Source organism: Bacillus sp. 03113 (assembly GCF_006546985.1).
Taxonomy (GTDB): domain Bacteria; phylum Bacillota; class Bacilli; order Bacillales; family Cytobacillaceae; genus VATK01.
Genome location: NZ_ML637008.1, coordinates 237937 through 295607 on the forward strand (window position 1 = coordinate 237937; position 57671 = coordinate 295607).

Sequence of the window (57671 nt, forward strand, 5' to 3'; positions counted from 1 at the left end):
TTGAAGATAAAGACAACTTCGCTTCTGAATATTACGGTTTAATGTTTCCAAAAGGCAGCAAGATAAAAGCGGATATTGATAAAGCTATCAACGCGCTTTATGAAAATGGAACTTATTCAAAGATTTACACAGAATGGTTTAAAACAGAAGCGGATGTAGAAAATTTAAAAGCACAGCAATAATAATGAACTTTTAAAAAGACTTAGTAAAGAGTATTGTTGAAAAAGCGATTTTTGAATCATTCGTGTGAAACATTCTTTCACACGCCTTGAAGCGTAGTTTCAAGGTAGCAGAATCTTCATGAACAGCTAGGAGCAAGCTCGCTTACTCTAGCTGTTCATGAAGATTCTGCTAAATGATTCAATAATCAACAGAGTTATTTAACATAGCCTATAAAAAAGAGTAGGAATAGTGAAATTGCGTAACTCTAAACAAAAGTGTTACGCAATTTTTCGGTTTAAGGAGTGAATTTAAATGGATTTTCGAATGGATATTATCGTCGAGTATGCCCCTTTTCTAATTAAAGGAACTTTACTAACAATTGGGTTATCCATTGCTGGAATTGTGATTGGAACCGTTTTAGGTCTTTTAATAGGATTAGGAAAATTAATGAAAAATAGAGTTCTTGCTTTTCCTTTTGTATGCTATATTACATTTTTTCGAGGAACTCCGCTATTAGTTCAAATTTTTATTATCCATTTTGGTGTAGTGCCTCTATTTATTGATGGTACAAATGGGATAGCTACAGGAATTATTGCTCTTTCTTTAAATGCTGCAGCTTATATCGCTGAGATCTTTAGAGCAGGAATACAATCAATTGATAAGGGGCAAATGGAGGCGGCACGTTCTCTTGGAATGAACCATGTACAAGCTATGCGATATGTTATATTGCCTCAGTCTATAAAAAGAATGATCCCCCCTCTTGGCAATGAGTTTGTTGTCTTGATTAAAGATTCATCATTAGTTTCTGCTGTAGCAACCCCAGAGCTCATGTATTGGGGAAGAGCGATGGGAGCACAATATTTCCGTGTATGGGAGCCATACTTAACAGCGGCTTTAATCTATCTAATATTAACTCTTTCTTTAAGCTTCGTGCTAAATCGTCTTGAAAGAAGGTTGGCAACAGAATGATAAAGGTTGAAAATTTAAAGAAATCGTTTGGGGATAATGAGGTATTGAAAGATATAAATGCTGAGATTCAGCCGCAAGAGGTTGTTGTGGTTATCGGTCCATCCGGATCAGGAAAATCAACGTTTCTAAGATGTATTAATCAATTAGAAACAATTACAGCTGGTCGTATTTTAATTGAGGGTGTAGATTTAACGGACAAAAAAACAGATATTAATCTAATTAGAGCAGATGTAGGAATGGTCTTTCAACAATTTAATCTTTTCCCACATATGACGGTGATTGATAATATTATGCTGTCGCCAACAAAGGTTAAAAAAATAGCAAAGGATGTTGCGAAGGAAAAGGGGATGGAGCTTCTCCGCAAGGTAGGTTTAGAGGATAAGGCAAATGTATATCCTGATTCACTATCAGGTGGACAAAAACAGCGTGTTGCAATTGCAAGAGCTCTTGCCATGGAACCGAAAATTATGCTGTTTGATGAGCCGACCTCAGCACTAGATCCAGAAATGGTCGGAGAAGTGCTAGAGGTTATGAAGCAGCTAGCAAAAGAAGGAATGACAATGGTTGTTGTGACTCATGAAATGGGTTTTGCACGAGAGGTAGGCGATCGAGTCATTTTCATGGATGGCGGATTTATTGTGGAGGAAAATATTCCAGGCGAACTATTTGGTAATCCACGTGAAAACAGGACTAAATCCTTCCTAAGTAAAGTGCTTTAGTAAAAAAAATAAATAACAGTATGACATAATACGACTCCTTAAAGAAGACTTGTTTCATTTTATAGTCTTTTATAAGGAGTTATTTTCATTCCAAAATATACTTGTATAATAATTACTTTGTGAATTGAAATAGTAATTAATAGACTGTGAAATAATGGATGTATCTCCTGGGAAAATTCTAAAACTGCTGTTTATACTATGATAAAACAATCACCTAAGTTTGGCTAAAAGTGGGTTTGTTTCATTATTGGATTATGACAATTAGTGATTGTGTTAAATATTCTGACAATCATTTATTTTACATAAAAAAGTTACAGGTGTCACGACACCAAAAACTGATATAAAAAGACATTTTAAAAAAACAATGTTAGAAAATCTTACATTATTAAATAAAAAATTCTTTTAAAAGAAATCGTTTCCAATCCTTTTGTAATAAGGAATTGTGTTAATTAAATAGTTTTTACCTAGAGAAATATTGGAAAAATGTTATTGAGATAATTAAAAAAATTCAGTATACTCAATAATTAGTAAGCGGTAGTTAAATACTATCAATATCTATATAACATATAATTTTCCTATACTTGAAAAAAATGTCGTATAACCAAATTTAATATTTGCTTCCAAGGATAATCTTATTCCTAAAAACGACAATTATTTCTATTTTATCCTTTTAAACAGTTAATAATAATAAATGGAAAATATTATTAACTTTAAAGTAATTATCCATAATAAGTGTAACTTAATACTTTTTCAATAAAATGAATCATTATGTTGTTGAATAAGATTTATTTATATGCTTTTTTCATGAAAAATTAGAATACTAAAAAAGTAGACAATTTTAAATTGGAATAGTAATAAAGTGTTATATTTTCTTACATAGTAACTAGATTATTGAGGAGGGGAATATTTATGTTGACAAATTGGTATGAACAATTAGAAGGTATGTTTGATCAAATGGTAGAGTGGCGAAGATATTTACATCAGCACCCTGAGTTATCCTTTCAAGAAATTGAAACGCCCAAAATGATTGCTTCTATATTAGAAAGCTATGGAATTGACGTTCGTAGTAATGTAGGAGGCAGAGGAGTAGTAGGTAAAATAGTAGGGGAGAAGCCTGGAAAAACCATTGCTTTACGGGCAGACTTCGATGCATTGCCTATTCAAGATGAAAAGGATGTACCTTATAAGTCTACTGTTGATGGTGTTATGCATGCATGTGGCCATGATGGCCACACAGCAACATTGCTTGCGGTCGCGAAGGTGTTAAGTGAACAGCGAGATCAGCTTGCTGGTAATGTCGTTCTTCTCCATCAGCATGCTGAAGAGCTAGCTCCTGGAGGAGCAATAGCTATGATAGAAGACGGTTGCTTAGATGGAGTTGACTTTGTATTTGGATCTCATTTAGCCTCAAGAGCTCCCCTCGGTACATATGCGTATAGAAGTGGCTTTTCTCAGGCTGCAGCTGATGCGTTTGAAATAAAAGTTTTAGGTAAAGGAGGCCATGGTGCTTCGCCCCATGAAACAGTTGATGCTGTCGTGATTGGGTCACAGATCGTTAATCAACTTCAAAACATAGTTAGCAGACAAGTGAATCCATTGAAATCAGCTGTCGTAACAATTGGTTCTTTCCATGCTGGAAACGCATCAAATGTAATCGCTGATTCAGCTATTCTAAAAGGGACCGTTAGAACCTTCGACAAAGAAGTACAGGATCATATTGAAAAAGAATTAAAACATATCGTAAACAGCATTTGTTCAAGCTTTCACGCAAGCTGTGAAATTAAATATAACAGAGGCTATCCAGCTGTCTTTAACCACGAAGAAGAAACGAAAGTTTTTGTTGATGTTATCAAAAATACATTAAATGAAGAGATGTTGGTAGAAGCAGATCCAATCATGGGAAGTGAAGATTTTGCTTATTATTTACAGCATAAACCAGGAATGTTCTTTCATACAGGTGCAAGGAATGATGAAATAGGAGCGAATTTCCCTCACCATCATCCTAAATTTGATTTTGATGAAAGAGCAATGATTTATGCAGGGAAAGCGTTGCTTAGTTTAGTTCATCATTATGTTTCAGCGAATGTTAAAGCTGAGGTAGCTGAGTCAACTAATTAATTAAAAGAACTGCGGGGGTGTTGAAGTGGTACAAAACTTTTTAGAGGTAAACAAGCTGCAAACCGCTTTTAATACTGAAAAAGGGGAAGTTATATCTGTAGAAGAAGTTACGTTTTATTTAAAGCCAGGAGAGACGATTGGGATTGTAGGAGAATCTGGATGTGGCAAGAGTGTTACCTCTCTTTCTATTATGCGCCTCCTTGGGAAGCACGGATATATTAAACAAGGATCAATTCTTTTAGATGGGAAGGATTTAACAAAATTATCAGAGGCAGAAATGAGACATATACGGGGTAATGAAATTTCGATGATTTTTCAGGAACCGATGACTTCTTTAAACCCTGTTTTTACAATTGGAAATCAAATGATGGAATCCATCAAGCTCCATTTAAAACTTGGAAAAAAAGAAGCAAAACAATATGCGATTGAAATGTTAAAAAAGGTAGGAATCCCAAGAGCTGAACAGATCATCAATGAGTATCCGCATGCGTTATCAGGGGGGATGAGGCAAAGGGTTATGATTGCAATGGCTTTATCCTGTAAACCAAAGCTATTAATTGCGGATGAACCGACTACAGCATTAGATGTCACTATCCAAGCTCAAATATTAGAACTAATGAAAGGTCTAAGGGAGGATTCTAATACAGCGATTATGATGATCACGCATGACCTTGGGGTTATTGCGGAAATGGCTGATAAAGTCATGGTTATGTATGCTGGACAAGTAGTAGAGGAAGCAGATGTATTTACTTTATTTGATGAACCAAAGCATCCTTATACAAAAGGATTAATCGCATCAATTCCTCATTTGGACTACGACAGTGATACAAGGCTGTATTCTATTCCTGGGACAGTCCCGACACTTCAACTAATGCCTAAAGGCTGTCGTTTTCATACAAGATGTCCTTATGCTATGGAGAAATGTGCCACTGAAAAGCCGCCTCATTTACCTGTAGATGAAAAAAGAGAACATAAAGTACGCTGCTGGTTATATGAGGATGAACAACAGAAGCTTAATATAATGGATGGAAGCGAGGTTCATGTATGAGTGTAATTTTGGAAGAAACAGGTGCTAAATTATCAAATGGAGTTGAACCTCTAGTTGAAATTCAAAATTTAAAAAAATACTATCCTATTAAAAAAGGGATTTTGTCTAAAACCGTTGGGCATGTAAAGGCTGTTGATGGTTTGAATTTTAATATTTATCCTGGTGAAACCATTTCGTTAGTGGGAGAGTCAGGCTGTGGAAAATCAACTACAGGTCGAGCAATTGTACAGCTAGATCCTCAAACAGAAGGGAAAATTCTGTTTGAAGGGAAGGATTTATCTACTCTTAAAACGAGTGAATTAAGAAAAATGAGAACACAGATGCAAATCATTTTTCAAGATCCGTATTCTTCATTAAATCCAAGAAATAGGATTGGAGACCTATTAGCTGAGCCTTTGTTAGCCCATCAGCTTGCAACAAAAAGTGATGTTTATCGAAAAGTAGATGATATTCTCGAAACGGTTGGATTGACAAAGCATCATCGTAACCGATATCCTCATGAATTTTCAGGTGGACAACGTCAACGGATCGGAATTGCAAGAGCACTAATCTTAAATCCAAAGCTTATCGTCTGTGATGAACCCGTTTCGGCACTCGATGTTTCGATTCAAGCTCAAGTTTTAAATCTATTAAAAGATTTGCAGCAAAAGTTTCAATTAACCTATCTATTTATTGCACATGGTCTTGGAGCGGTTAAATATATAAGCGACCGTATTGCTGTTATGTACCTTGGGAAAATTGTGGAAATAGGAAAAACAGAAGAAATCTTCCGTCATCCAAAGCACCCTTATACACAAATCTTATTAAGTGCATATCCAATTCCAAATCCTCATCTACGGAACAGGGAGAAAATGGTGATTGAAGGGGATGTACCGAGTCCAGCGAATCCACCAAAGGGCTGCAGTTTTCATACGCGCTGCCCATTTGCTCAAGCGATCTGTAAAGAGCAAACACCAAGTCTTGTTGGGGACAAGCATTCAGTAGCCTGTCACTTTCCATTATCTTAAAGCAAAGGAGGTTTTCGTTTTGTTTCAATATATACTTCGCCGTATCTTAATTGCCATTCCAGTGTTATTAGGAGTGACGATCTTTAACTTTTTTATTATTAATCTTGCACCAGGAAACCCGGTTGATATGTATGTAAATCCAGACACCACTCAAGCAGATATTGATGCTAAAAAAGAAGCGCTTGGATTAAACGATCCAATTATTGTTCAATATTGGCATTGGCTGCAAAATCTTTTGAAGGGGGATTTTGGATTCTCTTATACCACGTATGAACCGGTTGCAAATTTGATCGCCGATCGCGTGGGCCCAACACTGCTTTTAATGGGAGTATCACTAATCATCGCCTACTTAATTGCCATTCCGATTGGAATTATTAGTGCAACGAAGCAATATTCTTGGGTAGATTATCTTTCAACTACTGTATCCTTTTTAGGTATTTCCATTCCTCACTTTTTTATGGGACTAGGTGGTATTTATATTTTTGCTATTATTTTTAAATTTCTTCCAACTGGAGGAATGACTACGTTAGGCAGCGATGGTGGATTTGGGGACACATTTATGCATTTAATTCTTCCTGCATTTGTTTTAGCAACGGGGATCGCAGGAAGCATGGTTCGCTATGTTCGTACAAGTATGCTTGAGGTGCTTGGTCAGGATTATTTAAGAACGGCAAGAGCAAAAGGATTAAAGGAATTTATTGTTACAAATAAGCATGCATTAAAAAATGCGTTGATTCCGATTATTACAGTTGTCGGAATGGATATCCCATTGTTAATTGGCGGTGCCGTTGTAACGGAACAAATTTTCCAATGGCCGGGGCTCGGGCAGCTTACGATTCAATCAATCAGCTCCCGCGATTATCCTACGTTAATGGCAGTGAATATGATGGCGGCATTTGCTGTTTTATTTTCAAACTTGATCACTGATATTTTATATTCTGTCGTTGATCCACGGATTAAATACAATTAGAAAGGAGAGAGACGGATGTCCATTTCGAATCTGAAGGTAGAGAAAGACATGCCTTTAAATCATTCTGTATTAACAGTTCAGGAGCAGCTTGGAGAAGAAGAGAGTTATTTAAAGTTAGTTAGAAAAAGATTTTTTAAGCATAAGCTGGCAGTTGTAGGTCTGGTTATTTTTAGCATCATCGTTTTACTGGCAGTTTTTGCGCCACTTATTGCTCCCCACAATCCATATAGCGTCGATGGAGAATTTGCAGCAAAGCCTTCTGCTCAGCATATTCTAGGGACCGATGAAGTAGGTCGAGATTTGTTTAGCCGTTTAATCTATGCATCAAGGGTGTCTTTAGTAGTTGGTGTTGGTGCAACAGCTATTTATGTTGCGATCGGAACAATCTTAGGGGCCATTGCTGGTTATTTTGGAAAATGGATTGATAACGTCATTATGCGTATAACAGATGTATTTATGTCATTTCCATATTTAATGGTGATTCTTGTACTTGTAAGTGTGATTGGACCCAAGCTATATAACATTGTTCTTGTATTAGGGGTTCTCGGCTGGCCATCGATTGCTCGTATTGTCCGAGGAAGTGTTCTCTCCATTAAGGAAATGGAATATATCAAAGCTGGGGTAGCATTAGGGTACTCTACTCCGAAAATTGTTTTTCAGCATATCTTGCCTAACTGTTTAGGTCCTATTATTGTTAATGCAACCTTTGGAATTGCATCTGCAATTATTATGGAAGCCTCACTTAGCTTTTTAGGAATGGGTGTACAGCCTCCGATTGCAAGCTGGGGAAATATGTTAACGCAAGCGCAGTCCTTAACGGTATTATCATCTCAACCTTGGCTTTGGATTCCACCTGGTTTAATGATTTTACTTGCAGTTGTTTCCATTAATTTTATGGGAGACGGCTTACGTGATGCCATGGATCCAAAAAGAATAAGGTAAGGATGTCAATATAAAGATATCAAAAGATAATAGGGGGAAAAAGGATGAGTTCATTCAAGAAAGTCTTTAGCTTAGTAGCCATTCTATCATTATTGCTACTAGCAGCATGTTCAGGTGAATCAAAATCGACTAGTTCTGAAGGAAATAAAAAAGCTAGCGGTGGATCAATGTTTATTGGATTAGTAAATCCTCCGGTAAGTTTTAACACGATTAACTCTAATGATATCGCAGCACAGTTCCTTGAAATGTTTATGTTTGATACGTTTTTAGATATGGACAAACCTTTAAGCTTTACACCAAAGCTTGCGGAATCCTTTGATACGAAAGATAATCAGACCTATACAATCAAGATTCAAAAAGACGCGAAATGGTCAGATGGCACTCCTGTAACTTCCAAAGACGTTGCCTTTACGATGAATTTAGTAGCAAATCCTAAAACAGAGACGAGTATTGGAACTTATTTTACTGTTATTGATGGTTTAACTGAAAATGGTAAACTACCTGATGGTGTAACAGAAATTCCATCTGTAAAAATCATTGATGACAAAACAATTGAATTTAAAACAAAAAAACCAGTTGATCCCAATATGATTAAAGAACAAATAGGTTCTAAGTTTATGATTCTGCCAGAGCATGTACTAAAGGATGTAGCTCCACAGGATTTGCAAAAGAATCCATTTATGCAAAACCCAACTGTAACAAATGGTCCATTCAAATTTGTACAATATAAAAAGGATCAATATGTAGAGTATGCAAGAAATGATGATTATTATTTAGGAAAGCCAGAGCTTGATAAATTATTTGTAAAGATTATGCCAGCTCCAAATTTAGTAGCTCAGTTGCAAACAGGTGAGATTCAAATGAATGCAGCGGGTGGAATTGGTAAAATTGTTGTACAAGACTATAAGACAGTAGAAGGATTCAAAAACGTAAAGACAAAAACAGAACCGAATATTGGCTATCAAACGATGATGTTTAATACCCAAACCATAAAGGATGCAAAGGTTCGACAAGCAATTGCCTATGCAATTAACCGTAAATCAATTCTTGATAAGCTATTATTAGGAAAAGGCGAGGTTGTTGATGGGCCTTATACTTCCGTTAGCCCATATTTAGATAAAGACCTTGAAACGTACAAATATGATCCTGAAAAAGCAAAACAATTATTGAAAGAGGCTGGATGGGACTTTAATAAACCGATTCGATTTGTCGTTCCACTAGGAAATAAAGTACGTGAACAATCTGCGGATATTATTGCTGAAAATCTAAAAGCGGTTGGATTGAAAATTGAAACAGCTACCTATGATTTCCCAACGATTATGTCAAAAGGGAAAGCAGGAGACTTTGATTTATTATTAATTGGATGGAAAAATACAGTTGATCCTGATGTGACAAGTATATATGGCAAGGGTGCACCTACTAACTTTATGAAATATGATAGTCCTAAATCTGAAGAGTTATTATTAGCGGGTAAAACAGAAGCTGATGCTGATAAGAGGAAAGAAATTTATTCTGATCTTCAAAAACTATGGAATGAAGATATGCCTGTTCTGACTCTATACTCAGATTATGATTTTGAAGTAGTATCTAAAGATGTAAAATTCGGTGAGCCTAAAGTATTCGGTTTCCATAAAGATTTACAAAAATGGTCTATAGGTGGAGCAGAATAATTCAAGACTTACTAAGTAATGAGAAAAGCTGCAAAATTACTTGCAGCTTTTCTTCAACTAATTTTTATTCAGCATTAATGTATAAAAGTTTCACTTAATAAATAAGGGGGACCAGGATGAATTCATTAAAAAGAGCAGTCAGTCTTATAGCTATTCTATCTTTATTTCTATTAGCCGCTTGTTCAGGTGGATCAAAATCAACTACCTCAGAAGACAGTGGCAGTAAAAAGGGCGGGACTGTATTTATCGGGTTGGTGAACGCCCCAGTAAGTTTTAATACGATTAACTCCTCTGACATAGCAGCACAGTTCCTCGAAAAGTTTATGTTTGAAACGTTTTTAGACATGGACAAACCACTTAGTTTTACTCCAAGACTTGCAGAGTCTTTTGACACAACAGATAATCAAACCTTTACTATTAAGCTGCAAAAGGATGCGAAATGGTCCGATGGTACTCCTGTAACTGCAAAGGATATTGCTTTTACCATGAACTTGGTAGCAAATCCTAAAACAGAAACAAGTGTTGGAGCTTACATAACCGTCCTTGATGGTTTGACTCCAAATGGAAAGCTTCCTGAAGGGGTTGCTGAAATTCCTTCTATAAAAGTAATTGATGATAAAACATTCGAATTTAAAACGAAAAAACCAGTTGATCCAAATATGATTAAAGAACAGCTTGGTACTAAATTTATGATTTTGCCAGAGCATGTGTTAAAGAATGTAGCCCCTGAAAATTTACAAAAAGATCCATTCATGCAAAATCCAACAGTAACAAACGGTCCTTTCAAATTTGTGCAATACAAAAAGGATCAATATGTGGAATATGCTAGAAATGATCAATATTATTTAGGGAAACCAATCCTTGACAAAGTTTATGTTAAAATTATGCCAGCTCCAAACCTAGTAGCTCAGCTGCAAACGGGTGAAATTCATATGAATGCTGCGGGTGGTATCGGTAAAATCGTAGTCCAAGATTATAAAACTGTTGAAGGATATAAAGATGTAACAACAAAAACTGAACCAAATATTGGGTATCAAACGATAATGTTTAATAATCAAACAGTCAAAGATCCAAAGGTTCGTCAAGCGATCGCATATGCAATTAATCGAAAAGCCATTCTTGATAAGCTTTTACTTGGGAAAGGTGAAATCGTCGATGGACCTTATACGTCTGTAAGTCCATATTTAGATAAAGAAATGGATTCCTTCACATACGATCCAGAAAAAGCGAAGCAAATGTTGCAGGATGCAGGGTTTGACTTTAATAAGCCAATAAGATTTGTCGTTCCGCTTGGAAATAAAGTGCGTGAACAATCTGCAGATATTATTGCTGAAAATTTAAAGGCAATTGGTTTGAAATTAGAAACAGCTACTTTCGATTTCCCAACTATCATGTCAAAAGCGAGAGCTGGAGATTATGATTTATTATTAATTGGATTATCAAACACGATTGATCCTGATGTTTCCTATCTTTATTCTAAAGATGGATCATCGAACTATATGAAATATAACAATCCAAAGGTAGATGAATTACTAGCAGCAGGTAAGTCGGAGGCTGATTCTAAAAAGAGAAAAGAAATTTACGCTGACTTGCAAAGAATTTGGAATGAGGATATGCCAGTCTTTACGTTATATTCTGACTACGACTTTGCTGCCGTTTCAAAAGAAGTAAAATTTGGTGGTCCTAAAGTATTCGGATTCCATAAAGATTTACAAAAATGGTCTCTGGTTGGAGCTGAATAATAAAGAAGGCTTAAAGGGTACAGGAAAAAATTCTGTATCCTTTTTATATTTAAGAAGTTTCTCCGTTATATCAAAATAATTAAATAGAAACTAAGATTTATTTAATACAATTTTCATAAAAAAGACTATAAAAAGGAATAATCTACAAAATATTTGTAATTAAATCCTTTTTTTTATCCTGAATTAGGCTCTGTTTTTGTCAGTTAATAGGTTGAAAGTAGGATCATTGCAAAATTATTTCCCGGTAAATAAGCAGATTTTGGTATTTTCTGACTATTAAAACTATTTTACTATTTTGTTAACATAATAGTGATAGAAAGTATAAGTCTATTATTTGGATGGGGGCATGAGTTTTGAAACAGAAGAAGAAACTATTTTTACGAGCTTTTATTAGCTCAGCAGTAAGTTTTTCATTTATCTTCACATTAACTCCTGAAGCGGCAAATGGGATTGTTTCAAAACCTAAACCTGTGTTGGCTGCTAAAGAATCAGCACCTATTGATTTAAACATTATTGATGAAGAAAGATTAGGGAAGGCGCTTCAAAAACGGGGGATGATTTCGCCGAATGCTTCTGAAAAGGTCGTTGAGCAAAAGGTACAAGCGTACATAAAGAAGAAGCAAGGAAGCAAAGATGTTAAACCAATAGTGTCGACAGAGCCAACAGAACCAACAGAACCAACTAACTTTGATAAAAAGACAAAAGATTTTCTAACGAAGGAAAAGAAGAAACTAACAAAACAATTAGAAAAAGGTCACGAACGATTAAAAAAAGGTAAGTCAAATGGATTTATTAAAGTTCCTTCTGCAAGGCAAGCTAATTATTCTGGTTCCGTTCGAACAGATAAAGTACTTGTTTTACTAACTGAATTCGAGGATTTAAAACATAATAACGTTACGCAAGAAGAAGGCTATATGTATGCTGATGATTTTAGCCGCGAGCATTATCAAAAATTAATGTTTGGGGATGAAAAATTTAAACTGTTTAATGGTGATGAGGTAGAAACATTTAAACAATATTATGAAGAGCAATCTGGAGGGAGCTATACGGTCGACGGCTACGTTTCGGATTGGCTTACCGTACCTGGCAGTGCGAAGGAGTATGGAGATGATAGCCCCGCTGGAGGAAATGATAATTTAGCTCCTTTAGGACCTCGTGATTTAGTGAAAAGAGCATTGGATGCTGCTGCACAATCAGGGATTAATCTATCAGATTATGATCAGTACGATTTATATGATTTAGATGGAGATGGAGATTCGAATGAACCGGATGGATTGGTTGATCATTTAATGATTATTCATGCTGGCACTGGACAAGAGGCAGGTGGCGGTGTACTTGGAGATAACGCCATTTGGTCACATCGTTGGGTATTGAATGGTCCTTATCCCGTTCCCAATACGACAGCAGCAGTTGATTATTGGGGAGGGAGTATGGCGGCCTATGATTATACAATTCAACCAGAGGATGGAGCTGTTGGAGTTTTTGCTCATGAATATGGTCATGATTTAGGTTTGCCGGATGAATATGATACCATCTATTCTGGTCAAGGTGAGCCAGTCGCTTCTTGGTCTATTATGAGTGGAGGCAGTTGGAATGGAAAAATCGCTGGGACTGAGCCAACAAGCTTTTCACCGCAAAATAAAGAATTCTTCCAATCTAATATGGGAGGAAACTGGGCGAACATTAAGGAAGTACAATATGAAGATATTGATCAATTAGGTGTAGCATCGATCATTGATCAAAGTGTAACGAAATCAAAAAATCCAGGGATTGTGAAGGTGAATTTGCCTGATAAGCCTGTAAAAGGAATTGAGCCAGGATTCGGTAGTCAATATTATTACAGTACAAAGGGCGATGATTTGTATACGACATTAACAACTCCTGAATTTGATTTAACGCAAGCAACAAATGCTGCATTCACTTATAAGGGATGGTATGACATTGAATATGATTATGATTTCCTTACAGTCAAAGCGATAACAAGTGATGGTCAGGAAACAGTTTTAGATGTGATTGGGGATGAAGATACAGATGGTGATGCCCGTGCAGAATCCTCAAAAGGGCAATGGGTGGATAAATCATATGATCTTAGTCCATTTAGTGGTAAAAAAGTAAAGATCGTTTTTGAATATCTAACAGATGGTGGATTGGCGTTAGATGGATTCGCGATGGATGAGATCAAGGCTACTGCAGATGGTCAGGTTATTTTTACAGATGATGCTGAAGGTCAACCGAAAATGCAATTAGGTGGATTTAAGGTATCTAACGGATATAGTTTAGCTAAGAACTATTATTATTTAGAGTGGCGTAATTACGCAGGAGCTGACAAATCATTAGCTGAATCTAGAGGGGTGAAATACAATACAGGTCTTGTCATATGGTATGGGGATGAAAGCTACACGGACAATTGGGTTGGTATCCATCCAGGCTATGGCTTCCTTGGTGTAGTAGACTCTCATGCTCAAGCGATTATCGGGAAATTAGATGGACAAGACACGACTTTCCAAAGCACAAGATATCAAGTGGCAGATGCAGCCTTTTCTTTCGATAAAACTCCGAAGTGGTATGTAAATACAAGCTATCGTGGAGAATATATTTACAAAGGATTGAAGGGGGTTCGTAAATTTGATGATTCGCAAACCTATATTAATACACAAATCCCTGATGCTGGAAGAGTTGTTCCTCAACTAGGATTGAAAATCGAAGTAATAGGGGAGGCTAACGATAATTCAGCCGGTGCTGTATGGATTCATAAATAAGAAAATAGAATAATAATAGCGCGAAAAAGCAATGAGTCACTTTTAGATTCATTGCTTTTCTTATAATGTAGGAAAGATAAATTTTTTGAAGTTAAACGGATGTCTAGCTCCGACGTACAGGACGTGGCGCTTTTAATCGGCCAGCGCCTATCGACTATCGACTATCGTACTTCAGGCCTTTTCCCTACGATAAGTCAACATCGATTCGCCATTCGGCTCATCGTGTATCCTTTATCACGTTTTAACGGGCAGTAAGATATTACATGAAAAATGGATAGTAGATAAAAAACTGCCTATAAAAACCTGATTGGTTCAACTAACTATCAGGGGAAAAGAACATCCCCTGATAGAAGGCTCGCCTTATCTCAGTCAAAGACCCTTCAGTCCGTACGTCGATGACCAAGGCGCTTGCGCTTTTCTAATAAAATGTGGACATCTTAAGTTGTTTAAGCTAGTATCGTAAGAAAATACACATCAATATGACAAAACATCAAATACGATCATACTGTAATTAGCATATCTATTATTTAAGGAGCATTTTATGACTAATCATTCATTTACGATAAACAGCCTTAAGCCTTTTCTTCAGAAGGCGTGGAAAAGTGCGGAATTTAAGCAGCCAACGGCTGTTCAGTTAACAGCAATCCCTGTTGCATTAGAAGGAAGAGATGTAATCGCAGAATCACCGACTGGAACAGGGAAAACGCTTGCTTATTTATTGCCGTTATTAGAGAAAGTGGACCCAGAAGCAAAATCAATCCAGGCAGTGGTGCTTGCTTCTTCACAAGAGCTTGTTATGCAAATAGTAGAAGTAATTCAAAAATGGTCTATAGAGAGCGGAATTCGGGCAGCATCCTTTATTGGCGGAGCGAATGTTAAACGTCAGCTAGAAAAATTAAAAAAGCATCCACACATTGTCGTAGGAACACCTGGAAGAATGTTAGAATTAATCAAACAGAAAAAAATTAAAATGCATGAAGTAAAGAACGTTGTTCTTGATGAAGGGGATCAGTTACTTGTTCCAGAGCATTTTGATACCGTTAAAGGCATTGTAAAATCAACATTAAGTGATCGTCAGGTTGTTTTATTCTCAGCTACATTAAATGAATATACTTTAAATTTAGCAAAAGAGTTAACAAACAACCCAGAAATCATTAAAATTCAAAAAGATGTAACAATAAAAGCAGCAAAAGTAAACCATTATTATTTTATGGCGGAACAAAGAGAAAAAATAAAAATCCTTGAAAAGATTTCGAGATTAAATCCGATAAAAGGTCTTGTCTTTGTAAAAGACATAGGGAATTTAACGGTTCTTTCAGAAAAACTAGCCTTTAATGGAATTGAAGCGAGCATTCTCCATAGTGATTTAAATAAGATGGAACGTCAAAAGGCATTAAGAAACTTTCGAGGTGGTCAATCCAATCTATTAATAGCAACCGATGTTGCAGCACGTGGCTTAGATATTGAGGGAATTAGTCATGTCGTTCACTTAGATTTTCCAAAGGAAATTAAACAATATATCCATCGTTCAGGAAGAACAGGAAGATTCGGTGCTAGTGGAACAGTTATTTCTATTGTGACAGAACGGGAGGAAAGAGATTTAAAAAAGTTCTGCCGTGAAATGAACATCATCCCTGAAAAAATGACTTTTCATTATGGTAGAATGGTGGAAGCAAAGACAAAGAGCGTTGAGAAAGAAAAGCAGAAAGCCAAAACGATCAATTCTCAAAAACATCGTAGTAAAAAATGAAATATTTACTTCCATTAAGGAGAGAAAGAAACATTGAGGATTTATAAAATCTTAAACAATAATGCTGTCGTTGTTAAAGAAGGTGAACAAGAAAAAATTGTAATGGGATACGGTGTTGCCTTCCAAAAAAGAAAAAATGATATCATTAATAATGCGAAAATCGAAAAAATTTTCACGATGAATGAGGGCAATAAGAAATTTCAACAGCTATTAGAGACGCTTCCACTTGAGCATATTGAGTTAGCGGAGGATATTATTAGCTATGCTGAGGGGGTGCTGGAGGCTCCCCTTAATAATCACATTCATATCTCTTTAACTGATCATTTATCATTTGCGATTGAGAGAGTAGAGCAAGGCTACCACTTAACGAATAAACTATTAAGTGAAATTAAATTTTTATATCAAAAAGAGTTTGATATTGGTATTTGGGCAATAGACCTGATTAAACAGCGATTAAACATTGACCTGTCTGAAGATGAAGCTGGCCATATTGCTCTTCACATTCACACTGCTAAAATGAATTCAGAGAATCTGGAAAGCACGCTACGTTTAACTACAATGATTAGTGAGCTGATTGATCTTATTCAAAATGAGATGAACATACATATCGATGAGAGCAGCATGTCCTACCAGCGCTTATTAACCCATTTACGTTTTGCTCTATCAAGATTAGAAAACAAGGATACTTTTCACTCATTAGATGAAGAAATGCTATCATTAATAAAGAAAAAATATAATCAAGCCTATATCGTTGCAGAAAAAATTGGTGAATATTTGCAACTGGAATATCAATTAACATTACCAGAAGCTGAAAAAGGATATATTACGCTTCATATTCAAAGAGTTTCTGAAAGATTGGATTAATTCTTTTCGATTTGTTGGTTGACGAAACGCTTTCATTTAGGTAGAATGAAAGCGTTGAACAAATAATATATGCAGGCTTGTAACTGTTTTCAGGCAAGACCTAAAATGTGTGAAAAGGGAAACTCTTTTCTTTTGGAAAAGCCATTTCTCTACTCATTTTAGGTCTTTTTTGTTTGTAGGAAAAAACTTCTAATTGAAATTATATATTATTCATCAATTATGAAGAAAATAGAAAGAGTAGTCATATGAAAGAGGGGTATAAAAAATGAATTATCATGAAGTTGCGAAACAATTAATTCCTCTTATTGGAGGAAAAGAAAACCTCATTAGTGCAACACATTGTGCGACTCGTCTTCGCCTTGTTTTAAAAGAGGATGAAAAGGCGGATAAAGCTGCTATTGAGAATTTAGATGGAGTAAAGGGAGCATTTGCAACCTCCGGACAATTTCAAATCATTTTCGGAACAGGTATTGTAAACAAAGTGTATGAGCAATTCGCTGCTGAAACTGGCGGAGCTGTAAGTGAAACTCAAGATCACCAAGAAGCTGTAAAGAAAAAGATGAATCCACTTGCAAGATTTGCAAAAACCTTGTCTAATATATTTGTACCTATTATTCCTGCCATCGTTGCAAGCGGTTTACTAATGGGCTTGCTTGGAATGATGAAAACATTTAAATGGGTTCCAGATGATCATGCCCTTATTATTTTTCTTGATATGTTTTCAAGTGCAGCATTTATTATTTTACCTATTTTAATTGGTTATTCAGCAGCGAAGGAATTTGGAGGCACTCCTTATTTAGGAGCAGTAATTGGGGGAATCATGACCCATCCGCTTCTACTTAATCCATGGGGATTAGCAAATGCGAAGCCAGATGTTGTAAACTTTTTCGGATTAAATGTTGATATGATCGGTTACCAAGGGACAGTAGTACCGGTATTATTGGCGATCTATGTTATGAGTAAAATTGAGCGCGGTCTTCGTAAAATTGTTCCAAGTGCGATTGATTTATTAGTAACACCATTTGTTACTGTTATTGCAACAGGATTAGTCACATTACTTGCAATCGGACCTTTAGGTACTCTTGTTGGAGATGGCATTACTACTGCGTTAAACTTTATTTATAATCATGGTGGAGCAGTTGCAGGTCTTATTTTTGGCGGCTTGTATTCTAGTATCGTAATAACTGGGGTGCAGCATAGCTTTCATGCGATTGAAGCAAACCTGCTAGCTGATGTTGGAGTTAATTACTTGTTGCCGATTTGGTCTATGGCGAACATAGCACAGGCTGGAGCTGGACTTGCCGTATTTTTTAAAACAAAGAATAAGAAAACAAAAGAGATTGCACTGCCGGCTACTATTTCAGCTCTTTTAGGAATTACAGAACCAATTATTTTTGGAGTGAATTTAAAATATCGTAAGCCATTTATTGCAGCAGCAGTTGGTGGTGCATTAGGTGGAGCTTATGTTGTTTTCATGAATGTTGTAACGAATGCATACGGCTTAACTGGAATTCCAATGCTTGCAATTGTTGCGCCGCTAGGTACAGCAAATATTATTAACTATATAGTAGGGATTGCTATTGCGATGGTAGGTGCTTTCGTAGCTACTTGGATAATAGGGTTTAAAGAACAAGAATAAGAAGTTGATAAAAAAGGGTGATTTAATTAAATGCTAGGTATCTTTCTTAAAGGATAAGAAAGCAGTTTTCGGAACTCCGACCGGTGTCTAGCTCCAGCGCCTAGCCGCTCGGATCATAAGCCACAATACTCCAGAAATCAGGATTTCCTGCGTATTGCGTCTTATGTCTTTCGCGGCTGTTCAAGGCGCTTGCGCTTTTGTTCTTCATATTCGATGAATATTTTCTTATACCGTTACTTTAAGATACCAGTATTTAGATATCACCCTTTTTCTGTCAAAAACACTGAGGAGGAGCAACATGAAAAAAGGGATTATTTCTTTAGGAGAAGCACTGATTGATTTTATTCCATTGGACGAAACGAATTTAACATATCAAAAAAGTCCAGGTGGTGCACCAGCCAATGTAGCTGTTGGAATTGCTCGTTTAGATTTGCCGTCTTATTTCGTTGGAAAAGTAGGGGATGATGTATTAGGTCGATTTTTACAAGAAACCCTATCTGACTATGGTGTAAATACTTCTTCTATGCCTTTATCAACAGAAGCTAGAACGGGTGCTGTATTTGTTACACTTGGTCAAAATGGAGAAAGAAGCTTTGATTTTTACATTCAACCAAGCGCAGATACTTTTTTATCTGAAGAGGACATAAATGAAGAGATTTTTAAAACAGCGAAAATTCTTCACTTTGGATCCATTTCTCTAATAAATGAGCCATCAAAAGCTGCAACTTTAAAAGCTATTAAGCTTGCAAAAGAAAATGGCGTTCTTGTTTCTTACGATCCAAATCTTCGTTTGAATTTATGGGAGAGTGAAGAAAAAGCAAGGGAAACTATACTTTCCCTATTTAGTGAAGTAGATATAATAAAGATCTCTGATGATGAGTTAGCTTTCTTAACGGGTGAGAAAGAAATAGAAAAAGGACTTGAGAAAATCGCTTCCTATCAAATTCCATTCTTAGCATTAACACTCGGTTCAGAAGGAAGCTATTTAATTTCAAGCGAAAGCACTGCAAAGGTTTCTGCCATGAAGGTCCAAGCAATTGATACAACAGGTGCTGGCGATGCGTATGTTTCTGGATTGCTTTATTGTATTCATGAATTGGAAGGCAGCTTAGCTTCTGTAAGCAAAGAAGATGCTGAGAAAATTGGAAGGTTTGCAAGTGTGTCTGGAGCACTTGCCGCTTCAACAAAAGGTGCTATGACAGCATTACCTACTTTAAGTGAAGTGAAAGCGATCCTAAACAACTAGGAGGACAAGATGGATAATCTAATCGTATTAGCTGAAAAAGAAGTAGAGCAGCATAAGAATTTAGTAGAAAGTGATATCTATCGTCTAAAGTATCATTTAATGCCTCCTGTTGGTTTGTTAAATGATCCGAACGGTTTTATTCAATGGAGAGGAAAGTACTATCTGTTTTATCAATGGAATCCATTTAAAACAGGTCATGGTGCTAAGTTTTGGGGATTATATACTTCAACGAATTTAGTTGATTGGCAGGATCAAGGCATTGCTTTAGCCCCAACAGATTGGTTTGATAAAAATGGCTGCTACTCAGGCAGTGCGGTAGAAGATGAGAATGGAGTATTGACTCTTTTTTATACAGGAAATGTTAAGGATGAGCAAAACAATCGTTCATCCTATCAATGTAAAGCTATTTCAACAGACGGAATAACTTTTACGAAGCAAGGTGTTGCCGTTGAGCTTCCAAAGGGATATACCCCTCATTTTCGAGATCCAAAGGTTTGGAAGCATGAAAATACTTGGTATATGATTATTGGTGCACAGGCGGAGGATCAGACAGGAAAAGCGGTTTTATTTAAATCAGACGATTTAAATGAATGGCAGCATCTTGGAATCATTGCAGGAGATCATGTTGGAAATCTAGGTGATTTCGGTTACATGTGGGAATGCCCGGATTTATTTGAGCTCCAAGGCAAGGATGTGTTAATTGTTTCTCCTCAAGGGTTAGAGCCAGAAGGAATTCTGTATCATAATAAATATCAATCAGGCTATTTTATTGGTCAATTGAATTATGAGCAAGTAACCTTTGAACATGGAGAATTTGTTGAATTAGATCGCGGCTTTGAATTTTATGCTCCGCAAACAACCGTTGACGAAAAGGGCAGAAGATTAATGGTTGGCTGGATGGGAGTACCTGAACAAGGTGAAGATCAGCAGCCTACAGTTGAGCATAAATGGGTTCATACTTTAACGCTGCCAAGAGAATTAAAATTCGTTAATGAGAAGCTATACCAAGTACCTGTTGACGAGCTTCAATTACTTAGAAAAGAAGAAGTACATCATCAATCAGTTTTCATTGAAAATGAGGAAAAACAGCTTGAAGGTGTTTCTGGAGATGTATTAGAGCTTTATGCGCAAATAAAAGAATTAGAAGGTCAGTTTGAGATTACGATTCGTGATTATGCACGCATTCATTTTGATAAAGAAGCAAAGCTATTTACACTTGAACGTCCAAGCTTTGAAAATGGTGAACGTGAGGTACGACAATGCGTGATCGATCAGCTAGATGAGCTTACGATTTATCTAGATACCTCCTCCATTGAAATCTTTATTAACAATGGGCAAGAAGTATTCTCATCACGTATTTTCCCAAGCAAAGAAAATAAGCAAATCGTTTTTAACAGTCCAGACAAAGCATTGTTCGATGTTAAAAAATGGAATCTAAATTAATAAAAAAGGCATCTTTTTACGAGAAGGATCTCGAAAAGGGTGTCTTTTTTCTGTACTTGTACGTAATATTGTTTTAATTAAGTGAATTATCGAAATAAATACTTGTAAATGATGATTAAATGACTTATAATTACTTATATAGAAGGGGGCTTTACATGTTTCAAGAGGAACGTCTTTTAAAAATTCTCGAATATTTAAATGAAAGACAAAGCATGTCTGTTAATGAAATTTGTGAACGTTTTCAAGTTTCAAGAGATACGGCACGCAGAGATATTGTCAAGCTAGTTGACCAAGGGGCTGCGATACGTACACATGGAGGAATCTCTCTTCCTGCTTTAACAGAGAAAATTTTAGCGTATCGCGAACGTGTACAATCTTATTCTGATGCTAAAATGAGCATTGGGAAAAAAGCTTCGTCCTTTTTACAAGAAAATCAATTGTATTATTTTGATGTTTCAACAACCGTTTCATGTTTAACTGAGCATGTTGATAAAAAAATAAATATTTTTACGCATTCACTTGATATTGCCGAAGCACTTTCAAATCGATCTGATACAGATGTCTTTTTAATTGGAGGGAGCTTAAATCGGAAAAATCGATTTTTCTTTGACATGGAGAATGTAAAGAAGCTAGATCAAGTACATTTTGATTGTGCCTTTTTTGGAGCAGCGGCAGTTATGGAGGATGGAATTTATTTTGAGGATAAAGAGGATGCTTATACAAAAAGCGTAGTAGTAAGGAATGCCTCAAAAATAGTGATTCTAGCGGATGGGCAGAAATTCAAGAAGGTTAGCCATTTTAAGGCGATTGAGTGGAAAGAGATTGATGTTATTATTACGAATGAGACCCCGCCAGAATTATTTTTGGACATCATGAAAAAGTATCAAATCCAGCTGATAATCGTTGAATAAATGGATTGAAACTCTACACCTAAAGGTAAGGAGAGATGGAAGATGGGCTATAAGCTTGTTTTCAGTGATATTGATGGTACATTGCTTACTTCAAATCATGAAATTAGTATAGGGACTTATCAATCTATCCAAGAGCTAAAGAAAAAAGGTGTGCCTTTTATTTTAGTGTCAGCTCGAATGCCAGAGGGGATTCTTCCTTTGCAAAAGGAATTAGTTATTGATGATCCAATCGTATGTTTTAGTGGAGCACTTGTGTTGGGAGCTGCTCAAGTTGATGGCTCAAGAGAAGTGATTTACAATATGACGATGAATACTGAGGATGTTGAAAATATTTATTCCGCCATTACAAATCGATATCCTTCTATTAGTTTTTCTGCTTATAATAAAGAGTTTTGGTACGTTCCAACTATCGACAATGAATGGATTATTCAAGAAAGAGAAATAGCAAAAACGCCTGCTAAGGTTTTTCATTTCGATGAGGAAATATATCCTCCAGTTAATAAAGTACTTTGTATGGGTCCACCAGAAGACATTGCTGCTTTTGAAAAGGAATTAAAAAATCTGATTCCAACGATAACCGTCTATAAATCTAAGCCTACTTATCTTGAAATCATGGCTGAAAATGTAAAAAAATCTTTCGCTATTCATATGTTGGCAAAAAAGTATCAAGTTTCAAGAAAAGAAATTATGGCCATTGGCGATAATTTTAATGATATGGATATGCTTCAATTTGCTGGATTAGGAGTGGCAATGGGGAATTCTCCAAATGAAGTAAAGGCGACTGCTGACGTTACAACTTTATCAAACGATCATGATGGATTAAAAGAGGCTTTATTGCAATATTGTTTAAAGTTTCATGATAGTAAAAATCGATAAAAAATCTATCAAAATCGATAAAAAAATTAAATTTTCGATAAATATTCAATAGAAATCGATAAAAAATTTAGAAAATCGATAAAAAACCTAGCTTACTATTAAATTTCAAAATAATAATATATTTGAAAACGCTCCCAATCCAATGCTGGAGTGGGAGCAAAGTGGCTATCAAACTATTAAGCTAAAATATGAGCCCAGTAGCCTAAAATACCGATAACGAAAATTCCTAAAATGATATATAAAGGGTTGATATTTTTTTTCAACAATCTTGCGACAAGGAAAGTAAGTAATAATGGGACTAATCCTGGCATTAACTGATCAAGAACACTTTGAATTGTAGTAGTTGTTGTTTTTCCTGTTTGGTCAGTCAATTCAGCAATAACAACTGGGATATTAACATTTGTCCATTTACAAACTAACGCACCCATTACAAACAAACCAAGAATAGAAGCACCTTCGGTTAATTTTTGTAAGCGGTTACCGCCAAGTTCAGAAATAATTTCCATTCCTTTTGAATACCCGTAGCGAACACCATACCAAACCACACCTAAACGAATTACATTAAATACGACGAAAAATAAGAGTGGACCAATAATGTTTCCTGTTAAAGCAATCGTTGCACCAAGTGCACCTAATACTGGTCTTAAAGTACCCCAGAAGATTGGATCACCAACACCAGCTAATGGTCCCATTAATCCAACTTTTACACCAGCAATCGAGCTATCTTCAATTGGAGCGCCATTTGCTTTTTTCTCTTCCATTGCTGCGTTCACACCAAGAATAGGAGCTGCTAAAAATGGCTGTGTATTAAAAAACTCCAATGCTCTTTTTAATGCATTATTTTGTTCTTCGCCAGATTTGTAGAGTCTTTTAATTGCAGGAATCATAGAATAGCAATACCCAATCGCTTGCATTCTCTCAAAGTTAAAAGAACCAAGCAGTAAATTTGCCCGAATAAACATTTTCGTTAAATCTTTATTTGTAAGTTTTGTTTGTTCTGTTAATTGATCAAAGTTTTCGGTAAGATTCGAATTTGCATGTCCGATCATAATAATAGCCTCCTTTTCTAATTTAATAAGGAATTTATATCTGTAGTTAGAATACTGTCTAGCTCCAGTGCCTATCGACTATCAAACTTCAGATCTTCTCCCTACGATAAGTCAACATCGATTCGCTGTCGCTTATCGTGTTTCCTTTATCTCAGTCGAAGCTCCTCCAGTTTGTACGTCGATGATCAAGGCGCTTCTGCTTTTCTTAATCATCTAAATCATCATCAAGGTCATTATCTATAGAACCGTGATGTGTGCTAGCAAGAGCAAGGGCAGGTTGTTGTTTAGTGCTGGAATATTTAGGATGTAATTGAATATAAAAGATTGCAGCTACAAGTCCTAAGACACCAAAGGCAACGAGATTGAAATTTGTAAAAGCTGCAAAAACAAATCCAAGGAAGAAGAAAGGCATTAAATATTTTGCACCCATCATGTTAATGATCATGGCGTAACCAACAATAACGACAATTCCTCCACCAACCTGCAGACCTTTAGTGATGACGGTTGGGATAGCATTAAGCATTGCTTGGAAAGAATTTACACTGATTAATGCTACAATTAAAGTTGGAATCACAACACGTAAAGCTTGTATCCCGAGACCAACGTAGTGCATCAAATCAATTCCTCTGAAATTTCCCTCCTCAGCATATTTATCGGCCCTATGCTGAAGACCAATTGTTAATGTTCTTGCAAAGATTGTTAATACTTGACCAGCTGCGGCAAGTGCGACTGCTACAGCAATTCCTTTCCCAATACTTTGATTGGCTGTAATGACAAGAATGGTAGAGATAACAGAAGCCATTGCTGTATCAGGGGCCATTGCAGCACCGATATTCATCCAGCCAAGAGCCATCATTTCTAAGGTTCCCCCTAGAATAATACCTGTTTTGACATCACCTAGAACAAGCCCTATTAATGTACATGCGACTAGAGGTCTATGGGTTTGGAATGCGTCTAACACACTTCCCATACCGGTAATCGCTGCAATCAGTAATACCAAAATAATCTGTAAGGTAGTCATGCCTTATTCACCTCTCAAAAAATTTGATTAAAAATACTTACGGTTTATGTTGTAATGCGCTTACAATTTTGTCATTAAATCAACTTTAGGATCAGTAATCGCATGTCTGATCTCTAGCTTAACATTCAGTTCATTTAATCTTTTAAATGACTCAATATCTTTATTATCAACATTGATGGCATTTGCTAATTGCTTTTTCCCTTCTTTAAAGCTCATTCCTCCTACATTGACACTTTTAATGTCAACACCGTTTTCAACAACTCTAACAATGTCTGTAGGATTTGTAAAAAGAAGCATTGCTTTTGTATCACTGTATTTTGGGTTTTGATAAACTCTAACCATTTTATCAATTGGTATGACACTTGCTTTAATGCCTGGTGGAGATACTGATATTAACAAGGTTTTTCTCAAATTGTCATTTGCTACCTCATCAGATACAACGATAATACGGTCACATTTTGCTTCCTTTGACCATGATGTTGCTACCTGCCCGTGAATAAGTCGATCGTCGATGCGAACTAATGTAATATTCATTATAAATCACCATCCTCACTGATACTGCTAGCTGTTAAGCTTTGTTTTAATGTTCGAACTCCTTCGGTTGCTGTTTGACGAATGCTCTCAACTAAATCTATTAAACTAGAATAATTTCTTTTATCAAGGCATTCTAATAGCATAGGCATATTTATACCTGTAATCACATCCATTTTTTCATTTTCTGCGGCGATAAGTGCCGCTGCATTAAATGGGCTACCTCCAAATAAATCAACTAGAAAAAGGGTTCCATCATTTGAATCTAATTCATTTAAAGCTTTTTGATATTTCAATTGAAGATCATCGGGTCCTTCTCCTGGATTAAATGTAATTGACGAAATATTTTCTTGTTTTCCAAAAATCATTTCTGCCGATTTTACGATTTCTCGAGAGAATTCACCATGAGTAGCAACAATTAGAGCAATCATACCTTTCACCTCCTTGGTTTTTTTTCTTACACTATATTAATAAGCAAGTACCGTGCCAAGTTTAGTATTAATTTTAAAAAATTTCTTCTTTTCATTCGTAAACCTTGTAATATAAACGAAATCAATAGGAAATTTTTTTTGTTTTCATTCGTGATCATTTTTAAAGAAAATGGATATTTGATACACTAAGGAAGAAAAAAAGAAATTGACCAAATGGACAACTTCTTTTTTAATACACTAATTTATTCTTTTTCAATTTTGATACACTATTGAAGTCATTTTATCTAAAAATAAAGCACTTACATTTCCAATTGAGTAAAAACAAATACAGATACCTTATCTACTTAAAAACTTTGAAGCATTTTTTTCGTTTGTATTGTTAAATTCTTCAGAAATTAAATCTATAATAAACAGTAGCTCGTCATCAGATATAGTAATATTTAGTTGTTCTTCAATGATGGTGAAAGCAGATTTCACTCTTTGTAATAATAGATATTTTTCATTGGTTCTTTCTTGCCTGTACTGTAATTCATTTTTGATTATCGATCTTTCAAGTGCAAAAGCGGTATGCAAAACAATGCGAATAGTTGTTGTATTTTTAAAATGGACATCCCATTCTTTTTCTAATTTTTTGCAATATAATAACAAGCTTGAAGTGGCACGAAATGGATTTAAATAAAGTAAAAAATTTTTCAAACTATCTTCGCATAAATTTTGAAGAATAATATTCGAGTGATTTCCGTTTGAATCAATGGATCGATTATTAAGAACTTGATTTAAAACTTTTTCCCCTTTTCCTTCAATAAAGTCTTCAAGGGATATAAAGGGTGCCTCAAGGCGCGGATTTTTGACCCCAACGGATGCTACAATCGTGTATTTATTTTTCAGATTGGCTACCGTTTCCTTTAATTTGAATGTTGATACTGGAAGTATTGTGATTGGTGTATCTGTGATTTCATCGATATACGCTTTGATCATTTCTTTTAACTTTTGAGCTGTTCCTTCCCCAGTTGAGCAGATGGTCAAAATAGCTTTTGGATGATCCGTGACCGGTTCAACTCGTGTCTCCATCCATTCATGATTGCTTTTAAGGGAAGAATAGATTGAATGTAAGTCCATTTCAAGGAAATGAGCCTTTCTAACCGCATCTAAAACCAAAGGGGTAGAGACCATATCAATAGCTTTTACCTCAACTCCAGATTGCTCTTTAATTTTTTCCTCAAAATAATACAAGGAACCCATATCGACCAACATAAGGACCCCTTCACCTCTGTTCATTTCTTGTACAACTTTAATAAGCTTACTTAAGATTTCGTTAAAGCTCACATCAAGCGGCATATCAACAGCTTGAATGTTATAATCTCCAAGTAATTCCTTTGTTACATCTACCATTGAGCTTGCTGTACTATTTCCATGAGCAGCTACAACAATTCCGACTTTTCCTTTTTTATTCAGTTCATCTGCTGAAATGAGAAGAAGCGCTAAATACATCACTTCGATATCTGGAAGGCTAATCTCTAATTTATCATCGATTATTTCTTTCATTTTTAATGCCACTTGATACTCTTTATTATTTTTTTTCATAAGATCATATAGATCATGAAGAAGAGGCAAATCTTTTCTAGATCTGTTTTTACGTTTTAAAAAACCATCGATGTGCAGGCTAATAAAATAAATAAATTTGTCATTAAATGTCCGATTTAACATGCTTTGAGACAAAGATCTTAATTCTTCGGCCAATTGAAGAACCTTTTTATCAACTAATTTTGAAAGCTTAAGATTATTATGCTTCACTACCTGCTGATAAAAGCTTTTCACATGCAGTTTAATATCTGTTGTGACAAACTTATTGATTTCTTCACGGGCAACTCCTTCATCCTTCAGCAGACTTGCCTTATCTTCAATGATTTTGTACATATCAAAGGGAAGATCATAAACATCATCTTCAATTAAATCTTGATTGCTTTCTCCGGTAATAATGGAAACAGTATCGACAAACTTCGCAATTTCCTCATTTTCAATTCGATTACGAGAAAGGAGGCTAAGGCCTTCCTTCATTTCTTGAGGAAGTGTTTTCGCATTTAGATGTACAAAAGGCTCTTGAATGCTTTCGAGAAATCCCTGTGCACAAACAAGCTGAATATTTGATTTTAATTGACCGATATTTCCATAGGTAACATTGCCGATTAACGCTCTTATGACATCTTCATGTACTTTAATATTTTTATGAATACGAGCGGCTTCTTTAACAAGTAAATATTTCGTTAATTCTACTTTTTCCTTCACTTGTCGTTCATGAAAGGAAGGCATGGTAATGGTGATTGGAATCCGTCTTAAAAAAGTATTTAGAAAAGATGAGGTTGGATCTTCTGTCGTTGCTCCTATTATCAGTACATTGGCTTTTCGGTTTCTTTCCGTTTCTCCCAATCTATTAAACTCTCCAGAATCCATAAAATAAAAGATCATTTCCTGCCCTTCAGGAGGCAGACGGTGTACTTCATCCAAAAAGAGTATCCCGCCGTGTGCTTTTTCAACCAGCCCTTGTTTGTCTGAGCTTGCATCTGTAAAGGCACCTTTCACATGACCAAAAATTTGTGAGATTAATAGTTGAGGGTTATGGTAATAGTCTGCACAGTTAAAAACAATAAAAGGTGATTGCTTATTCATTTTCTCAGCATAAATTGCGTAGTTATGCATCATATGTGCAAATAAGGTTTTACCTGATCCGGTTGGACCTAAAATTAGCGTATGAAGTCCCTTTGGAGGATAGACGATGGCAGCCTTTGCTTGCTCTACCTGTTTTTTTAAGCTCCCTTCACAGCCAATTAACAATTTAAAAGGATTTTCATCGTGTAGATGTGCTGAATTTACCCTTGGCTGATACAAATCATTTAATGAGTGAATTTCTAATATCGATCGGTCGATCATATTGCCAAAATTTTTTTTAATGACCTGCCGAGGAATATAGAGAACAGGACGTTTTTTTATTTTAATTACTTTTCCTTCACGAACAAGATTATTTAACTCAAGGCTTACATTATTTCTTAGAATATCTAGATCGTCAGCAAGATCAAATGCTGAAAACCCTTCTTTTTTTAATAGCTGCTCTTTATTTAGTTCATCACATTTTTCCTCTAATCGCTGATAAATCCGTTCAATTCTTTTCATATTCGTCACCTCAAAATTAGAAAGCTTTTACAGAATAATTGAATGGGAATAACTATTTATATGTATATTATATCCTATGGAGTAAAAAAGGTGGATTTTAACACTATTAAAGATGAATCTATTGTTTTTAAAAAATAAAAAAAGGCTGTATAAAAGAGCTGAGTTTGTCTTAACAGCCTTTGAAAAGCATTATTCGAAATCTAACGTTTTAAGTGGTTTTATAGCAGGCCCTTCTACTACGTTTCCGTCATAGGAAAAGCGAGATCCGTGACATGGACAATCCCACGTTTTTTCTGCATGATTCCATTCACACTCGCAGCCTAAATGAGTACAGGTTGTATCGACAATGTGCAGTTTACCATTAGGTTCTTTGTAGGCTCCTGCTCTTTTGCCATTCACCATCACTACTGAACCCTCATCTTCCGATAAATCATTAGGATCCTTTGGAACAAATTCAAGTTTTCCTTTTAACAAATTTGCTGCTACATCAGCATTTATGCTAATAATTTTTTTGATGTTAGGATCAGCCTGAAACCTTGAAGGACTGAAAATTTCTTTATATGGATTCTCTTTTTCCATAATCATATCTGTTAACAAAATAGCTGCTGTTGTACCATTTGTCATTCCCCATTTTCGATAACCAGTCGCAACAAGAATGTTTTGATTATTTGAGGTTATTGGACCAATATACGGCACTTTATCCAGGGTAATAAGATCCTGGGTAGACCAATGATAAAGAATTTCGATTGACTGAAATGTATCCTCTGCAAATTTTTTAAGTTCTTGGTAATGAATCATTGTATCGATGTCCTTACCTGTTTTGTGATTCTCACCGCCCACTAGTATTAGTTTTTCTCCATTCCTATTTGTATATCGAAGGGAACGTGTTGGTTTATCTGCACTTATATACATGCCTCCAGGGTAGGATTGATTAGACTTAATCCCTAATACATATGATCTTTCTGAAAACATTCTTGCAAAATAAAGTCCTTTTTTATCATAAAATGGAAAATGCGAGGCGATGATGATATGCTTACTTGTTATTTTATGACCGCTTTCTGTTAAGACAGAAGGATTTCTTCCTTCCTCAATATCTACAGCAGCTGTTTGCTCAAAAATCATTCCTCCTGCATGTATAAATTCCTTCGTAAGAGCTTGCAAATATTTTAAGGGGTGAAACTGGGCTTGATTTTTCATGCTTATTCCATTATTTATGTCAATATTAAATGGAATTGAATGAACAAATTCTCCTTTAATTCCAAGCTTTTCATACGCTCTCCATTCATTTTCAATTTTAGTTACGTATTGATCAGAACTCGTATAAATAAAAGCATCCTCTGTAGTGAAATCGCATTGGATTCCTTTACTATCAACATTCTTTTTTATAAACTGTAAGGCATAATCAGAGGCTTCGTAATATAGCTTTGCTTTCTCTTCTCCAAAATGGGCTATTAATTCATCGTAAATAAGCCCGTGCTGAGCGGTTATTTTCGCGGTTGTGTGTCCAGTTGTTCCATTCAGGATCACTCCGGCTTCCAAAATAGCAACTTTGAGACCTTCTTGTACGAGTAGATAACCAGCAGTTATTCCAGTTATCCCTCCTCCAACAATGGTCACGTCAACAGTAAGATCATGAGATAGTGGATCAAACTTAGGAAGATCTATTTCTCTCCAATAAGGCTTCAGAGATTGAAGTGGATTTAAATTAGTCATAATTTTCCTCCTATTATTGATTTGCTTACCATACCATTTTTCCATAAAAAAGATTTTGTATACTAGAGCCATTTGCAACCACATGTTATTACCTGGTAATAATATGTGGTTGCAAATGGCTGCTTATACTGATAACATTAAGGTCATTCTTATTATTAGAAAGACGAAATAATTGTTAATAATCTGAAAATAAAAGTGAGGATAAAAGCTGATATCGAGAGGAGATTTACGTTGAAAGAATTTCATAGTTTTGGTTGGTATGCAGCAAAAATTGCTCCTTTACTTCCTAAAGAATATTTGAAACCTGTTCCTAGTCGTTTATGGGGAGGGTTTGCATATTTAATTGTGGTAATTATGGGGATTTTAATGATCAGTATAACTGATTTACACCCCATTATTAATATAGTTGTTTCAGTAATCCTTGGAACAAGCTTTGCTTCGCTAGGATTTCTTGGTCATGAAATTCTACATGGGACGATTGTTAGAAAAGCCTGGATACGAGATCTGCTTGGAGCAATTGCCTTTTGGCCGTTATCGACAGGTCCAAATTTATGGAGAAAATGGCATAATATGAATCATCATGTCCATACACAGGATGATCATAAAGACCCTGATGCGTGGCCAAATATAGAGCAAGTTGTTGATAAACCTTTTTTAAAGTGGATATATAAAATTCCTTTTCCTATTCGTGCATGCGCAAGTTTCTTGTCATTAGCAGTCCAATTTTCTGTGCATTCTACAATGATGTTTATGTTGTATATTAAAGAATTTAAGCCAAAGAAAAAACCAGCTGTTTGGATTCAGTTGATTCTACCTTGGGCAACATGGATTGGTTTATTATTTGTCATTGGTCCTTTGAAATGGCTGTTTGCCTTCTTACTGCCACTATTAATTGCTAATTTAATTGTCATGGGTTATATCTCTACAAATCATCGCTTAAATCCGCTTGTGCCGGTAAATGATCCACTGGCTAATAGTCTTACAGTAACCGTACCGAAATGGGTGGATGTCTTACATTTTAATTTTTCTTACCATACTGAGCACCATCTATTTCCGGCAATGAGCCCTAAATATTACCCAATTGTGAAAGAGCATATTAAAAAAATGTGGCCTGACCGTTACCATGAAATGCCCCATTTTAAAGCACTAATCGCCCTTTGGAAAACGCCAAGAGTATATGATCAAAATACTGAATTAGTGGATCCTCGATTAGGAAATGCTTATGGTTCACTTGGAAATGGGTTAGATCCAGAAAATATTCAATCTCGTCAGGTCAGAAAAAAGGAAGAAAAGAAGAAATAAAGATGCTACAAAAGATTGCTTGGAAAGTCGAATGTTAAAGAATGGGGCTGTCCGAAAAGTCCCTAAAAAGTAAAAACAGCTAAAGAAAAATGATCCATTTTTTTCTTTAGCTGTTTTTTCGTTTGTAGTTTTTTCAGGAAAGTAGCGAGGCGAATGCCTGCTACTTTCAGTAGATTGTTCTGATCCCTAGGGTCAGATATTTTTTTGTTCAAGGATAAGAAAGTATAAGTTTTCTGAAGTCCGACTAGTGTCTAGCTACAGCGCCTAGCCCTTGTGAAAAATAACCTTTTGTCTCTAAAAGTGAAAAGCACCTTTTGAGCCAAATGAACATTTTACTTCAGGGCTGATCAAGGCGCTTGCGCTTTTCTTATTAGAGACATTTTTCTTAGCTGTGTTTAAAGGTTTAAAATCCTCCCTATTATCCATACGTCTCAGGTCTTAGAAGAAAATAAAGCTCTAGCTCGTTATGAAGAAGCTTTATTCTAGGTAAGATGAAATCAAGAAAGGAGGCAACGAAAAATGAAAAAATTTGGGTTGTTATTAATTGGAGGTATTGCAGCAGTCGTGCTTATTTCTAGCCTAGGTCATTTAGTAGGGCTACTCGTTAGTTTAGCGATTCTGTATTTTGTCTTTAAACAATTTTTAAAAGCTGAGAGCACATTTGGAAAGATTGGATGGGGGATCATCGGTGTAATCGCATTGATTGCCGCTGCAACAAATGCACCTGCAATCCTGGGTGCAGTCGCTGCTTATATCTTATACATTGTCTATAAAAAATGGAATCGTCTAGGAAAAAAAACTAAGAAAGAAAATGATCCATTTGTAAACTTTGAAAAAGAATGGTCTAACTTACAAAAACATTCATAAAAGGAGAGAATGAACGATGTCAAATTTATTAAAAAGAATCAAAGATACAGTGTTAGCTGATATGCATGAAGCTTTAGATCAAAAAGAAAGAAAAAATCCAATTGCTTTGTTAAATCAATACTTACGTGAATGTGAACAAGAAACTGAAAAGGTAAGGAAGCTGTTGGAGCGTCAATATTCTTTAAAAGATGAATTCACACGAGAATACCAATTTGCCAACGATTTAGCCGTTAAACGGAAAAAACAAGCTGATGTCGCATCGAAAGCAGGTGAAACAGAGTTATATGAATTTGCTTTACAGGAACAGACTCAATATGAAGAACGAGCAGCTTATTTAAAGGAATCACTAAAAAAAGTAACACAGCAGCTTGGAGAGCTTGAACAAAAATATGAAGAAATGAAGCATAAGCTAAAAGATATGAATATTCGTCGTCTAGAGCTTATGGGACAAGAAAATGTAGCGAGAGCGCATCATCGAATGAATCAAGTGCTTGATAAAGATACCAATCAATCCTTTTCACGCTTTCAGGAAATTGAAACGTATCTAGATCGTTTAGAACAGCAAATAAAAAGCAACTATTACCGTGACACCATTGATGGAAGAATTGCTCAATTAGAAAAAAAGATGAAAAAAGAAGAATTCGATTCTATTTCGTAAACCAAACATGTTATTCTAAAAAGGCGTGGGAAACTGCGCCTTTTTATTAAAAGCGAGAGCGCCTTGCAGCCCCGACAAGCATTAATAAAAGGTGTTCTTTAAATTCAATTCTGGAGTGGCTAGATCATATAGGAATTAAGCACTGGCCTATTAAGTACGCCACGGCCTTATGTCTTCATCGACACTCGTACATTCTGACACAAGTCTACTTTAAAAAACTTTCTTATTTCAACTGTCTAGAAGGGAGGATTTCCAATGTTAAACAAAATCGTAAGCAATTATCTCAGCCTAGTCATATTGGCAGGGGGAATTCTTCTGTTGCTAGAGTTTTTCTTTTTTAATAGTGGAGTTATTTTTTCCCTTCTAGTAGCTGCAGGAATGATCTATATAGGCAAAAAAAGGAGAACAAAGAAGATAGGGAAATTTCTTTTTTGGGCGGGAATTATCTTTTTAGTATTAAGCATTGTAAGTATGATTACGTTTAAATTTCTCTTATTCGCTATCCTTATATATTATGTGATTCAATTTGTTCAATCAAAAAAGAATGCAGCGAAAATTCAGCCGATTATTAAGGAACCAGAAATAAATGAACAGAAAGAACCTTACATTCGTAAATGTTCTTTGTTTCATAATGCTTATTTTGGAAAACAGCAAACGCCAGAGCATGTCTATGAATGGTCTGATGTCAATATACAAGCTGGGGTAGGGGATACCGTAATTGATCTTAGCTATACCGTTCTTCCAAAAGGAGAAACTGTTATTTTTATCCGTAATTATATCGGAAATGTTAGAGTACTCATCCCATATGATCTAGAAGTCGATGTGCATCATTCTGTTATTGCAGGTTCTACAACTATTTTTGATATACATGAGTCTAAATTGTTTAATCAAGCCATACAAGTTCAAACTCCAGGCTTTGAGACAGCAGAACAAAAAGTGAAAATCTTCACCTCATTAATTGTCGGAAATCTTGAGGTGAAGCGCATATGAGCATTTATCAAAGGCATATATTATGGGGAATTCTTATCTCAGTAGGTACCTTAATCCTTCTATCTATTTCTTTCTTTATTGTTTTTCCTCTACCAGACTGGGAAAGTCTTTGGGAAAAGGATTTAATGGATATCCCTTTTATTCTGTTTGTTATTAGTGTAAGTATTGTTATTGGGCTAATATTAGGAGCTTTTTCAGGCTTTTTTTCACGTAAGCAGCTTCAAGTGGCCGAAAATCTCCTGCAACGGGTGGAGGAAGGACGAGTGTCCTATGATGATAAGGAGCTTAATTCTTCAATGGAGCTTCACTTTATCATTGACCGTGTGATTAAGCTGCAAAATCAATTGATGGAACAGAAAAAACTTTCCCAAAAACTAGCCAATGAAAAGGCTGAGGATCAGGAGCAGCGAATTCAAGAAATGATTTCCCAAGAGAGACAGCGCCTTGCCCGTGAGCTTCATGACTCTGTCAGTCAGCAGCTATTCGCAGCGTCTATGCTTATGTCAGCGATCAATGAAACAAAGCCTTTTTCAGATGATAGAGAGACGAAGCAATTAAAGATGGTAGAAGAAATGATCCATCAATCTCAGTTAGAAATGAGAGCCCTGCTTCTGCACTTAAGGCCCATTGCTTTAAAAGGGAAGACCTTACAGGAAGGGATCGAAGAGCTTTTAGTTGAATTGTCTCAGAAGGTAACGATGAAAATCATGTGGAAGCTAGAGAATGATCCACTTGATAAAGGCATAGAAGACCACCTATTTCGCATTATTCAAGAATCTGTATCGAATACACTTCGCCATTCGAAGGCAACGACGCTCGAAGTTCTGCTTATTAAGAGAGATGATTTTATTATTTTACGTGTCATTGATGATGGAGTCGGATTTGATGTAGAGAAGAGGAAAGCCGGTTCATATGGTCTTCAAAATATGTATGAACGGGCAATTGAAATAGGGGGTTCTATAAAAATTATTAGCTTAAAAAATAAAGGAACTCGTCTTGAAGTGAAAATTCCGATGATAGCAGAAAAGGGTGGGGCAGATGATTAAAGTATTATTTGTAGATGATCATGAAATGGTGCGAATTGGTGTTTCTTCATATTTATCAGCTCAACCTGATATCGAAGTGGTTGGTGAAGCCGATAATGGAAAAACAGCGATTGAAATCGCTCTTGCCTTGCGCCCTGATATCATCTTAATGGACTTAGTGATGAAGGAAATGGATGGCATAGAGGCAACGAGGAATATTATCGAAAGATGGCCTGAAGCAAAAATTATTATTGTGACTAGCTTCTTAGATGACGAAAAGGTTTATCCTGCATTAGAAGCAGGGGCTACAAGCTATATGCTGAAAACATCGAAAGCAAGTGAAATCGCCAATGCAGTGCGTGCCACTTTTCATGGGCAATCCATTCTTGAGCCAGAAGTCACTGGAAAAATGATGATGAAAATGAGACAAAAAAATAATCATGAACTTCACGAAGAGCTAACAGGTAGAGAAATGGAAATTTTATTACTTATGGCAGAAGGGAAAACAAACCAAGAAATTGCAGATGAATTGTTTATTGCTTTAAAAACAGTAAAAACACATGTTAGTAATATATTAAGTAAGCTACAGGTTCAGGATCGTACGCAAGCGGTCATATATGCCTTTAAGCATTCAATTGTAAAATAAAAATCATGATACATAAACGGAAAAATCAGATGGAGCTCCTCTCCATCTGATGGGCGTCCTCTTTAAAATACGTTTTAAATTTGTCTAACTAACTTTTTATAAACTTCTTTTATCCCTTTCCAGCGGGATTCGCTTTTAGAGTGAACAAATTTTCTTCGCTATCCTAATCACAAATATATAGTCACTATTTTTAAACAAATAAAATAATCTCATGACTTGTCTCATATGTTTTAAAAACAAAATAAAAAGGAAAGAAAAGACTGGTTTTCCTTTTATGATAAAGGAGAGAGTTATGAGCTCGTTTTATAAGGGTACTTTTTTGTTAGTCATCATGGCTTTTTTTGGCGAGTGTATCGAGTTTATTGTCAATATGGTATTAGCGAGAGAATTGGGGGAGCATGGGCTGGGGATGTATATGTCGATTCTCCCTACGATTTTTCTAATCGTGTTATTAGCCAGCTTTGAGCTTCCTATTTCCATTTCAAAATTTATCGCTGAAAAGGATAAGAAATATCACCTAAGTATGCTAAAGCATGTGATTCAATTAACGATTATGATTACAGCAATCTTAATGGTTGTAACGATTTTTTCGATGCCTTTTATTTCGATATTTGGTCAATATCACCGTTTATTTAGATGGCTCGTTCTATTCATGATCCCAATCGTTTCTTTTTCATCAATTGCTCGTGGATTTTTTATGGGAAAACAGCAAATGGGGAAGATTGCTTTAGCTAATTTTTTAAGAAGAATTATTCAGTTAATCCTCTTGGTCTTTTTATTTCAATGGTTCCAATTCGATATAGAAACATCTGTTTTAATTGCATTTTGCACATTGGTCGGAAGTGATATCGTTGTTTTTCTTTACTTAATTCATATGTTCTTTATTCAATATCAGCAGCTGAAAAAAGACCCTCAGAAAAGCTTGGGAGGAAAAATCATTCGAAACAATTTAATGGCCGTTTCGATTCCAACAACTGGTTTAAGAGTATTTAATTCGTTAACCGCGGCTTTCCAGCCTTTTTTAATAAAAGCTGCTCTGATTCATGCTGGCTTAACGCAAACAAGTGCTACTGAGCAATTTGGCGTGCTTGCAGGCATTTCGATGTCGTTAGGTTTTTTCCCAGCCTTTATCGCGCATTCCTTTATGATCATGCTCATTCCTACTGTTTCAAAAGCATATGCAGAAAAAAACCTTGATCAAATGCAAAAGCTGCTTCAACAGGTGATTATCTTAACTTTCTTGTATGGTGGCCCTGCTGTAGGTGCTTTATATATTTTTGCAGAACCTTTGACGCTTTTCTTTTTTCATTCGACAACTGCTTCATCCTATGTTGAACTACTATGGCCTTATTTTCTATTCCATTATTTTTCTATCCCGTTGCAAGCATTTTTAATCGGACTTGGTTTAATGAAGGATGCTGTTTTGCAGACGATATGGTCAACCATTCTTTCCTTTACAGCTATGTATATCCTTGGATCGATGACAACCCTTCAAATGGATGGAATTATCATTGGAATGAACCTGGGTGCTTTATTACTGACTACCATGCATTATTTAACTATTTGCAGAAAATTAGGCTTCTCGGTATGGATGTCGCCTATTAATCGTTTTAATTAATATTTTTTCAAAAAAGTGTAGTGGTTGTATAAATGGTTTCGTCTATTGTTATAAGAAATCATTGGAAATGGAAGGAGAAAAAGGATGTACCCTCAAAAAAGCAAAGAAAATAGCCATTCTGAAAGAGAGTTTGAAGAACTTGTACAAGAGCATGGGGCTTCCTTACTTCAATATATAATATCTTTAGTAAGGCATAAGGAGCTAGGTGAGGATCTCTATCAAGAAATGTTGATTTCCGCGTACCTCGGATTTTCATCATTTGAGGATAAGACTAAATTTAAAAGCTGGTTATATAAAATAGCTTTAAATAAATGTAGAGACTACTGGAGAAAGGAAAAATCAGCGAAGCGTTTTTGGGAAGAAAAATTATATTTATATACAAATGAAACACAAGTCTCGCAACAGACTGAGGAAACGGTATTAAATCGATATGCTCAAAAGGAAATGGTTCAAACGGTTAGCGAGCTGCCAGATATTTATCGTGATCCTATTCTTTTATTTTATTATCAACACCAAACCTTAATGGAAATTAGCAGAAAAACCAATTTACCTTTATCAACCGTTAAAACAAGATTGAAACGAGGAAGAGATCGTCTTAGACCTAAAGTATTAGTTTAAAGTGGTTATTTCATTTACATGTATTAAGTAAACACAGTAATATTAAAAATAAAAACGAAGAATAAATGAGATGAAAGAATAGGGTGATAACCGTGAGCATACAAGATCCTCAATATTTTATTACATCACTGGGCTTGGAGCCTCATCCTGAAGGCGGATATTTTAGAAGAACATATGAGTCTGATTTAGTGGGAAGCTTTAAAGGAAAAAGAAAGCTTTATACAAGTATCTATTTTTTATTGAAATCTCATGATATTTCACATTTTCATCGCTTACAATCAGATGAATTGTGGTATTATCACGCTGGAAGTCCACTTACGATCCATTTGATTCATCCGGATGGTCAATATGAAGAAATTAATCTTGGAATCCATTTAGATCAAGGAGAAGCACCACAGATACTTGTACCTAAAGGATGCATATTTGGTTCTACAGTGGTAAAGGAACATACCTTTTCTCTTGTCGGATGTATGGTTTCCCCCGGATTTGAATACGAGGATTTTGAGTTATTTGCACAAGAGGATCTTTTAAAGATGTATCCACAGCATGAGGAAATTATCAAAAAAATGGCTTATAAGCAACTGCCAGAGTAAATAAGGTGTCTAAAAAATATGTTGCCTTTTTAGACACCTTCTATTTGCATTTGTTATGAGATGGTTTGAGGTTTGACACTTCTTCTCGTATTTATTAGTTTATCAAAGTTTACAAGAATCAGGCTAAATAGAATGAATAAAGCTCCAACAATCATAGATAATTGCAATGTTTCATGATAAAAGATAGCACCTATGACAAGAGCGATAACAGGAGATACATACAGCCATGTCGTAGGGAAAAATGCGTTTGTTTTTGCGACCAATAAATAGAAAATCGTATGTCCTAGCATTGAGCCTGCAATAATTAAATAGATTAAAGAGCTGATAGCACCGAAAGAATGTAAATCAGAAAGGCTTCCTTTTTCTATAAAAAAAGAAAATACAAATAGGAAAACCCCTCCATATGTCATTTGCACTGCATTTAAAGCAATAGGTGAATATTGATTGAACTTCTTAATGACAGAGCTTGAGTAAACCGTTCCGATACAGTATAACAATTCTCCAACAATAATAACTCCACAACCAATCAACCAAAAGCTATTCTTTTCAATTGATAGCCCTGGTAAGAACAGAAGGAAAACCCCGATAAAGCCTCCAAGTCCACCGAATATTGTTAATCGATTCATTTTTGCTTTTAATATGACACCTTGAATGAATAAGATCATAATCGGGCCTGTTGCTGATAAAAGAGCCGCGATTCCTGAAGAGACATATTTTTCTGCCCAATATAGAGCAGAAAAGGTTCCAAAGGTTAGAAAAAAACCGGTAATCATTAATTCTTTTTGGAAAAGAAGCTTGAAATTTTTACGATCCTTAAATCCGATGATCATATAAAGGATCATTCCAGCGAGAAAAAAACGGATTCCTGCTGAAAAAATAGGTTCTAGCCCTGCATCAATGCCAATTTTGATGGCTAAAAAGGTTGTTCCAAAAATGGCACACATCACAACATATAATACGATAATCATAACTAACTCCTCCTTGTGATTATCATAAATAATTAGCAATAGAACAGATTATTTAAAATAGAACAGTTTGATTTTTTTCCTTTATAATGGAATAAAGGAGGGATAAAAAATTGAATAGACTACAATCGCTTCCCATAAATCGTATTCCACTTTTTCAACAAGTATATGAATATGTACTCAATCGAATCAGAAGTAAAGAATGGACACCGCATGATAAACTACCTTCGATTCGTATGTTAGCGCAAGAGCTACAAGTTAATCGCTTAACTGTATTTAAAGCTTATCAATGCTTACGTGATGATGGATATTTGTATGTAAAGGATAAGTCAGGTTATTTTGTTCTGTCACAAAAAGGAGAGAAGGTTGATCATGCTCATCCGATCATTCATTCCTATATTCAAAACAGCTACTTATCAGAAATCCATCAATTAGAGGCCAATTATCAATTTTCTACTGCTGTTATTGATCCTCTTCTTCTTCCAAATAAATTTCTATCCGAGGAAGTAAGAAAAATATTTGACCGATATCCTAAACTGCTCGGTACATATGCCCCTGTCCAAGGGGATGCTGAATTACTTGAGGAGTTATCCACCTACTTTTATCAATATCATCAGCTGCATGTTTCAACCAAAAATTTGGTCATCACGACTGGTGCGCAGCAAGCCATTGATTTGATTGCAAAGGTCTTTGTTCATATGCACGATTATGTTCTCATCGATAGTCCTACGTATAGTGCAGCTATCGATATTTTTTTACAACGAGGTGTGCATCTTTTGCCTGTAGAAATACACTCTTATGGATTTGATCTAGATAAAGTGGAAGAGCTGATGAAGCGCCATAAGCCCAAAATATTTTATTTGAATCCTACTTTTCATAATCCAACAGGCTATACGGTTCCAAAAGAACAGCGAAAAAGATTAGTAGAACTAGCCGAAAAATATCAATGCTTAATCGTTGAGGATGATTCATATCATGAAATTTATTTCCATGAAACGCCTCCTGCCCCTATTTTTCAATATGATACGGATGGCTATGTGGTGTATGTACGCAGCTTTAGTAAATACGTTGCTCCGGGCCTAAGAATTTGTACGATGATTGCACATCCCTCATTAATCCAATGGTTATTAAAGGCTAAAGCGCTTGCGGACAATGGAACCCCTCTTTTAAATCAGAAGGCATTTTTATTTTTTTTGACATCTGAACGCATGCATAGGCATATGGAAAAGCTAAGGATCGCTTTGCAAATTAGAAAAGAAGTAATGGAGGAGGAGCTTCAAAATACTGGATTGTCATGGATAAGCCCATCAGGAGGATTAAATTTATGGGTGAAGTTACATGAGCAGATTGATATGACCTCAATGCTTCAACAAAGCATTCAACAATCCGTATCATTTGTCCCTGGCCGCATTTGTGATCCAGGGGGCAGGGATCTTCCTTATATACGTTTGAGTTATTCCTACTTAAATGAAAACCAGATACGCCAAGGAATCCATATTTTTAAAAAGGTATACAGCTCATTAATAAGAGATTAAGAAAAATTTCACAGCGAAGTTTAAAGTTCTAGGGCTTTCTGTTCGGAAGGAAAGTCCTAGAAGATGACGACAGAAAAATTTCATACTGAGAGATCGATTTCTTCTGAACGAATTCTTTAAGAAAATAAGTATTGATCTTTTATATGATAATGATTATCATAATCATATAAAAGGTGTTTTTGGTAGTGTCAAAAGTTCTATGAAAAAACAGATTATTGTTCAAGCTAATGCCAAAAGAAGTTTTCTGACCGCCACAATCGCTCTTGACAAACACGCCAATGGTTTGACTTCAGGTTATCAAGGGCGAAGGGAACAAAAGAAAACATACCAAATAAGCCCTTGGTTCTTTCCATTTTAAACCATTGGCAAGTTCGGTTTGTCAAGAGTTCGCTTCGCCGATTGCTGATTTAGGGCTCTGCTAAACAAAAAGTTAGGCTGTTTGTTCTACAATCCATTGTTGAGCTAAACCGATTAGTTTTGCCCATCGCGCAGGCATATTCACTAGGGGGAAAAAGATGAAAAAGATACGCAATATGGTTTCTTCTATTACTATAGTACTAGTCGCATTAGTACTGAGTGCGTGTAGTAGTGGAGTAAAAGATGGAGCCGAAGATGAAAATAAGACAGTGGAAACTAGGAAAATTACTCACGAATTAGGAGAGGCGGAGGTATCCTTAAATCCGAAGAGGGTAATTGTGTTAGAACAAGGCTTTACCGAGGTCGTCGCAGCACTTGGAGTAAAGCTAGTTGGGGTAGCTGATGATAATAAACCAGAGCGTTTACCTAAAGAAGCATTAAAAAAAATCGAAGGCTATAAATCTGTTGGACAAAGGTCGCAACCGAATCTTGAAGTGATTCGTACCTTGAATCCTGATTTAATCATTGCAGATTTAGACAGACATAAAAATATTTACGAAGAGCTAGAAAAAATTGCACCTACTGTTGTATTAAAGAATCAGGATGCTACATATACAGATACCGTTGACGTAACTAAGAAAATTGGGGAAGCACTTGGGAAAAAAGAAGATGCAGAAAAATTAGTTGCTGATCATAATGAGAAGGTTAATGGCATTAAGAATCAATTAAATAAAGAAAAATCTGTATTATTTGTAAGTGCAGGTGATGAGGGTGTTTTTGATGGCAATACATCATCATTCTTCCTGCCATCCTTTCTAACAGGTTTGGGAGTCAATTATGCTCTGCAGGATGAAAAAGAGGTTAGTAAAGAAATGACGGTTGAACAAATATTAAAGCTTAACCCAGATATTTTAATCGTTTCAATTAACGAAGAAGAAGCCTCAGTAAAAGAAAAAATGAAGGACGACAAACTCTGGAATCAATTAACGGCTGTTAAAGAAGGAAAAGTATTTGAAGTAGATCATAGTGATTGGTCAAGAAGAAGAAGTTTGCTTTCAATAAATGAGATAATTCCAGACTTAGAGAAGGTGATAAGGTGAAACTTCCATCGGTAGGGGTGTTTGATGGTTAGAATGTGCTAGATTATGCAACACGAAAGGATGTCACTCTTTTGTCTATCACCCATTCCCCCGCTGTTGGTTAGTTGAACCAATCACGCTCATATATGCCACATCCTGTGGCATTCGCCTGACTAGGACGTCCTGTCCGTCTTCGAGCTTTTACGGGCAGTTATTCCCTACCTTCGTTTCTCTGGGGATTTACTGCCCGTTAATGCGGGATAAAGTAAGTTAAGATACGAGCAAGTAAAAAGGGATTACTTTAACTTTTTGCTTGCTCTTTTGTTAACATGGAAGGAATGCAGATTGAATGAAGAGATTGTATAACAAAAGTAAAAAGATAAAGAGTACGCTCTATGTAAGCATTATTGGAATCCTATTCGTTTTTGCCGCTTTCTTACTCTCCTTAATGATTGGCCCATTTCAAGTATCACCTAAAACGATTGTAGAGACCATTTTTCACTATGAATCCACTAAAGAGCAAGTTATCGTTCATGACGTTAGGCTGCCAAGAGCTATCATTACTGCATTAGTTGGAGCAAATCTAGCTGTTGCGGGCTCGATTATGCAAGTGTTGACCAGAAATGCCTTAGCTTCTCCTGGCATTTTTGGGATTAATGCAGGTGCGTCATGTGTTATTGTGTGTTGTATTGTACTTTTTCCCGCTATTAGTGGAGTATTTTTGATGTTAGCTGGATTTTTAGGAAGTCTGTTAGCAGCATGTATTATTTTCTTATTAAGTAGTGTATTCAAGGGTGGGAATATTGAAGTCAAACTGGCTCTTGTAGGCGTCGTTATTCAAGCATTTCTTGGATCAATTACACAAAGCTTGCTTGTTTTTAATGAAGATTCTACACAAAATGTATTATTTTGGCTTGCAGGATCTGTTGCCGGTACTGAATGGAGGGATGTTTCGCTTTTACTTCCGGTTAGCATTATTGTGATTATTTGGACATGCTTGATGAGTCGTTCGATTTCCATGCTAAATTTAGGAAAGGATATTGCCCAGGGAATGGGCCAGCGCGTCGTTTTAGTAAGAGTCTTATGTGCGTTAATTGTCATTCTCCTTGCTGGTACTTCGGTATCTATTGTAGGTCCGATTGGCTTTGTTGGATTAATTGTTCCTCACATTGTACGAATCCTTGTTGGAACGGATTATCGATTGGTTCTTCCAATCAGTGCATTGTATGGAGCGATTCTTTTACTCATTGCAGATGTAGGTTCCCGCTCTATATCTTTTCCTTATGAAACACCGGTTGGAATCACAACGGCTTTAATCGGCACACCATATTTTATCTATTTAGCACGCAAGAAAAGAGAGGTGGCATCATGAATCTCATCCAAACAAAATTATTTTCAGAACGAACAAAAGCATTTGTTGTGATCTCTGTTCTATGTATACTCGTTTTTTTGTGTGCCATTATAAACATAGGGATTGGTGCGGTACCCATTTCACCTATTGCGATTTTAAAGACTTTTTTTGGTTTGGGAGATGAAAATACTACGTACATTGTGATGAATTATCGTATGCCTAGAATTTTACTAGCGATTTTTATAGGTGCTTGTTTAGCCATTTCCGGAGTCATTACGCAATCTGTTTTACATAATCCATTAGCTGCTCCAGACACATTAGGAATTTCAGGGGGAGCCGGTATTGCCGCTGTTTTTGTCACAATTATTTGGCAGGACTCTCCGCCTGGCGCTGTTGGAATAGCTGCTTTTATAGGAGGAGCTGCTTCTGCACTGATTGTGTACTTTATCGCCTATCGCAATGGAATTGATCGAATTCGTCTTGCTTTAGTCGGGGTAGCTGTCACATCTTTCTGTCAGGCATTTATCGAATTAATTATGATAAAGGCAAACACAAATGTAAATGCAGCTATCCTTTGGTTAAATGGAAGTCTATGGGGAAGAACATGGGAGCAAGTGATTCAGATTTTGCCATGGGTTGTATTATTCTTCCCATTTGTTTGGTTAATGTCAAAAGCACTAGATATTCTTCAGCTTGGTGATTCTGTTGCTACCGGACTTGGACTCAAGGTAGAGCTCGTTCGCTTTTTTCTTTTAGCTTCAGCAGTATTATTAGCCGGCGCCTCTGTAGCAGCTGCTGGTATGATAGGCTTTGTTGGATTAATTAGCCCACATATTGCAAGAAGCTTGGTTGGAGCTGAACATCAGTTGTTTATCCCTGTTTCAGCACTTATAGGGGCATTATTGTTATTAGTAGCAGATTCGATCGGTCGCGGGTTAATTCCTCCTACTGAAATTCCAACAGGATTGGTCATTACAGCAGTAGGTGCTCCTTATTTTTTATATTTAATGTGGAAGGAATCGAAAAATAAAAAACATGGTTTTTAAACGATTTTTGAATCATTCGAGTGAAACATAGTTTCACTCGCCTTGAAGCAATGCTTCAAGGTAGCACGAATTACATAAAACATAGAAAGAAAGCTCGCTTTCTCTCTATGTTTTATGTAATTCGTGCTAAATGATTCAAAAATCAATAAAGTTATTTAATACAGCTAATACAAAAAAACAGCAGCAGAAAGGTCTGCTGCTGATTATGGTTAGTCTTTGCTAGATAATATACCAAAAATTCGTAAGATATTGATGAAAAGGTTAATAAAATTTAAGTATAAATTTAATGCCATAAGCGGTACTTCTTCAGCTGTTACACCATGGCGCTTCATTCGATTAAAATCAAAAAGAACATAGCCGCTAAATACTAGAACACCAATAAAGGAAAACACTAGCATAGCAGTTGAGTTTAGAGGCCAGAAAATATTAAAAATTGAAATGGCAACTAAAGCTAATAAAGCAGCCATAAGCATTCCACCTAAGAAGGATAAATCTCTTTTCGTAGTAGATGCATAAACAGCAAGACCTGTGAACACAGTTACTGTAGTGGCCAAAGCCGTTAATACAAGATTCACTCCAATGGTCGCAATATAATGAGAAACAATTGGATAAGTCGTGATCCCTGAAATAAAGGTAAAGGCATACAAGAATGAATAGGAGATTGCTTTTCTTCTACGTAAGAAAAAAGCACCAAATAGCATAACAACCTCTAATATAACTAATGGTAGAAAGAGTGCTGGCGGTACAAAGACACCAACCATCGTGCCGAGAAACGCAATGGCAAGAGAGAAAGCGAAAACTCTTAATACCGACGGCAAGTATTGTTGATTAGGATGTACTGTCTGTGCAAACATTTTGTTTGATCACCTCATAAAGAATTTACTTACAGTTGTTATACGTATGATAGCCAAAAAAGTTTCAAAACCAAAGATTAATACCAATGTATGTTTTTAACTTAGCCGAAAAATCCCCACTTTAAACCGTGATAGATGGTAGGTGGGGGGAGTTCATATATAGAGTATTATATTTGCAGGTTAATTTTGTTTAAAGGATTGGTAGAAGGTTATAATAGATTAAGCAATTATTATTTATTTAAGGGGTGGTAGGGTTGAAAGGTGAATTAAGCACCTTACATAGAATCTTTACAACGACAAAAGCAGCAATTGAAGATTTCATGAGTATGTTAGACCCTGTCATAAACAATGCTACAGATGATCATGAGCGCTTATATTATCATCATATTTATGAAGAAGAAGAACAAAGGCTTTCAAGACTTTTTGAACTCATTCCTCTTATTTCAAAATTTGATGAAGAAAAAGATGATACTGCGTTTTCTCCTACCAATAATGAATTTAATCGGCTTTTGCAAGAGCTTAATTTGGAAAAATTCGGCTTGCATAATTTTGTAGAACATCTAGATTTGGCTCTTTTTCAGTTTAAGGACGAGGAACGACAATCTCTTCTAACAAAGTTAAGAGAGGTTACCTATAGTGATTATCAACAAGTAAAAGAAATGCTAATAGAAATTAATAATCGTTTTAATCATCATTATGTTGATCCCCATGCGCATCATGATGAGGACCACGATCATTTAGCTAAGACTGAAGCTGTTTCTGTTTCGACAGGGCCAGCGAAAAGAAAAAAGAGTTTTTCTGTAGGTTCACTAATAGAAAGAAAATAAAGTTAGGAGGCTATAAAAATGAATAAAGCAGAATTATTTCCAGATTCAACTTTAACAAATAATGACTTTGACCTATTAGATCAAACAGTCATTGATGCAGCACGAAAACAATTGGTTGGTCGAAGATTTATTGAATTATATGGACCTCTTGGCAGAGGGGTTCAAAGTATTCATAATGATATTTATTTAGAAACAAGTAAAGCGAAAATGGGTATTCAAGGCTCTTTTGACACTGATTTTGAAGAAGCTAAAAGGGTAAATTATACAATTCCCATGCTCTATAACGATTTTGTTCTATATTGGCGCGATTTAGAACAAGCAAAGGTTTTAGATATTCCAATCGATTTTTCTCCTGCTGCAAATGCTGCACGCAATGTTGCAATTCTTGAGGATCAAATGATTTTTCATGGTTCAAAGGAATTCGACATTCCAGGGTTGATGAATGTGAAAGGCCGCTTAACGCATTTAATTGGAAATTGGTATGAGTCTGGCAGTGCATTTCAAGATGTGGTAGAGGCAAGAAATAAATTAATGGAAATGGATCATACTGGACCTTATGCAATGGTGTTATCACCCGAATTGTACTCTTTATTACATAGGGTACATAAAGATACGAATGTATTAGAAATTGAGCATGTCCGTGAGCTTATTACAGATGGTGTTTTTCAATCGTCTGTTTTGAAAGGGAAGACTGGACTAATTGTGAATACGGGAAGAAATAACTTAGATCTCGTTATTTCAGAAGATTTTGAAACTGCTTATCTGGGAGAAGAGGGAATGAATCACCCATTTCGGGTTTATGAGACTGCGGTATTACGTATAAAACGTCCTTCAGCTATTTGTACTTTAGCGGATCCTAAAGAATAGCAGGTGGAGAATAATGAGGCGAAGAAGCTTATCTGTAGGCTCCTTAATTCCTAAAAATCAAATCGTTTCTCAAAAACCTGAGCAAGAATTAAAACATAAGCAAGAGATACCAACGAATAATAGGAAGATTGATCAAAAAGTAAAGCTAAAGCTCGTTCAAAATGAGAATGTTTTTGAAGTAACCCCCGTAAAAGGAACAAAATTGCTTGATGCTGCTTTAGAGCAAGGTCAAAACTTAAATTTTAAGTGTAGAAAAGGAACTTGTGGCGTTTGTACAGTTCGTATTACTGACGGAATATCATTACTTGATACTCCTAATAAACAGGAACAGGATAAACTAAAAAACGCAATTGCTGATCAATATCGTTTATCCTGTCAAGCTGTATTTACAACAAATGGATAAATTGAAAAAAGACACATTTTCCACAAAGTAATGGGTTCGGTTTACGAGCACCAAAAATTTTGATAACAAGTAAATTAGCACACCAATTCGTATATGAATTGGTGTATTAATTTTTATTGATATAATAGCGTTTTAATTATAGGCTAAATAACATCGAAAATAGTATCCATGAAAGCAGAGGCAACAATTAATGTCAAGGCGTTTACTGAGGATTTTTAAAATGTTTACAATGTAATATTGGTTTAAAAACTCAAGCAGGATAACAGGGTATTTATGTTAAAATAAAGAAAGTGTTATTCAGCATTAAATGGAACTTTTAATTATTTGTGTTGTCTATAAAATTAGGGGGGATATAATCATTGGAAGGTATGGAAATTTACTTTTTCATTAGAATAATTTTTTTAATTTTTATTGTGTGTTCGTTAGTAATCTCGCTATTAATGATAGGGCCATTAAAACGTAAACAACTTATTAATGGTTTTACTATCGGGCTGTTTTCTGTTGTCGCAATTGTAGTATCAGTGATAAATGGAATAATAGGGGGTTACTTAGCAGACGGTATATATTCAGGTGGGGATGTTTTAATTTCATACTTGTTTGTTATTCTTTTTATTTTATGTATACTGAATGTAATTCTTTATATAAACAATACTAAACAAAGAAATTCTTTTTAATGTTTGGTTGAAATGTTCCATAGATAAATATGTTCTTCTTCACGTAACGGGGACTTTAATAAAATAAGTCAATATAAAAAGAAATGCTCAGAGCTTTAAAACTCTGAGCATTTTCGCTCTTCGTATTTCCTTTATCTCATTCGATTCAGTCCAGCAATTTACGTGGCAAGGGCGCTTATTAAGCAAATAAGCGTTTCTTCATTTGAATTAAATTATTTTCTAAAGGAAATGGCAGTACAACTTTTCGTTTTTCAAGTTCTGTTACACTAATATCTTGAACTAGCTTTAATGCTTCTTTTTTAAAGGAAGTAGTTACATAACCTTCATTTACTTCACATAATTTTTGTAAATACTGTAAGGTCTCATCTACTAGCATTTGTTTTACATACGTATTATCTAATTGGCAAATTAGTTTATGTTGTAAGCCTTTTATCACTGCAATCTGATCAACATGAGCCATAATGTTTTTTCCTTCTTCGTCAATAAAGCAAAGAGATACATATTGACCCTTTGACATATCTACATTCGTAAAAACGGGGGTGTGATATTCATCCCCAGAAGCTAATCGAATGGAACCCGCCTCAGCTACTCCACCAATTTTGCGATGATTCGAAATCACCATATGAATATCCTTTAAGCCATGTAGCATTGTCTGCATGTAATTTCCTCCTCATCAAGATAGAATACTCTGAAAGCAAAGTGTAAAAAATTCGATCGATTTATAATATAAGCCTATTTTAAGGAAAATGATAATCATTGTCAATTAGTAAACGAGCATTAATTTTTCTATTTTATCTATTAATTTATTACTTTTTTTCCAATTATTATCAATCTTATGCGAAGCTTTTGGGAAAATCACATCTCTGTAGTGCAATCTAGTTTACTATTTCCAACTGTATAAAATTGAATGAGGTGGACAACTCTCCACCTCATTCAATAATGGTTTATTTATCTGTCCCTGTTTCCCTCTGTCTTAAAAGATCACGTATTTCCATAAGAAGCTCTTCTTTTTTATCCGATTTCAATACTTCTTCCTTTTTTTCCTCTTTGCGCTTAAATCGGTTAATTAATCGAATAAAGAGAAAAATAGAAAAGGAAACAATTAAGAAATCAACGATCGTTTGGATGAAGGCACCATACTTTAATTTTTCTTCACCTAATTTAAGGGCTAGACTAGAGAAGTTCACTCCACCTAGCAGTAAGCCAACTAACGGCATTATCACGTCATTGACAAGGGAGGAAACGATCTTCCCAAAAGCAGCACCGATGATGACACCGACAGCTAGATCAAGAACATTCCCTTTTAAAGCAAATTTTTTAAACTCATTCAACATTCTGTTTCCTCCAATTCTATGTAAATTATCATCATTATACTATACTAATAAATAAAGTATAGGGTTATTAGGCATAGCACTTGGTTCTCATTTTCCTTTCTTTCGAACGGAAAGAAAACCAAATGGAACTCGATTAATTAATAATTCTTCTAGAGTGCCTGAGCCTAGTAAAATTCCAAGCAAGATAAATAGAAAGCCAATGATTTGCCCCATTACAATTTGCTCTCCTAAGAAAATGGCAGCCCCTACTAAAGCGAAAAAAGGGGTAAGGTTGATAAAAATAGATGCTTCAGTCACTCCTACCTTGCCCAATGCATAGTTGTATAAAAAATGGCCAAATGCCGTTGCTAACAAAGCAGAGGCAAAAAATATAACCCAAAGGCTATAATCTCCACTTGCCATACCTTTTAATCCAGACGGTTCAACGAGCAAGCTTATTCCAAAAAGAATAACAGAGCCAATTAATAGCATATAACCAGTCATTACGCGAGGATCTAATGTTTTAGAAACTTTTTTTATCACGATAAAGCTTGCTGCTTGAAAAAATATCGATAAAAATACATAAAAGTCTCCGATCGAAGCGCCATGCAGTCCTCCCTGATTATCTAATACAATAAAAGTGACACCACATATTCCTAATAGAATTCCAATGATTTTAGGTAGTGTTACGATGCTTCCTAAGAAGAGGATGGCCAATATCGTTGTTAAAAGAGGCCCCAGTCCTAAAATTAGCCCGCCATTTGCAGCAGAGGTTTGTAAAAGACCGATCGATAAAAAGTAATGATGAGCAACGACATTAAACAAAGCTCCAACAACTACATATAAGAACTCTTTTTGTGTGAGCATTCGAAGTTTTTTGGTGAAAAATAAGATTCCTATGACAAAAATACTTGCTGTAAAGATGCGAAATGCAGTCATTGTTACTGGCATAAAGTTTGTAACCAGGATTTTTGTGGCGGTGACATTGAAGCCCCATGTCAGTACGACTATAAATAATATTAAATAGATAGTTTGTTTTTTCACATTGGTCCTTCTCTCTACTCACAAAATTCAACTCTCTTTTTCAATTAATAGTAATTTCTCATTACTAAATAAGTGAGACTGTAATATTAGAATAGCATATATAAAATTTGTTTGGTTAAGCTAATTGATTTTCATAAAAATGATTCACGATTAGAAAAGAGGGTACTTTCCTTCCCGACAATCCGATTCAATGGGCTTAACCTTCATATTGACAGATGATTTGAATTTCATTATAGTTACATAGAAAATAGGAAAATCGAATAATTCTGTTTGATGCAGGAGAGGTTCATAGCGATAAACCCTCTATAAAAAACTATGGCTTTGATCTGTTTTTCAAGGCTTTTACGATTATAGAGCAAACCTCTCTTGTATTGCGTTATTATATAAGGGAGGTTTTTTTATGTCTGGCAGAAATAAAGAAGAATTAGAGGGAGTCACCTTATTAGGAAACCAAGGAACGAAATATTTATTTGAATATTCACCTGACATATTAGAGGTTTTTGATAATAAACACCCAAACAGGGATTATTTTGTGAAATTTAACTGTCCTGAGTTTACAAGTCTATGTCCAATGACAGGGCAGCCTGATTTTGCAACGATTTATATCAGCTACATTCCTGATCAAAAAATGGTAGAAAGTAAAGCATTGAAGCTTTATTTATTTAGCTTTAGAAACCATGGTGATTTTCATGAGGATTGTATGAATATCATTATGAATGATCTGATTAACATCATGGAACCACGCTATATTGAGGTATGGGGGAAATTTACTCCAAGAGGCGGCATTTCAATTGATCCATATTGTAATTATGGAAAACCAGGGACGAAGTTTGAGGAAATGGCTCAGCATCGACTAATGAATCATGATTTATATCCAGAAACCATTGATAATCGATAAAAATTGAGGGTAATAAATAAAATGTACGGGCTCCTCGAAGATAATGTGTTATATATTCAAACATGATCTTGGAGGGGTCTGTTTTTCCTTTTTTTTGCTACCCTCATGACATTTTAATATCGTATCGAAAAGGAATTGAAGCTTTCAGCTTGATCAACTGGTGTAATGTCGATGTTTGTGACTTTTGAAAATGGATTTCCTCTGCGGATTTCCTCAATGAAGAGGGTTAATTGATCTTGCTCCCCTAATGCGACGATTTCAACGGTTCCATCACTTAAGTTTCTTGTCCAACCCTTAATATTATATTGTACTGCTTTCATTTGGGCGAAGTAGCGGAATCCTACCCCCTGTACCCTTCCAAATACGATCATATGTACTTGATTTATCATTCGTTTAACCCCCGCTTTAAAACAATCACATCATTCTTTGATTAAATCGTCCCATAAATGTACGTAAAGTGCAATAATAATATTGCTCAACATTGAACAAACTGTAGATTTTCTCACTGAAAATTGTATATTGTACAAATTTTGTAAAATAAAAAAGGACTAGCTCTAAAGTATGAAGAAACTAGTCCTTTTTTAAAAGGATAAGAAAGTTTTCTGAACTTCGACGAGTGTCTAACTCCGACGTACAGGACGTACTAGTGTCGATGAAGACATAAGGCCGTGGCCGTTCTTAATCGGCCGCTTTACTTATTTAAAACGCCCAGTCTCCGTTTCGGAAAACAGGCTCTGCTGTTCCTTCAGCAGTGATTCCATCAATATCCATTTGATCGGATCCTATCATAAAATCAACATGCGTAATGCTTTCGTTTAGCCCGTTTTTGGCTAACTCTTCGCTTGACATTTTTTTGCCGCCTTCAATACAGAAAGCATATGCACTTCCGATTGCAAGATGGTTCGAAGCATTTTCATCAAACAATGTATTATAGAAAAGGATATTGGTTTCAGAGATCGGCGAACGATGAGGGACTAAAGCAACTTCACCAAGATAATGTGAGCCTTCATCCGTATCGACAAGGCGCTTTAGAATTTCTTCGCCTTGTTCTGCTTGTACTTCAACGATTCGTCCTTCTTTAAAAGTGATTTTGAATTTATCAATAATATTGCCGCCATAGCTTAAAGGTTTTGTACTTGAAACGGTTCCATTTACACCTGTTTTAAATGGAACTGTAAAGACCTCTTCTGTAGGCATATTGGCCATAAACTCGTTTCCTTTTTCATTCACACTTCCAGCTCCAACCCAAAGGTGCTGGTTAGGAAGCTCAATCGTTAAGTCTGTACCAGGAGCTTTATAGTGAAGTTTTTTGTATTTTTTATCATTAAGATAGTGAACTTTATCATGTAACGTTTGATCATGCTTTTTCCACGCTTCGATTGGGTTGTCTAAATCCGCTCTAGTCGCTTTAAAAATAGCGTCCCAAAGCTTTTCTACTCTTGCTTCTTTTGGAGCATCAGGGAATACTAAATCAGCCCATGCACCCGATGCTGCAGCAATAACCGTCCAGCTAACTTTATCTGATTGTATGTATTTTCTGTAGGTGCTAAGTGCTTTTCCAGCAGCCTTTTGAAAATTGGAGATTTTTTCAGGCTTAACACCTTTTAATAAATCAGGGCTAGAAGAAATAATGGACATGAATGCAGCGCCTTCCTCTGCTAATTCTTCCATTTCCTTTGCACGCCACTTTGGAAACTCAAGAAATGCTTCTTCCGGAGCTAAGTCATATTTGAGTCTTGAAACAGTGTCATCCGTCCAATTCACGATGACATTCAATGCACCTGCTTCATAGGCTTTTTTAACAACCTTTCGAACAAATTCAACTGATTCTAGTGTTGTATTAATGAATAATGTTTGACCAGGTTGAATGTTAACTCCTACCTTTATGGCAAGCTCAGCATACTTTTCAAGATTTGAATCAAAAATACTCATCTTATTCGTCTCCTTTACTGATAGGCTGATTATTATTTTAGCGGTTATGGAAGAAAAAAGAAACTTTTACGAAATTGTATAGTAAAATGGACATGTCGATTACTAATTTAGGGTGGTACATAATAATGAAAAGAAAGTTAGAGGCAGTCATTTTTGATTTTGATGGGGTGATTGCGGATACCGTCCATCTCTATTATATAGCTACAAAAAGAATTGCAGATGAGCTTCAAGTCCCTTTTTCAATAGAGGACAATTTACGCTATCAAGGTGTCCCAAGGATGGTTATGATGCAGGATTTGAAAAATCGAAATCATCTGGAAATAAGCGATGAAGAAATGGCTAGGCTAGGGAATAAAAGAAATGAATATTATCAGGAGCTGATTGCTGATTTTAGTCCAGAGCAAATGCTTCCGGGTATCTTTTCTTTTTTAAATCAATTAAAAGAAGCAGGCTTAAAAATCGCTCTTGCTTCATCAAGCTCTAATGCGCCGTATCTATTAAAGAAGCTTCAAATATATTCATTATTTGATGCAATCGTTGATCCACACTCCTTAACAAATGGAAAGCCAGACCCAGAAATATTTGTAAAGGCAGCGGACGCTGTGGGAGTTTGTTATGAAAATTGTGCAGCCATTGAAGATGGAGAAGCAGGGTTATCAGGAATTCTCAAAACGCCAATGTTTTCAGTTGGGGTCGGAGATGTCCCTTTTATGAAAAAAGCAGACTGGTATGTGAAAAGTACTCAAGATTTATGTTTAGAGGGGCTTTATACACAGTTTATTAATAAAATTTAAGAAAAATAGTATGAAATCCTTTTTTGTCAGACTTAACTTTGTAACTACTATATCTGTGATCCACACCTATTATTACCTTAGCAATAGATACATGATTTACATTATAATATTTCTTCTAAGTAAAAAAGATTATAGGTATAATTAAGCTATAAAATTTAATCCTAAAAAAACTAGGTGCCTTTGTAAAAGCAAGGGGTAACAGGGAATCGGGTGAAAGTCCCGAGCGGTCCCGCCACTGTAACCGAGGAGTACTCTTTCATTTATGCCACTCAATTATGGGGAAGGCGATTGAGTTCAATGATCCGGAAGCCAGGAGACCTACCTAGATTTGAAACGCCAAACAGCCTTCGCGGAAAGGAGCGGTGTACGAAAAGATGAAGCACACTTTTATTTTACTAGTTTGTCGTCTATTTATACGTACCCATAAACCCTTAATCTGTCAAAAGGTTGAGGGTTTTTATTTTTGTTTTATCCCGCATAATGGGGCAGAAAACCCCCACTGATTGAAGTTTTACTTTACTAAAAAAGGAGGAATTTATTCATGGAAACTGTATCCCTTTTCTTACTTGTTTTTATGTTAGGCGTTCGCCATGGATTAGATGCGGATCATCTTGCTTTTATTGATGGACAAACCCGTTATAATTGGCGAATGGGCAGTCTATTTGCACGGTGGGTTGGCACATTATTTTCATTTGGTCATGGTGGAATGGTTGCAATAACTGCTTGTATTTTGGGAATGGTGATGAAGAATTTTTCATTCCCAGCTTATTTTGATAATTTTGCATCATGGGTATCGATCATTTCTTTATTTCTTATTGGTACGTTAAATACGTATAATCTGTTACGCACTAGAAATAACAGTGAAGAATTTCAACTGAGTGGATTAAAGGGGAAATTTTTACCGAAAGTTATGAAGGGGACGACAAATCCCTTTCTTATTATATTAGTAGGGGCTTTATTTGCCTTAGCTGCCGAGACGGTAAGTCAAACAGCTGTCTGGTCTTTGGCAGCAGGTAATGGCGGTAAATATACACCATTAATTTTAGGATTAGTTTTTATGTTGGGCATGATGATTACAGATACAATTGATTCAATGATTGTCTATAAAATGGTGAATCAGTCAAGCAAACTTGGACAATCCGCGTCAAGACTAATAGGGTGGGTGATTGTCATCTTAGCCTACGGGGTTTCCTTTTATCTGGCATTTACCTTCTTTAACCCTTGGGCAGAACTCGATTTTGAAATCGTAGGAATCATTCTGTTTCTTTTTTTAGTCACTACTTTTTTCTTTGTAAGCGTTCGATCTAAGAGACAAAACATTGAAATAAATACTACGAAGTAATATATAAGGCTCTGACAATTTTTTCCCGCATTAACGTACAGAAAGACCCCCACTTCAAAGTTATAAGTGTAAACAAAAAATCCCAGGTGGGGGATGAAGAAAAAACCCCACTGATTGAAGTTTCACTTCATTGGTAACTCACTATTTGATATAACCTCTAAAAAGGCTACTCTTTAAATAATTTTCATCTACAAAGTGACAATAAAATCTATGTTATATTAGATATAGTGTTTAACGAAAGGAAGTTTAATATATGGCAAAAAGCTTGGTATTAGCCGAAAAACCTTCAGTAGCTCGTGACATTGCACGTGTATTGAAATGTGATAAAAAAGGAAATGGAATATTAGAAGGTTCAAATTATATTGTAACGTGGGCTCTAGGGCACTTAGTTACATTAGCAGACCCTGAAAGTTATGATGTGAAATATAAAACATGGAATTTGGAAGATTTACCAATGCTGCCAGAGCGTTTAAAGCTAACGGTTATTAAACAGTCTGGGAAGCAATTTAACACGGTTAATTCGCAGTTAAATCGTAGTGATGTAAGTGAAATTATTATTGCTACCGATGCTGGTCGTGAAGGTGAACTTGTAGCTCGTTGGATTATTGAAAAAGCAAAGGTGAAGAAAACGATTAAGCGTCTGTGGATTTCTTCTGTTACAGATAAAGCCATTAAAGACGGCTTTAATAATTTAAAGCCGGGAAAAGCTTATGAAAACCTTTATCACTCTGCTGTAGCTCGTTCTGAGGCAGATTGGTATATCGGACTTAATGCTAGCCGTGCCTTATCAACGAAATTTAATGCACAACTAAATTGTGGACGTGTTCAGACTCCAGTAGTTGCAATCATTGCAAATCGTGAAGATGAAATTAAACATTTCAAACCACAAACGTATTATGGTATTGAAGCTCATACAAGTGATAACTTAAAGCTTACTTGGCAAGATAAAACCGGAAATAGCCGAAGCTTCGATAAAGAAAAAATCGACGCTATTGTGAAAAAGTTGGGCAATAGAAATGCAGATGTAACGGAAATTGATCGAAAGCCTAAGAAATCATTTGCACCAGGACTTTATGATTTAACTGAGCTTCAGCGTGATGCGAATAAAATCTTTGGTTACTCAGCTAAAGAAACATTAAATATTATGCAAAAATTGTACGAGCAGCATAAAGTATTAACATACCCTCGTACTGATTCACGTTATCTTTCTTCAGACATTGTTCCAACACTCCCAGAACGATTAAAAGCATGTGGAATAGGAGAATACCGTTTATTATCTAATAAGATCTTAAACAAGCCAATAAAGGTGTCTAAATCATTTGTAG

At 35.7% G+C, this 57671-nt stretch carries 53 protein-coding genes and 1 riboswitch (2 of these 54 only partly in view); of the genes, 40 read left to right on the plus strand and 13 right to left on the minus strand.

The window, feature by feature from the left end:
- The 18 genes from FDO66_RS01035 to FDO66_RS01120 all read left to right on the plus strand — a co-directional run.
- On the plus strand, positions 1-182 hold the end of the coding sequence (locus tag FDO66_RS01035) for a basic amino acid ABC transporter substrate-binding protein (protein WP_141430540.1). 637 nt of this gene lie to the left of the window's left edge; 182 of the gene's 819 nt are visible here — the last part of the coding sequence; its start codon lies off the left edge, out of view; it ends in the stop codon at positions 180-182.
- Between the two features lie 292 nt (positions 183-474).
- Complete coding sequence (locus FDO66_RS01040; protein WP_141430541.1) at positions 475-1131, plus strand: amino acid ABC transporter permease; 657 nt, start codon at positions 475-477, stop codon at positions 1129-1131.
- A complete protein-coding gene (locus FDO66_RS01045; RefSeq protein ID WP_141430542.1) occupies positions 1128-1850 on the plus strand; it encodes an amino acid ABC transporter ATP-binding protein in 723 nt (240 codons plus the stop codon). The genes FDO66_RS01040 and FDO66_RS01045 overlap by 4 nt, the downstream gene beginning before the upstream one ends.
- 909 nt (positions 1851-2759) lie before the next feature.
- Positions 2760-3968 (plus strand): M20 family metallopeptidase, encoded by a 1209-nt coding sequence (locus FDO66_RS01050; RefSeq protein ID WP_141430543.1) that lies wholly within the window; start codon positions 2760-2762, stop codon positions 3966-3968.
- A gap of 25 nt (positions 3969-3993) precedes the next feature.
- Positions 3994-5016, plus strand: coding sequence for an ABC transporter ATP-binding protein (locus FDO66_RS01055; protein WP_141430544.1), 1023 nt, complete (start codon positions 3994-3996; stop codon positions 5014-5016).
- Positions 5013-6023, plus strand: a complete 1011-nt coding sequence (locus FDO66_RS01060; RefSeq protein ID WP_141430545.1) for an ABC transporter ATP-binding protein — start codon at positions 5013-5015, stop codon at positions 6021-6023. The genes FDO66_RS01055 and FDO66_RS01060 overlap by 4 nt, the downstream gene beginning before the upstream one ends.
- Before the next feature lie 19 nt (positions 6024-6042).
- Entirely contained in the window at positions 6043-6993 is a 951-nt protein-coding gene (locus FDO66_RS01065; RefSeq protein ID WP_181444396.1) for an ABC transporter permease, read from the plus strand.
- Between the two features lie 15 nt (positions 6994-7008).
- On the plus strand, positions 7009-7935 hold the full coding sequence (opp4C, locus tag FDO66_RS01070; RefSeq protein ID WP_141430546.1) for an oligopeptide ABC transporter permease: 927 nt from the start codon (positions 7009-7011) through the stop codon (positions 7933-7935).
- A 44-nt stretch (positions 7936-7979) separates the two neighbouring features.
- Positions 7980-9605 (plus strand): ABC transporter substrate-binding protein, encoded by a 1626-nt coding sequence (locus FDO66_RS01075; RefSeq protein WP_141430547.1) that lies wholly within the window; start codon positions 7980-7982, stop codon positions 9603-9605.
- Between the two features lie 116 nt (positions 9606-9721).
- Entirely contained in the window at positions 9722-11347 is a 1626-nt protein-coding gene (locus FDO66_RS01080; RefSeq protein WP_141430548.1) for an ABC transporter substrate-binding protein, read from the plus strand.
- 353 nt (positions 11348-11700) lie between these two features.
- On the plus strand, positions 11701-14106 hold the full coding sequence (locus FDO66_RS01085) for an immune inhibitor A (RefSeq protein WP_258535523.1): 2406 nt from the start codon (positions 11701-11703) through the stop codon (positions 14104-14106).
- Between the two features lie 541 nt (positions 14107-14647).
- Positions 14648-15856: a DEAD/DEAH box helicase gene (locus FDO66_RS01090; protein WP_141430549.1), complete on the plus strand. Its 1209-nt coding sequence runs from the start codon at positions 14648-14650 to the stop codon at positions 15854-15856.
- Between the two features lie 33 nt (positions 15857-15889).
- Positions 15890-16720 (plus strand): PRD domain-containing protein, encoded by an 831-nt coding sequence (locus tag FDO66_RS01095; protein WP_141430550.1) that lies wholly within the window; start codon positions 15890-15892, stop codon positions 16718-16720.
- Positions 16721-16985: 265 nt separating this feature from the next.
- The gene (locus tag FDO66_RS01100; RefSeq protein WP_141430551.1) at positions 16986-18359 is read left to right on the plus strand and encodes a sucrose-specific PTS transporter subunit IIBC; all 1374 of its coding nucleotides are present in this window, start codon (positions 16986-16988) and stop codon (positions 18357-18359) included.
- A gap of 298 nt (positions 18360-18657) precedes the next feature.
- A complete protein-coding gene (locus FDO66_RS01105; RefSeq protein WP_141430552.1) occupies positions 18658-19605 on the plus strand; it encodes an aminoimidazole riboside kinase in 948 nt (315 codons plus the stop codon).
- Between the two features lie 9 nt (positions 19606-19614).
- Entirely contained in the window at positions 19615-21048 is a 1434-nt protein-coding gene (locus FDO66_RS01110) for a glycoside hydrolase family 32 protein (RefSeq protein WP_141430553.1), read from the plus strand.
- A gap of 155 nt (positions 21049-21203) precedes the next feature.
- Entirely contained in the window at positions 21204-21959 is a 756-nt protein-coding gene (locus tag FDO66_RS01115) for a DeoR/GlpR family DNA-binding transcription regulator (protein WP_141430554.1), read from the plus strand.
- 42 nt (positions 21960-22001) lie between these two features.
- The gene (locus tag FDO66_RS01120; protein ID WP_141430555.1) at positions 22002-22835 is read left to right on the plus strand and encodes a Cof-type HAD-IIB family hydrolase; all 834 of its coding nucleotides are present in this window, start codon (positions 22002-22004) and stop codon (positions 22833-22835) included.
- A 176-nt stretch (positions 22836-23011) separates the two neighbouring features.
- Here the strand turns inward: FDO66_RS01120 and manZ are convergent, their stop codons facing one another.
- The 6 genes from manZ to FDO66_RS01150 form a co-directional block, all read right to left on the minus strand.
- A complete protein-coding gene (manZ, locus tag FDO66_RS01125) occupies positions 23012-23884 on the minus strand; it encodes a PTS mannose transporter subunit IID (RefSeq protein WP_141430556.1) in 873 nt (290 codons plus the stop codon).
- 205 nt (positions 23885-24089) lie between these two features.
- Positions 24090-24905 carry a PTS mannose/fructose/sorbose transporter subunit IIC gene (locus FDO66_RS01130; RefSeq protein ID WP_141430557.1) on the minus strand — a complete coding sequence of 272 codons (816 nt, stop codon included), beginning with the start codon at positions 24903-24905 and terminating at the stop codon, positions 24090-24092.
- Positions 24906-24965: 60 nt separating this feature from the next.
- Positions 24966-25439, minus strand: coding sequence for a mannose/fructose/sorbose PTS transporter subunit IIB (locus tag FDO66_RS01135; RefSeq protein WP_141430558.1), 474 nt, complete (start codon positions 25437-25439; stop codon positions 24966-24968).
- Positions 25439-25867 (minus strand): PTS sugar transporter subunit IIA, encoded by a 429-nt coding sequence (locus tag FDO66_RS01140; protein ID WP_141430559.1) that lies wholly within the window; start codon positions 25865-25867, stop codon positions 25439-25441. The genes FDO66_RS01135 and FDO66_RS01140 overlap by 1 nt, the downstream gene beginning before the upstream one ends.
- Positions 25868-26203: 336 nt before the next feature.
- The gene (locus FDO66_RS01145) at positions 26204-29035 is read right to left on the minus strand and encodes a sigma-54-dependent transcriptional regulator (protein WP_141430560.1); all 2832 of its coding nucleotides are present in this window, start codon (positions 29033-29035) and stop codon (positions 26204-26206) included.
- 189 nt (positions 29036-29224) lie between these two features.
- On the minus strand, positions 29225-30748 hold the full coding sequence (locus tag FDO66_RS01150; RefSeq protein ID WP_141430561.1) for an FAD-dependent oxidoreductase: 1524 nt from the start codon (positions 30746-30748) through the stop codon (positions 29225-29227).
- 231 nt (positions 30749-30979) lie between these two features.
- Between FDO66_RS01150 and desB the strand changes: the two genes are divergently transcribed.
- The 9 genes from desB (at position 30980) to FDO66_RS01195 (ending at position 39065) form a co-directional block, all read left to right on the plus strand.
- Positions 30980-32050 (plus strand): Delta(10) desaturase DesB, encoded by a 1071-nt coding sequence (gene desB, locus FDO66_RS01155; RefSeq protein ID WP_141430562.1) that lies wholly within the window; start codon positions 30980-30982, stop codon positions 32048-32050.
- Positions 32051-32569: 519 nt separating this feature from the next.
- The gene (locus FDO66_RS01160; protein WP_141430563.1) at positions 32570-32917 is read left to right on the plus strand and encodes a lmo0954 family membrane protein; all 348 of its coding nucleotides are present in this window, start codon (positions 32570-32572) and stop codon (positions 32915-32917) included.
- A gap of 16 nt (positions 32918-32933) precedes the next feature.
- On the plus strand, positions 32934-33575 hold the full coding sequence (locus FDO66_RS01165) for a PspA/IM30 family protein (protein ID WP_141430564.1): 642 nt from the start codon (positions 32934-32936) through the stop codon (positions 33573-33575).
- A gap of 255 nt (positions 33576-33830) precedes the next feature.
- Positions 33831-34565: a cell wall-active antibiotics response protein LiaF gene (liaF, locus tag FDO66_RS01170; protein WP_141430565.1), complete on the plus strand. Its 735-nt coding sequence runs from the start codon at positions 33831-33833 to the stop codon at positions 34563-34565.
- The gene (locus FDO66_RS01175) at positions 34562-35611 is read left to right on the plus strand and encodes a sensor histidine kinase (RefSeq protein WP_141430566.1); all 1050 of its coding nucleotides are present in this window, start codon (positions 34562-34564) and stop codon (positions 35609-35611) included. Before liaF ends, FDO66_RS01175 begins: the two co-directional genes overlap by 4 nt.
- Complete coding sequence (locus FDO66_RS01180; protein ID WP_141430567.1) at positions 35604-36236, plus strand: response regulator transcription factor; 633 nt, start codon at positions 35604-35606, stop codon at positions 36234-36236. Before FDO66_RS01175 ends, FDO66_RS01180 begins: the two co-directional genes overlap by 8 nt.
- Before the next feature lie 292 nt (positions 36237-36528).
- A complete protein-coding gene (locus FDO66_RS01185; protein WP_141430568.1) occupies positions 36529-37854 on the plus strand; it encodes a polysaccharide biosynthesis protein in 1326 nt (441 codons plus the stop codon).
- Between the two features lie 84 nt (positions 37855-37938).
- Entirely contained in the window at positions 37939-38472 is a 534-nt protein-coding gene (locus FDO66_RS01190) for an RNA polymerase sigma factor (protein WP_141430569.1), read from the plus strand.
- Between the two features lie 92 nt (positions 38473-38564).
- The gene (locus FDO66_RS01195) at positions 38565-39065 is read left to right on the plus strand and encodes a cupin domain-containing protein (protein ID WP_141430570.1); all 501 of its coding nucleotides are present in this window, start codon (positions 38565-38567) and stop codon (positions 39063-39065) included.
- Between the two features lie 53 nt (positions 39066-39118).
- Here FDO66_RS01195 and FDO66_RS01200 read toward each other — a convergent pair whose 3' ends face one another.
- Positions 39119-40033: a DMT family transporter gene (locus tag FDO66_RS01200; protein WP_141430571.1), complete on the minus strand. Its 915-nt coding sequence runs from the start codon at positions 40031-40033 to the stop codon at positions 39119-39121.
- Positions 40034-40143: 110 nt separating this feature from the next.
- Between FDO66_RS01200 and FDO66_RS01205 the strand changes: the two genes are divergently transcribed.
- The 5 genes from FDO66_RS01205 to FDO66_RS01220 all read left to right on the plus strand — a co-directional run bounded on the left by FDO66_RS01205 (position 40144) and on the right by FDO66_RS01220 (position 45398).
- Positions 40144-41565, plus strand: a complete 1422-nt coding sequence (locus FDO66_RS01205) for an aminotransferase-like domain-containing protein (RefSeq protein WP_258535524.1) — start codon at positions 40144-40146, stop codon at positions 41563-41565.
- Positions 41566-41764: 199 nt separating this feature from the next.
- Entirely contained in the window at positions 41765-41923 is a 159-nt protein-coding gene (locus tag FDO66_RS20655) for a hypothetical protein (protein WP_181444397.1), read from the plus strand.
- Between the two features lie 157 nt (positions 41924-42080).
- Positions 42081-43022, plus strand: coding sequence for an ABC transporter substrate-binding protein (locus FDO66_RS01210; RefSeq protein WP_141430572.1), 942 nt, complete (start codon positions 42081-42083; stop codon positions 43020-43022).
- 328 nt (positions 43023-43350) lie between these two features.
- Positions 43351-44373: a FecCD family ABC transporter permease gene (locus tag FDO66_RS01215; RefSeq protein ID WP_141430573.1), complete on the plus strand. Its 1023-nt coding sequence runs from the start codon at positions 43351-43353 to the stop codon at positions 44371-44373.
- Positions 44370-45398, plus strand: a complete 1029-nt coding sequence (locus FDO66_RS01220; RefSeq protein WP_141430574.1) for a FecCD family ABC transporter permease — start codon at positions 44370-44372, stop codon at positions 45396-45398. The genes FDO66_RS01215 and FDO66_RS01220 overlap by 4 nt, the downstream gene beginning before the upstream one ends.
- A gap of 209 nt (positions 45399-45607) precedes the next feature.
- Here FDO66_RS01220 and FDO66_RS01225 read toward each other — a convergent pair whose 3' ends face one another.
- The gene (locus FDO66_RS01225) at positions 45608-46252 is read right to left on the minus strand and encodes a Bax inhibitor-1/YccA family protein (RefSeq protein WP_141430575.1); all 645 of its coding nucleotides are present in this window, start codon (positions 46250-46252) and stop codon (positions 45608-45610) included.
- Positions 46253-46506: 254 nt separating this feature from the next.
- On the opposite strand from FDO66_RS01225, the gene FDO66_RS01230 reads away from it, so the two are divergent.
- From FDO66_RS01230 to FDO66_RS01245, 4 genes are all read left to right on the plus strand, one after another.
- The gene (locus tag FDO66_RS01230) at positions 46507-47079 is read left to right on the plus strand and encodes an IMEF encapsulin system ferritin-like cargo protein (protein ID WP_141430576.1); all 573 of its coding nucleotides are present in this window, start codon (positions 46507-46509) and stop codon (positions 47077-47079) included.
- Between the two features lie 18 nt (positions 47080-47097).
- On the plus strand, positions 47098-47946 hold the full coding sequence (locus FDO66_RS01235) for a family 1 encapsulin nanocompartment shell protein (protein ID WP_141430577.1): 849 nt from the start codon (positions 47098-47100) through the stop codon (positions 47944-47946).
- A gap of 13 nt (positions 47947-47959) precedes the next feature.
- A complete protein-coding gene (locus FDO66_RS01240) occupies positions 47960-48349 on the plus strand; it encodes a 2Fe-2S iron-sulfur cluster-binding protein (protein ID WP_141430578.1) in 390 nt (129 codons plus the stop codon).
- A 359-nt stretch (positions 48350-48708) separates the two neighbouring features.
- A complete protein-coding gene (locus tag FDO66_RS01245) occupies positions 48709-49023 on the plus strand; it encodes a hypothetical protein (RefSeq protein WP_141430579.1) in 315 nt (104 codons plus the stop codon).
- A 178-nt stretch (positions 49024-49201) separates the two neighbouring features.
- Here FDO66_RS01245 and FDO66_RS01250 read toward each other — a convergent pair whose 3' ends face one another.
- The 3 genes from FDO66_RS01250 to FDO66_RS01260 form a co-directional block, all read right to left on the minus strand.
- A complete protein-coding gene (locus FDO66_RS01250) occupies positions 49202-49681 on the minus strand; it encodes a hypothetical protein (RefSeq protein ID WP_141430580.1) in 480 nt (159 codons plus the stop codon).
- A gap of 286 nt (positions 49682-49967) precedes the next feature.
- Positions 49968-50357, minus strand: coding sequence for a large conductance mechanosensitive channel protein MscL (gene mscL / locus FDO66_RS01255; protein ID WP_141430581.1), 390 nt, complete (start codon positions 50355-50357; stop codon positions 49968-49970).
- A gap of 87 nt (positions 50358-50444) precedes the next feature.
- Positions 50445-51380 (minus strand): DMT family transporter, encoded by a 936-nt coding sequence (locus FDO66_RS01260; protein ID WP_141430582.1) that lies wholly within the window; start codon positions 51378-51380, stop codon positions 50445-50447.
- A 400-nt stretch (positions 51381-51780) separates the two neighbouring features.
- On the opposite strand from FDO66_RS01260, the gene queF reads away from it, so the two are divergent.
- Complete coding sequence (gene queF / locus FDO66_RS01265) at positions 51781-52278, plus strand: preQ(1) synthase (protein WP_141430583.1); 498 nt, start codon at positions 51781-51783, stop codon at positions 52276-52278.
- A gap of 113 nt (positions 52279-52391) precedes the next feature.
- Here queF and FDO66_RS01270 read toward each other — a convergent pair whose 3' ends face one another.
- Both FDO66_RS01270 and FDO66_RS01275 read right to left on the minus strand, forming a co-directional pair.
- Positions 52392-52664 (minus strand): acylphosphatase, encoded by a 273-nt coding sequence (locus FDO66_RS01270; RefSeq protein WP_181444406.1) that lies wholly within the window; start codon positions 52662-52664, stop codon positions 52392-52394.
- A gap of 313 nt (positions 52665-52977) precedes the next feature.
- Positions 52978-54210 carry an aminopeptidase gene (locus FDO66_RS01275; RefSeq protein ID WP_141430585.1) on the minus strand — a complete coding sequence of 411 codons (1233 nt, stop codon included), beginning with the start codon at positions 54208-54210 and terminating at the stop codon, positions 52978-52980.
- A gap of 125 nt (positions 54211-54335) precedes the next feature.
- Here FDO66_RS01275 and pgmB point away from each other — a divergent pair, with 125 nt between their 5' ends.
- From pgmB to FDO66_RS01290, 3 genes are all read left to right on the plus strand, one after another.
- A complete protein-coding gene (pgmB, locus tag FDO66_RS01280; protein ID WP_141430586.1) occupies positions 54336-55004 on the plus strand; it encodes a beta-phosphoglucomutase in 669 nt (222 codons plus the stop codon).
- A 155-nt stretch (positions 55005-55159) separates the two neighbouring features.
- Positions 55160-55344: riboswitch (cobalamin riboswitch) on the plus strand.
- 201 nt (positions 55345-55545) lie between these two features.
- Complete coding sequence (locus FDO66_RS01285; RefSeq protein ID WP_141430587.1) at positions 55546-56346, plus strand: HoxN/HupN/NixA family nickel/cobalt transporter; 801 nt, start codon at positions 55546-55548, stop codon at positions 56344-56346.
- Positions 56347-56599: 253 nt separating this feature from the next.
- Positions 56600-57671: the 5' end (the start) of a DNA topoisomerase III gene (locus FDO66_RS01290; protein ID WP_141430588.1), read on the plus strand. It continues 1121 nt past the right edge of the window; the window shows 1072 of its 2193 coding nt (coding positions 1-1072); it begins with the start codon at positions 56600-56602; its stop codon lies beyond the right edge, outside the window.

Coding starts and splice junctions, on each gene's coding strand:
- FDO66_RS01185 (WP_141430568.1), top strand. CDS start 36,529: ATGAGCTCGTTTTATAAGGGTACTTTTTTGTTAGTCATCATGGCTTTT.
- FDO66_RS01235 (WP_141430577.1), top strand. CDS start 47,098: ATGAATAAAGCAGAATTATTTCCAGATTCAACTTTAACAAATAATGAC.
- FDO66_RS01100 (WP_141430551.1), top strand. CDS start 16,986: ATGAATTATCATGAAGTTGCGAAACAATTAATTCCTCTTATTGGAGGA.
- FDO66_RS01210 (WP_141430572.1), top strand. CDS start 42,081: ATGAAAAAGATACGCAATATGGTTTCTTCTATTACTATAGTACTAGTC.
- FDO66_RS01150 (WP_141430561.1), bottom strand. CDS start 30,748: ATGACTAATTTAAATCCACTTCAATCTCTGAAGCCTTATTGGAGAGAA.
- FDO66_RS01140 (WP_141430559.1), bottom strand. CDS start 25,867: ATGATTGCTCTAATTGTTGCTACTCATGGTGAATTCTCTCGAGAAATC.
- FDO66_RS01225 (WP_141430575.1), bottom strand. CDS start 46,252: ATGTTTGCACAGACAGTACATCCTAATCAACAATACTTGCCGTCGGTA.
- FDO66_RS01190 (WP_141430569.1), top strand. CDS start 37,939: ATGTACCCTCAAAAAAGCAAAGAAAATAGCCATTCTGAAAGAGAGTTT.
- FDO66_RS01160 (WP_141430563.1), top strand. CDS start 32,570: ATGAAAAAATTTGGGTTGTTATTAATTGGAGGTATTGCAGCAGTCGTG.
- FDO66_RS01090 (WP_141430549.1), top strand. CDS start 14,648: ATGACTAATCATTCATTTACGATAAACAGCCTTAAGCCTTTTCTTCAG.
- FDO66_RS20655 (WP_181444397.1), top strand. CDS start 41,765: ATGAAAAAACAGATTATTGTTCAAGCTAATGCCAAAAGAAGTTTTCTG.
- FDO66_RS01145 (WP_141430560.1), bottom strand. CDS start 29,035: ATGAAAAGAATTGAACGGATTTATCAGCGATTAGAGGAAAAATGTGAT.
- FDO66_RS01110 (WP_141430553.1), top strand. CDS start 19,615: ATGGATAATCTAATCGTATTAGCTGAAAAAGAAGTAGAGCAGCATAAG.
- FDO66_RS01180 (WP_141430567.1), top strand. CDS start 35,604: ATGATTAAAGTATTATTTGTAGATGATCATGAAATGGTGCGAATTGGT.
- FDO66_RS01220 (WP_141430574.1), top strand. CDS start 44,370: ATGAATCTCATCCAAACAAAATTATTTTCAGAACGAACAAAAGCATTT.
- FDO66_RS01215 (WP_141430573.1), top strand. CDS start 43,351: ATGAAGAGATTGTATAACAAAAGTAAAAAGATAAAGAGTACGCTCTAT.
- FDO66_RS01105 (WP_141430552.1), top strand. CDS start 18,658: ATGAAAAAAGGGATTATTTCTTTAGGAGAAGCACTGATTGATTTTATT.
- FDO66_RS01135 (WP_141430558.1), bottom strand. CDS start 25,439: ATGAATATTACATTAGTTCGCATCGACGATCGACTTATTCACGGGCAG.
- FDO66_RS01045 (WP_141430542.1), top strand. CDS start 1,128: ATGATAAAGGTTGAAAATTTAAAGAAATCGTTTGGGGATAATGAGGTA.
- FDO66_RS01120 (WP_141430555.1), top strand. CDS start 22,002: ATGGGCTATAAGCTTGTTTTCAGTGATATTGATGGTACATTGCTTACT.
- manZ (WP_141430556.1), bottom strand. CDS start 23,884: ATGATCGGACATGCAAATTCGAATCTTACCGAAAACTTTGATCAATTA.
- mscL (WP_141430581.1), bottom strand. CDS start 50,357: ATGTTGAATGAGTTTAAAAAATTTGCTTTAAAAGGGAATGTTCTTGAT.
- opp4C (WP_141430546.1), top strand. CDS start 7,009: ATGTCCATTTCGAATCTGAAGGTAGAGAAAGACATGCCTTTAAATCAT.
- FDO66_RS01075 (WP_141430547.1), top strand. CDS start 7,980: ATGAGTTCATTCAAGAAAGTCTTTAGCTTAGTAGCCATTCTATCATTA.
- FDO66_RS01060 (WP_141430545.1), top strand. CDS start 5,013: ATGAGTGTAATTTTGGAAGAAACAGGTGCTAAATTATCAAATGGAGTT.
- queF (WP_141430583.1), top strand. CDS start 51,781: ATGTCTGGCAGAAATAAAGAAGAATTAGAGGGAGTCACCTTATTAGGA.
- FDO66_RS01175 (WP_141430566.1), top strand. CDS start 34,562: ATGAGCATTTATCAAAGGCATATATTATGGGGAATTCTTATCTCAGTA.
- FDO66_RS01115 (WP_141430554.1), top strand. CDS start 21,204: ATGTTTCAAGAGGAACGTCTTTTAAAAATTCTCGAATATTTAAATGAA.
- FDO66_RS01250 (WP_141430580.1), bottom strand. CDS start 49,681: ATGCAGACAATGCTACATGGCTTAAAGGATATTCATATGGTGATTTCG.
- FDO66_RS01285 (WP_141430587.1), top strand. CDS start 55,546: ATGGAAACTGTATCCCTTTTCTTACTTGTTTTTATGTTAGGCGTTCGC.
- FDO66_RS01130 (WP_141430557.1), bottom strand. CDS start 24,905: ATGACTACCTTACAGATTATTTTGGTATTACTGATTGCAGCGATTACC.
- FDO66_RS01040 (WP_141430541.1), top strand. CDS start 475: ATGGATTTTCGAATGGATATTATCGTCGAGTATGCCCCTTTTCTAATT.
- FDO66_RS01240 (WP_141430578.1), top strand. CDS start 47,960: ATGAGGCGAAGAAGCTTATCTGTAGGCTCCTTAATTCCTAAAAATCAA.
- FDO66_RS01080 (WP_141430548.1), top strand. CDS start 9,722: ATGAATTCATTAAAAAGAGCAGTCAGTCTTATAGCTATTCTATCTTTA.
- FDO66_RS01165 (WP_141430564.1), top strand. CDS start 32,934: ATGTCAAATTTATTAAAAAGAATCAAAGATACAGTGTTAGCTGATATG.
- pgmB (WP_141430586.1), top strand. CDS start 54,336: ATGAAAAGAAAGTTAGAGGCAGTCATTTTTGATTTTGATGGGGTGATT.
- FDO66_RS01200 (WP_141430571.1), bottom strand. CDS start 40,033: ATGATTATCGTATTATATGTTGTGATGTGTGCCATTTTTGGAACAACC.
- FDO66_RS01050 (WP_141430543.1), top strand. CDS start 2,760: ATGTTGACAAATTGGTATGAACAATTAGAAGGTATGTTTGATCAAATG.
- FDO66_RS01275 (WP_141430585.1), bottom strand. CDS start 54,210: ATGAGTATTTTTGATTCAAATCTTGAAAAGTATGCTGAGCTTGCCATA.
- liaF (WP_141430565.1), top strand. CDS start 33,831: ATGTTAAACAAAATCGTAAGCAATTATCTCAGCCTAGTCATATTGGCA.